The sequence below is a fragment of the Hydrogenophaga sp. L76 genome, from assembly GCF_057654755.1.
The window spans coordinates 788,638-845,939 of sequence record NZ_CM172807.1 but is presented as its reverse complement, the minus strand read 5'-3'; the positions used below and the strand labels follow the sequence as shown (position 1 = coordinate 845,939).

The 57,302-nt window shown below is 64.7% G+C and carries 48 protein-coding genes, 1 tRNA gene and 1 pseudogene (2 of these 50 only partly in view); 19 read left to right on the top strand and 31 right to left on the bottom strand.

Annotation, left to right across the window (positions count from 1 at the left end; translation table 11 throughout):
* From AC23D4_RS03975 to AC23D4_RS03955, 5 genes are all read right to left on the bottom strand, one after another.
* Nucleotides 1-83 carry the beginning of a DUF2189 domain-containing protein gene (locus AC23D4_RS03975; protein WP_487623693.1) on the bottom strand. Its footprint begins 655 nt before the window's first position, so the window shows 83 of its 738 coding nt (coding positions 1-83); the start codon lies at nucleotides 81-83; its stop codon lies beyond the left edge, outside the window.
* Between the two features lie 140 nt (nucleotides 84-223).
* A complete protein-coding gene (locus tag AC23D4_RS03970; RefSeq protein ID WP_472887920.1) occupies nucleotides 224-1,822 on the bottom strand; it encodes an ABC transporter ATP-binding protein in 1,599 nt (532 codons plus the stop codon).
* Entirely contained in the window at nucleotides 1,819-2,847 is a 1,029-nt protein-coding gene (locus AC23D4_RS03965) for an ABC transporter permease (RefSeq protein WP_472887921.1), read from the bottom strand. The genes AC23D4_RS03970 and AC23D4_RS03965 overlap by 4 nt, the downstream gene beginning before the upstream one ends.
* A 5-nt stretch (nucleotides 2,848-2,852) precedes the next feature.
* A complete protein-coding gene (locus AC23D4_RS03960) occupies nucleotides 2,853-3,878 on the bottom strand; it encodes a microcin C ABC transporter permease YejB (protein WP_472887922.1) in 1,026 nt (341 codons plus the stop codon).
* A gap of 43 nt (nucleotides 3,879-3,921) precedes the next feature.
* Nucleotides 3,922-5,769, bottom strand: a complete 1,848-nt coding sequence (locus AC23D4_RS03955) for an extracellular solute-binding protein (RefSeq protein ID WP_472887923.1) — start codon at nucleotides 5,767-5,769, stop codon at nucleotides 3,922-3,924.
* A gap of 38 nt (nucleotides 5,770-5,807) precedes the next feature.
* On the opposite strand from AC23D4_RS03955, the gene fabI reads away from it, so the two are divergent.
* The gene (gene fabI / locus AC23D4_RS03950; RefSeq protein ID WP_472887924.1) at nucleotides 5,808-6,608 is read left to right on the top strand and encodes an enoyl-ACP reductase FabI; all 801 of its coding nucleotides are present in this window, start codon (nucleotides 5,808-5,810) and stop codon (nucleotides 6,606-6,608) included.
* A 44-nt stretch (nucleotides 6,609-6,652) separates the two neighbouring features.
* Nucleotides 6,653-7,525 carry a DNA ligase gene (locus AC23D4_RS03945; protein ID WP_472887925.1) on the top strand — a complete coding sequence of 291 codons (873 nt, stop codon included), beginning with the start codon at nucleotides 6,653-6,655 and terminating at the stop codon, nucleotides 7,523-7,525.
* 22 nt (nucleotides 7,526-7,547) lie between these two features.
* Here the strand turns inward: AC23D4_RS03945 and AC23D4_RS03940 are convergent, their stop codons facing one another.
* Together AC23D4_RS03940 and AC23D4_RS03935 are read right to left on the bottom strand one after the other, a co-directional pair.
* Nucleotides 7,548-7,763 carry an HP1242/YdcH family protein gene (locus AC23D4_RS03940; RefSeq protein ID WP_472887926.1) on the bottom strand — a complete coding sequence of 72 codons (216 nt, stop codon included), beginning with the start codon at nucleotides 7,761-7,763 and terminating at the stop codon, nucleotides 7,548-7,550.
* A gap of 119 nt (nucleotides 7,764-7,882) precedes the next feature.
* The gene (locus AC23D4_RS03935; protein WP_472887927.1) at nucleotides 7,883-10,174 is read right to left on the bottom strand and encodes an Orn/Lys/Arg family decarboxylase; all 2,292 of its coding nucleotides are present in this window, start codon (nucleotides 10,172-10,174) and stop codon (nucleotides 7,883-7,885) included.
* A gap of 165 nt (nucleotides 10,175-10,339) precedes the next feature.
* Here AC23D4_RS03935 and AC23D4_RS03930 point away from each other — a divergent pair, with 165 nt between their 5' ends.
* From AC23D4_RS03930 to AC23D4_RS03900, 7 genes are all read left to right on the top strand, one after another.
* The gene (locus AC23D4_RS03930) at nucleotides 10,340-10,765 is read left to right on the top strand and encodes an NfeD family protein (RefSeq protein WP_472887928.1); all 426 of its coding nucleotides are present in this window, start codon (nucleotides 10,340-10,342) and stop codon (nucleotides 10,763-10,765) included.
* A gap of 69 nt (nucleotides 10,766-10,834) precedes the next feature.
* Nucleotides 10,835-11,749, top strand: coding sequence for an SPFH domain-containing protein (locus AC23D4_RS03925; RefSeq protein ID WP_472887929.1), 915 nt, complete (start codon nucleotides 10,835-10,837; stop codon nucleotides 11,747-11,749).
* A 45-nt stretch (nucleotides 11,750-11,794) separates the two neighbouring features.
* A tRNA-Ser gene (locus tag AC23D4_RS03920) sits at nucleotides 11,795-11,884 on the top strand.
* Between the two features lie 110 nt (nucleotides 11,885-11,994).
* A complete protein-coding gene (locus AC23D4_RS03915; RefSeq protein WP_472887930.1) occupies nucleotides 11,995-13,218 on the top strand; it encodes a site-specific integrase in 1,224 nt (407 codons plus the stop codon).
* A 202-nt stretch (nucleotides 13,219-13,420) separates the two neighbouring features.
* On the top strand, nucleotides 13,421-14,485 hold the full coding sequence (gene mobV / locus AC23D4_RS03910; protein ID WP_472887931.1) for a MobV family relaxase: 1,065 nt from the start codon (nucleotides 13,421-13,423) through the stop codon (nucleotides 14,483-14,485).
* Nucleotides 14,486-14,759: 274 nt separating this feature from the next.
* The gene (locus tag AC23D4_RS03905) at nucleotides 14,760-15,170 is read left to right on the top strand and encodes a tyrosine-type recombinase/integrase (RefSeq protein WP_472887932.1); all 411 of its coding nucleotides are present in this window, start codon (nucleotides 14,760-14,762) and stop codon (nucleotides 15,168-15,170) included.
* Complete coding sequence (locus AC23D4_RS03900; protein ID WP_472887933.1) at nucleotides 15,077-15,370, top strand: phage integrase central domain-containing protein; 294 nt, start codon at nucleotides 15,077-15,079, stop codon at nucleotides 15,368-15,370. The genes AC23D4_RS03905 and AC23D4_RS03900 overlap by 94 nt, the downstream gene beginning before the upstream one ends.
* Before the next feature lie 74 nt (nucleotides 15,371-15,444).
* Here AC23D4_RS03900 and cueR read toward each other — a convergent pair whose 3' ends face one another.
* Together cueR and AC23D4_RS03890 are read right to left on the bottom strand one after the other, a co-directional pair.
* Nucleotides 15,445-15,987 (bottom strand): Cu(I)-responsive transcriptional regulator, encoded by a 543-nt coding sequence (cueR, locus tag AC23D4_RS03895; RefSeq protein ID WP_472887934.1) that lies wholly within the window; start codon nucleotides 15,985-15,987, stop codon nucleotides 15,445-15,447.
* 104 nt (nucleotides 15,988-16,091) lie between these two features.
* Nucleotides 16,092-16,283 carry a heavy-metal-associated domain-containing protein gene (locus AC23D4_RS03890; RefSeq protein WP_472887935.1) on the bottom strand — a complete coding sequence of 64 codons (192 nt, stop codon included), beginning with the start codon at nucleotides 16,281-16,283 and terminating at the stop codon, nucleotides 16,092-16,094.
* Nucleotides 16,284-16,513: 230 nt separating this feature from the next.
* Here AC23D4_RS03890 and AC23D4_RS03885 point away from each other — a divergent pair.
* Nucleotides 16,514-17,728: pseudogene (locus AC23D4_RS03885) on the top strand (heavy metal translocating P-type ATPase); the annotation flags it as partial.
* A gap of 15 nt (nucleotides 17,729-17,743) precedes the next feature.
* Here the strand turns inward: AC23D4_RS03885 and AC23D4_RS03880 are convergent.
* The 7 genes from AC23D4_RS03880 to AC23D4_RS03850 all read right to left on the bottom strand — a co-directional run bounded on the left by AC23D4_RS03880 (nucleotide 17,744) and on the right by AC23D4_RS03850 (nucleotide 28,460).
* A complete protein-coding gene (locus AC23D4_RS03880; RefSeq protein ID WP_472887936.1) occupies nucleotides 17,744-20,899 on the bottom strand; it encodes an efflux RND transporter permease subunit in 3,156 nt (1,051 codons plus the stop codon).
* Nucleotides 20,896-22,536, bottom strand: coding sequence for an efflux RND transporter periplasmic adaptor subunit (locus tag AC23D4_RS03875; RefSeq protein WP_472887937.1), 1,641 nt, complete (start codon nucleotides 22,534-22,536; stop codon nucleotides 20,896-20,898). The genes AC23D4_RS03880 and AC23D4_RS03875 overlap by 4 nt, the downstream gene beginning before the upstream one ends.
* Before the next feature lie 4 nt (nucleotides 22,537-22,540).
* Entirely contained in the window at nucleotides 22,541-23,926 is a 1,386-nt protein-coding gene (locus AC23D4_RS03870; RefSeq protein WP_472887938.1) for a TolC family protein, read from the bottom strand.
* Between the two features lie 108 nt (nucleotides 23,927-24,034).
* Nucleotides 24,035-24,385 (bottom strand): hypothetical protein, encoded by a 351-nt coding sequence (locus AC23D4_RS03865; protein WP_472887939.1) that lies wholly within the window; start codon nucleotides 24,383-24,385, stop codon nucleotides 24,035-24,037.
* 75 nt (nucleotides 24,386-24,460) lie between these two features.
* Entirely contained in the window at nucleotides 24,461-24,985 is a 525-nt protein-coding gene (locus tag AC23D4_RS03860) for a hypothetical protein (protein ID WP_472887940.1), read from the bottom strand.
* Between the two features lie 2 nt (nucleotides 24,986-24,987).
* The gene (locus tag AC23D4_RS03855) at nucleotides 24,988-27,351 is read right to left on the bottom strand and encodes a heavy metal translocating P-type ATPase (RefSeq protein ID WP_472887941.1); all 2,364 of its coding nucleotides are present in this window, start codon (nucleotides 27,349-27,351) and stop codon (nucleotides 24,988-24,990) included.
* 62 nt (nucleotides 27,352-27,413) lie between these two features.
* A complete protein-coding gene (locus tag AC23D4_RS03850; RefSeq protein WP_472887942.1) occupies nucleotides 27,414-28,460 on the bottom strand; it encodes a YVTN family beta-propeller repeat protein in 1,047 nt (348 codons plus the stop codon).
* Nucleotides 28,461-28,494: 34 nt separating this feature from the next.
* Here AC23D4_RS03850 and AC23D4_RS03845 point away from each other — a divergent pair, with 34 nt between their 5' ends.
* The gene (locus AC23D4_RS03845; RefSeq protein ID WP_487623692.1) at nucleotides 28,495-28,755 is read left to right on the top strand and encodes a hypothetical protein; all 261 of its coding nucleotides are present in this window, start codon (nucleotides 28,495-28,497) and stop codon (nucleotides 28,753-28,755) included.
* 16 nt (nucleotides 28,756-28,771) lie between these two features.
* On the opposite strand, the gene AC23D4_RS03840 is transcribed toward AC23D4_RS03845, so the two are convergent.
* From AC23D4_RS03840 to AC23D4_RS03815, 6 genes are all read right to left on the bottom strand, one after another.
* The gene (locus tag AC23D4_RS03840) at nucleotides 28,772-29,263 is read right to left on the bottom strand and encodes a hypothetical protein (protein WP_472887943.1); all 492 of its coding nucleotides are present in this window, start codon (nucleotides 29,261-29,263) and stop codon (nucleotides 28,772-28,774) included.
* Between the two features lie 158 nt (nucleotides 29,264-29,421).
* Nucleotides 29,422-29,784, bottom strand: a complete 363-nt coding sequence (locus tag AC23D4_RS03835) for a c-type cytochrome (protein WP_472887944.1) — start codon at nucleotides 29,782-29,784, stop codon at nucleotides 29,422-29,424.
* Nucleotides 29,785-29,921: 137 nt separating this feature from the next.
* Nucleotides 29,922-30,179, bottom strand: coding sequence for a copper-binding protein (locus AC23D4_RS03830; protein ID WP_472887945.1), 258 nt, complete (start codon nucleotides 30,177-30,179; stop codon nucleotides 29,922-29,924).
* A gap of 130 nt (nucleotides 30,180-30,309) precedes the next feature.
* Entirely contained in the window at nucleotides 30,310-30,801 is a 492-nt protein-coding gene (locus tag AC23D4_RS03825; RefSeq protein WP_472887946.1) for a cupredoxin domain-containing protein, read from the bottom strand.
* 168 nt (nucleotides 30,802-30,969) lie between these two features.
* The gene (locus tag AC23D4_RS03820; RefSeq protein WP_472887947.1) at nucleotides 30,970-32,358 is read right to left on the bottom strand and encodes a multicopper oxidase family protein; all 1,389 of its coding nucleotides are present in this window, start codon (nucleotides 32,356-32,358) and stop codon (nucleotides 30,970-30,972) included.
* Nucleotides 32,359-32,371: 13 nt separating this feature from the next.
* Nucleotides 32,372-33,481: a TolC family protein gene (locus AC23D4_RS03815; protein WP_472887948.1), complete on the bottom strand. Its 1,110-nt coding sequence runs from the start codon at nucleotides 33,479-33,481 to the stop codon at nucleotides 32,372-32,374.
* 145 nt (nucleotides 33,482-33,626) lie between these two features.
* On the opposite strand from AC23D4_RS03815, the gene AC23D4_RS03810 reads away from it, so the two are divergent.
* The 4 genes from AC23D4_RS03810 (at nucleotide 33,627) to AC23D4_RS03795 (ending at nucleotide 37,067) form a co-directional block, all read left to right on the top strand.
* On the top strand, nucleotides 33,627-34,313 hold the full coding sequence (locus AC23D4_RS03810; RefSeq protein ID WP_472887949.1) for a heavy metal response regulator transcription factor: 687 nt from the start codon (nucleotides 33,627-33,629) through the stop codon (nucleotides 34,311-34,313).
* The gene (locus tag AC23D4_RS03805; protein WP_472887950.1) at nucleotides 34,313-35,704 is read left to right on the top strand and encodes a heavy metal sensor histidine kinase; all 1,392 of its coding nucleotides are present in this window, start codon (nucleotides 34,313-34,315) and stop codon (nucleotides 35,702-35,704) included. The genes AC23D4_RS03810 and AC23D4_RS03805 overlap by 1 nt, the downstream gene beginning before the upstream one ends.
* A 331-nt stretch (nucleotides 35,705-36,035) precedes the next feature.
* Nucleotides 36,036-36,221, top strand: coding sequence for a hypothetical protein (locus AC23D4_RS03800; RefSeq protein ID WP_487623691.1), 186 nt, complete (start codon nucleotides 36,036-36,038; stop codon nucleotides 36,219-36,221).
* Nucleotides 36,222-36,275: 54 nt separating this feature from the next.
* The gene (locus AC23D4_RS03795; protein WP_472887952.1) at nucleotides 36,276-37,067 is read left to right on the top strand and encodes a MipA/OmpV family protein; all 792 of its coding nucleotides are present in this window, start codon (nucleotides 36,276-36,278) and stop codon (nucleotides 37,065-37,067) included.
* Between the two features lie 173 nt (nucleotides 37,068-37,240).
* Here the strand turns inward: AC23D4_RS03795 and AC23D4_RS03790 are convergent, their stop codons facing one another.
* The 4 genes from AC23D4_RS03790 to AC23D4_RS03775 form a co-directional block, all read right to left on the bottom strand.
* On the bottom strand, nucleotides 37,241-37,774 hold the full coding sequence (locus AC23D4_RS03790) for a hemerythrin domain-containing protein (protein WP_472887953.1): 534 nt from the start codon (nucleotides 37,772-37,774) through the stop codon (nucleotides 37,241-37,243).
* Nucleotides 37,775-37,899: 125 nt separating this feature from the next.
* Nucleotides 37,900-38,874: a DUF808 domain-containing protein gene (locus AC23D4_RS03785; RefSeq protein WP_472887954.1), complete on the bottom strand. Its 975-nt coding sequence runs from the start codon at nucleotides 38,872-38,874 to the stop codon at nucleotides 37,900-37,902.
* Nucleotides 38,875-38,927: 53 nt separating this feature from the next.
* Complete coding sequence (gene purL, locus AC23D4_RS03780) at nucleotides 38,928-43,010, bottom strand: phosphoribosylformylglycinamidine synthase (protein ID WP_472887955.1); 4,083 nt, start codon at nucleotides 43,008-43,010, stop codon at nucleotides 38,928-38,930.
* 217 nt (nucleotides 43,011-43,227) lie between these two features.
* Nucleotides 43,228-43,878: a hypothetical protein gene (locus AC23D4_RS03775; protein ID WP_472887956.1), complete on the bottom strand. Its 651-nt coding sequence runs from the start codon at nucleotides 43,876-43,878 to the stop codon at nucleotides 43,228-43,230.
* Between the two features lie 117 nt (nucleotides 43,879-43,995).
* Here AC23D4_RS03775 and map point away from each other — a divergent pair, with 117 nt between their 5' ends.
* On the top strand, nucleotides 43,996-44,826 hold the full coding sequence (gene map, locus AC23D4_RS03770) for a type I methionyl aminopeptidase (protein WP_472887957.1): 831 nt from the start codon (nucleotides 43,996-43,998) through the stop codon (nucleotides 44,824-44,826).
* A gap of 27 nt (nucleotides 44,827-44,853) precedes the next feature.
* Nucleotides 44,854-47,553: a [protein-PII] uridylyltransferase gene (locus tag AC23D4_RS03765; protein ID WP_472887958.1), complete on the top strand. Its 2,700-nt coding sequence runs from the start codon at nucleotides 44,854-44,856 to the stop codon at nucleotides 47,551-47,553.
* Between the two features lie 11 nt (nucleotides 47,554-47,564).
* Here the strand turns inward: AC23D4_RS03765 and def are convergent, their stop codons facing one another.
* Nucleotides 47,565-48,104 (bottom strand): peptide deformylase, encoded by a 540-nt coding sequence (gene def, locus AC23D4_RS03760; RefSeq protein WP_472887959.1) that lies wholly within the window; start codon nucleotides 48,102-48,104, stop codon nucleotides 47,565-47,567.
* Nucleotides 48,101-49,219 carry a 2OG-Fe(II) oxygenase gene (locus AC23D4_RS03755; RefSeq protein ID WP_472887960.1) on the bottom strand — a complete coding sequence of 373 codons (1,119 nt, stop codon included), beginning with the start codon at nucleotides 49,217-49,219 and terminating at the stop codon, nucleotides 48,101-48,103. The genes def and AC23D4_RS03755 overlap by 4 nt, the downstream gene beginning before the upstream one ends.
* Before the next feature lie 197 nt (nucleotides 49,220-49,416).
* On the opposite strand from AC23D4_RS03755, the gene AC23D4_RS03750 reads away from it, so the two are divergent.
* Entirely contained in the window at nucleotides 49,417-49,809 is a 393-nt protein-coding gene (locus AC23D4_RS03750) for a hypothetical protein (protein ID WP_472887961.1), read from the top strand.
* Between the two features lie 91 nt (nucleotides 49,810-49,900).
* Here AC23D4_RS03750 and ligA read toward each other — a convergent pair whose 3' ends face one another.
* The 3 genes from ligA to smc form a co-directional block, all read right to left on the bottom strand.
* On the bottom strand, nucleotides 49,901-51,979 hold the full coding sequence (gene ligA, locus AC23D4_RS03745) for an NAD-dependent DNA ligase LigA (protein WP_472887962.1): 2,079 nt from the start codon (nucleotides 51,977-51,979) through the stop codon (nucleotides 49,901-49,903).
* A gap of 100 nt (nucleotides 51,980-52,079) precedes the next feature.
* Complete coding sequence (locus AC23D4_RS03740) at nucleotides 52,080-53,240, bottom strand: cell division protein ZipA C-terminal FtsZ-binding domain-containing protein (protein WP_472887963.1); 1,161 nt, start codon at nucleotides 53,238-53,240, stop codon at nucleotides 52,080-52,082.
* 25 nt (nucleotides 53,241-53,265) lie between these two features.
* Nucleotides 53,266-56,787, bottom strand: coding sequence for a chromosome segregation protein SMC (gene smc / locus AC23D4_RS03735; protein WP_472887964.1), 3,522 nt, complete (start codon nucleotides 56,785-56,787; stop codon nucleotides 53,266-53,268).
* Nucleotides 56,788-56,936: 149 nt separating this feature from the next.
* On the opposite strand from smc, the gene dapC reads away from it, so the two are divergent.
* Nucleotides 56,937-57,302 carry the beginning of a succinyldiaminopimelate transaminase gene (gene dapC, locus AC23D4_RS03730; RefSeq protein ID WP_472887965.1) on the top strand. The gene runs 858 nt beyond the window's last position, so 366 of the gene's 1,224 nt are visible here — the first part of the coding sequence; it begins with the start codon at nucleotides 56,937-56,939; its stop codon lies beyond the right edge, outside the window.

The window sequence follows — 57,302 nt, the reverse complement described above, 5'->3', positions numbered from 1 at the left end:
AACGCGCCGTGAGCCAGCCCCGGTATCGGGTTGGCCCGCAGATCGTCCCAGCCTCTTTCGACCCAGCGGACTGGCGAAATCATGTCCACGGGCACGGCGGCAGTTGGGGAAGGCGCTGGCGGTAGGGTCTGGGTCATGGATGAGGGTGGAAGGGGTTCGCGCGAAGACGCGCCACGGCGGCCAATGCTGGGGAGTGATGTTAGTTCAAGCCCGCACACGCAGCTCAGGCTGCGGCCCGAACCAGCGCCTGGGTGTAGGGATGTTGCGGCTGTTGCAGCACCCGGTCCACGTGACCCCGTTCGAGCAATACCCCGTCTTTCATCACCACGACCTCGTGGGCCATGGCAGCGATCACGTCCACGTCGTGGGTGATCAGCAAGTAGCTCAGCTCCCGCTTGCGCTGCAGACGCTGCAGCAATGCGAGCACCTGTTTCTGCACCGTCACGTCCAGCGCACTCGTGGGCTCGTCGAGCACCAGCAGTTGAGGCCCCACGATGAGCGCGCGCGCAATCGCCAGGCGCTGGCGCTGGCCGCCGGAAAACTCGTGGGGGTAGCGCTGCAGCCAGTCGCCGCCATGGCGAGGGTCGTCCACCAGCCCCACATCGGCGAGCGCTGCGACCACCCGCTCACGTCGCTGTGCGACCGACATCCCGGGTTCGTGGACCAGCAGGCCTTCGCCCACAATCTGCTCCACCGTCATGCGTGGGGACAGCGAAGAAAACGGATCCTGAAAGACGACCTGGATGCGCTGACGCAGGGCTCGGCTCTGGCCCGTCTTGCGTGCTTCGCTCCAGTCGGTCCCGGTCACCTGCAGGCTGCCCTGGTGCGGCAGCAGGCCCAGCGCAGCCAGCGCAAGCGTGGACTTGCCCGAGCCCGACTCACCGATCACCCCCAGCGTGCGTCCAGGCGGAATGTCGAGATCAGCCCCTTGCACGGCAACGAACTCCCCCTTGTTGAACCAGCCGCTCAGGCCCGGCAGCGGAACCGGGTAACTCACGCGCAGACCCCGCGCCTGCAGCACCGGCTCGGCCGCGGTGGCGGGCGCCTCCACCACATCGCGAGCGGGTTTGCTGGCCAGCAGCATGCGGGTGTAGGCGTGTTGCGGCGCGGCAAACACCTCGCTCACACCGCCCTGCTCCACCAGATGCCCGCGCTCCATCACCGCCACGCGGTCGGCGAAGCGCCGCACCAGGTTCAGGTCGTGCGTGATCAGCAACACCGCCATGCCGTGCTGGCGCTGCAGATCGGCCAGCAGGTCGAGGATCTGGCCACGCAGGCTCACATCCAGCGCGGTGGTGGGCTCGTCGGCCAGCAGCAGCTTCGGCGCACTGGCCAGCGCCATGGCGATCATGGCGCGCTGGCGCTGGCCACCGCTGAGCTGGTGCGGGAAGGCGTTCGCGCGGCGGGCGGGCTCGGGGATGCCCGTGGACGCCAGCAGCTCCACCGTGGCGGACCGGGCCTGGCCCGTCGTCAGCCCCTTTTTCAGTTGCAGCACTTCACCAATCTGGTCGCCCACCGCGTAGAGCGGGTTGAGCGCCGTCATGGGCTCCTGGAAGATGACGGCCACGTCGTCACCGCGCACGCCGCGCAACTGGTGTTCGGTCATCTGCAGCAGGTCCCGCCCCGCCAGCAGCGCCGAACCGCTGACCTCGGCGTTGTGCACCAGGCGCAGCAGCGAGAGCGCCGAGACCGTCTTGCCCGAACCGGACTCGCCCACCAGGGCCAGCTTTTCGCCAGCAGCGATCGAAAAATCGATGCCGTGCACCACCTCCTGGTCGCCGAACGACACCCTCAGGTTCCGGACCTCCAGCAAAGGTTTCATCGGTCCTGCTTTCTGGGGTCCAGCGCATCACGCAGCGCATCCCCCATGAAGGTCAGCAGCAGCAGCGTGATCACGAGCACGGCGAAGGTGGACATGGAAATCCACCAGGCGTCGATGTTGTTCTTGCCCTGGCTGAGCAGCTCACCGAGCGACGGCGTGCCGGGCGGCACGCCCAGGCCCAGAAAGTCCAGCGAGGTCAGCGCCAGGATGGCCGCGCTCATGCGGAACGGCAGAAAAGTCACCACCGGCGTCAGGCTGTTGGGCAACACGTGGCGCCAGATGATCTGCCCGTTCGACAGGCCCAGGGCACGCGCCGCGCGCACGTAGTCCAGCTGGCGGTTGCGCAGGAATTCGGCGCGTACGTAGTCGGACAAGCCCATCCAGCCAAACAGGCTGAGCAACACCAGCAGCAGGCTGATGCTGGGCGCGAACACGGCGGAGAAGATGATGAGCAGGTAGAGCTCGGGCATCGAACCCCAGATCTCGATGAAACGCTGGAAGGCCAGGTCGGTCTTGCCGCCAAAAAAGCCCTGGATGGCACCGGTGATCACGCCCAGCAAGACGCCGATGAAGGTGAGTGCCAGCGCAAACAGCACGCTGACCCGGAAGCCGTAGATCAGCTGGGCCAGCAGATCGCGGCCCCGGTCGTCGGTGCCGAGCCAGTTGTCGAGGGTGGGCGCCGAAGGATTGGGCTCTTTGGCGAAGTAGTTGAGTGTCTTCGGGCCATAGGGGTTGGGCGCATAGACCGCCCAGTTGTCGCCGCGGTTCAGCTGCTCGCGGATGAAGGGGTCCAGGTAGTCGGTGCTGGTTTCAAAATCACCGCCGAACGTGGTTTCCGGGTAGTCCTGCACCATGGGGAAATAGGTGCTGCCCTCGTAACGCACGATCAGCGGTCGATCGTTCGACAGCAGCTCGGCAAACAGGCTGGCGACCACCAGCACGCAGAAGATCACCAGGCTCCAGTAACCCAGGCGGTTGCGTTTGAAGCGCTGCCAGGCGCGGCGAGAAGGAGAAGCGGCAGCCATCGGATTCAATCGAACTTGACGCGGGGATCGACCCACACGTAACAAAGGTCGGAGATCAGTTTGGTCACCAGCCCGATCAGCGTGAAGAAGAACAGCGTGCCCAGCACGACGGGATAGTCGCGCCGGATCACGCTCTCGTAGCTCAGCAGACCCAGGCCGTCGAGCGAAAACAGCGTCTCGATGAGCAGCGAACCGGCGAAGAACGCGCCGATGAAGGCCGAGGGAAAGCCGGTGACGATGGGAATCAGCGCGTTGCGGAAGACGTGCTTCCACAGCACCTGGCGCTCGCTCAGGCCCTTGGCGCGCGCGGTCATCACGTACTGCTTGCGGATTTCTTCCAGAAAGGCGTTCTTCGTGAGCATGGCCGTGACCGCAAAACTCCCGAGCACCATGGCGGTCAGCGGCAGGGTGATGTGCCAGAGATAGTCCACGATGCGCGCACCCCAGCTCAGCTCCTCCCAGTTGGACGAGGTGAGGCCGCGCAGCGGAAACCACTGCAGCTGTCCGCCAAAGATCACCAGCAGCGCCACGCCCAGCACAAAGCCGGGAATGGCGTAACCGATCAACACCAGCAGCGTGGTGACCAGATCGAAGCGCGAACCGGCGCGCACCGCCTTGGCCACGCCCAGCGGCACGGCCACCAGATAGCTGATGAAAAAGGTCCACATGCCGAGACTGATCGACACCGGCAGCTTTTCGACGATGAGTTCGGACACCGCCTTGTTCTGGAAGAAGCTGGTGCCCAGGTCGAAACGCGCGAACTGCCCGAGCATCTGGAAAAAGCGCTCGTGCGCCGGCTTGTCAAAGCCGTACAGCGCCTTGATCTGCTCCAGCCGCTGCGGATCGACGCCCTGGGCGCCCCGGTACACCGAGCCGCCCTCCGCACCACCGCCCTGCCCTGTGCGCGCCTCGGCCAGGTACTGGTCCACCGGCCCGCCCGGCACGAACTGGATCACCACGAAGGTCAGCAGCAAGACCCCGAACAACGTCGGGATCATGAGCAGGAGGCGTTTGAGGATGTAGACCCACATGGTCAGTTTGTACCTGATCTCATCGAACAAGCGATGGCGGTGGTCACTGCTTGCTCCACCAGGTGTCGATGGCCCAGGCTTCGCCGGCTGCGTAAGGCGGCATGTCCTTCGGGCGGTCCAGCCGCCAGGCGTTGTAGACCATGCGGTGGGTGGTCGCAGACCACTGCGGTATCAGGTAGTGGCTGTGACTGATGACGCGGTCCAGCGCCCGGCAGGCGGCCAGGAAGTCGGGCTTGATGCGCGCATTGACCATCCGGGCCAGCAGCGCATCCACAGCGGGGCTGCTGACGCCCGCGAAGTTGCCTGAGTCTTCGGTCTTGGCCGCCTGACTGCCGAACAGGTCGGCGTATTCGGCGCCGGGGTTGGGCGTGCCGCCGTAGGCGATGGAAATGATGTCGAAGTCGAAACCGCGCAGGCGCTGCTGGTACAGCGCGAAATCCACCGGCCGGAACTTCAGCTCGATGCCGAGCTTTTCCAGATTGCGCGCCCACGGTGTGACAACCCTCGCCCCGGTTTCGGCGCTGTCCAGATATTCCAGCACCATGGCTTGCCCCCGGGCGTTGCGCAATTGCCCTCCCTGCACCGTCCAGCCAGCCTCACGCAACAGCGCCTGGGCCTTGCGCAAGTTGCCGCGCAGGGAGTCCTGGCCGTCGGTGCGCGGCGGTGCGTACATGGGGCCAAAGGCCGCGGCGGGCAACTGGCTGCGCCAGGGTTGCATCAACGCGAGTTCGTCGGGTCCAGGCTCGCCCGTGGGCGAACAATCGGTATTGCCAAACAGGCCCTGCACGCGCTGGTAGGCGCCGTAGAACATCTGCCGGTTCATCCACTCGTAGTCCATCGCCAGACCTAGCGCCTCTCGCACGCGGATGTCGTCGAGCGGCTGGCGGCGCGTGTTGAGCACATAACTCTGGAAGCCAGTGGGCAGGCGGTGCACCAGCTCGGCCTTGACGAGCTCGCCGGTGTTGAAGCGTTTGCCATTGACGCGACGCGCCCAGTCGCCGGCCGAGAAGAAGCGCATCAGGTCAAACTCGCCCGCCTTGAGCGCTTCGAGCCGCGCGGTGGCGTCCTTGTAAATCTTCACCGTGATGCGGTCGAAATTGGCGGTGCCGCGGCGCACCGGCAGGTCGCGCGCCCAGTAGGCCGGGTCGCGCACGTAGGTGATGTCCTTGCCAAACTGCACGGGACCGATCTTGTACGGACCGCTGCCGATCGGGAAATCCATCACCACCTGGTCAAAGCTCTTGCGCTGCCCAGTCTTGGGATCAGGTGTGTTGCCCCAGGCACGGCTGAACACGGGCAGGCCGCCCACCGTCAACGGCATTTCGCGGTTGGGCTTCTTGAACCGGTAGCGCACCGTGCGCTCGTCGATCACGTCCAGTCCCGCCACGTCTTCCAGGATGGTCTTGTAGGCGGGCGAGGTGTAGGGCCCCATGAGGGTGTCGAAGCTGTGCTTCACGTCGGCGGCCAGCACCGGGTCGCCATTGTGGAAACGCGCCTCGCGCCGCAACCGGAAGGTGACCGACAGGCCGTCGCTCGCGGCATCCACGTCTTCGGCCAGCAGTCCGTAGCCGGCACCCGTTTCGTCCAGCGCACCCGTGAGCAGCGAGTCGAACATCAGGTCGGACAGGTAGGCCGGTGCACTGCCCCGCAAGGTGAACGGGTTGTATTTGTCGAAGGTGGAAACGCGCAGGTTGCTGACCAGCCGCAACTCGCCCCCTTTGGGCGCGGCAGGGTTCACGTAGGCAAAATGGTCAAACCCCGGTGGGTATCTGAGGTCACCCCAGAGCGCATAGCCGTGCGCCGACCAGACCGGGCTTGCAGACAGCGCCAGCACGGCCACCGAACACAGACCAGCCAGGCGTGAACGGAGGCGGTGAAGAGGTGGGTGCATGCGACAATTCTGCTGGATTTTTCATCGGAGGTAGAGCCATGGGTTTTCTGAGCGGCAAAAAACTGCTGATCACGGGTGTGTTGTCCAACCGATCCATCGCCTACGGCATCGCCAGAGCCTGCCACCAGCAGGGCGCCGAACTCGCTTTCAGCTATGTGGGGGAACGCTTCAAGGACCGCATCACCGAGTTTGCGGCCGAGTTCGACTCGACGTTGATCTTTGACTGCGATGTCAGCGACGACGCCCAGATTCACCAGATGTTTGCCGATCTGTCGAAGACCTGGCCGAAGTTTGACGGCTTCGTGCACAGCATCGGCTTCGCGCCGCGCGAGGCGATCGCCGGCGACTTTCTCGATGGCCTGTCGCGCGAAGCTTTCCGCGTCGCCCACGACATCAGCGCCTACAGTTTCCCCGCCATGGCCAAGGCCGCCCTGCCCTACCTCAACGACAGAGCCGCCCTGCTCACACTGAGCTACCTCGGTGCGCAGCGCATCATTCCCCACTACAACACCATGGGCCTGGCCAAGGCCAGCCTGGAAGCTTCGGTGCGCTACCTGGCCGAGTCGCTGGGTCCGCGGGGCATGCGTGTCAACGGCATCAGCGCCGGACCGATCAAGACGTTGGCCGCCAGCGGCATCAAGGACTTTGGCAAGCTGCTGGGCATGGTGGCCGCCGCATCGCCCCTGCGCCGCAACATCACGATCGAAGACGTGGGCAACGTGGCCGCGTTCCTGCTGTCCGATCTGGCTTCAGGTGTGACTGCGGAGATCACCCATGTGGACGGGGGCTTCAGCCAGACCGGCGGCGCCAGCCGCGACAGCGAACCGGCAGGTTCCTGACCGTGCAAGCGTCCGGCCAGCCTCTCGTTAGCCGGCGGGCATGGATGCTGGCGGCGCTCGGCCTGCTGGCGTTCGGCGGCGCCGAGGCAGCCGCCCCCAACAACACCCCGGCCCTGATGCTGGCTAACGTCTACCGCCCGGGCATCGACCTGGGTGCCTACTGGCTCAGCGAAAAGTACGACGGTGTGCGCGGTTTCTGGGATGGCCGGCGCTTGTTGACCCGCGGCGGGACCGAGGTTCAGGCACCGGCCTGGTTCACCCAGGGCTGGCCCGCCGAACCCATGGACGGTGAACTCTGGGCCGGACGTGGCCGCTTCGAAGAAACGGTCTCCACCGTGCGCCAGCAAACGCCCGATGACGAGGCCTGGCGACGCATCCGTTTCATGGTGTTTGATCTGCCGGCACACCCGGGCGTGTTCAGTGAGCGCATCGTGGCTTACCGGTCACTGGTCCAGGGCATGGACCGGCCGTGGGTGCAGGCCGTGCCGCAGGAACGGGTGTCCAGCCACGAGGCGCTGGGCCATCGGCTGGACCGGATGGTGCGGTCGGGTGGCGAAGGCTTGATGCTGCACCGTGGCGACTCGTTCTACCGCGCCGTGCGCAGCGACGACCTGCTCAAAGTGAAGACCCACGAAGACGCAGAAGCCCAGGTGCTGGGGTCCGTGCCCGGTCGGGGCAAATACGTGGGCGCCATGGGCGCCCTGCTGGTGCAATCGCCGGACGGACGGCGCTTCCGGATCGGGAGCGGCTTCAGCGACGCCTTGCGCAAGCGGCCGCCGCCGGTAGGTGCCTGGGTGACCTACCGCTACCGGGGTCTGCACGACAGTGGCCTGCCGCGCTTTGCCACTTTTTTGCGCATCCGGAGCGACGCCGACTTGTCGGCGCCGGTCGGTGCGCAGACCCCTGCCCTGCGTTGAACAGGGGATCTGACCGCGCTGCTCAGGTGCTGGCCTGGCGCAAGAGGCCGTAAATCTGGTCCTTGAGCAGCAGTTTTTCTTTTTTCAACTGCTCAATCTCGACCTGCGAACCGGGTTCAATGTGCGCTTCCTTGTTTTTGATCACCTGGTCCAGTTCGTTGTGCTTGTCAAACAGGCGCGTGAAGTGGACGTCATGGCCCTTGAGTCGGGTGATGAGATCGCGGTATTCAGGGAACATCGGTAAGCCTCCGGTTGGGTGGTGGGCATGCACGGTGCACGTTCCATTGCACTTCCCGCGCGGCGCGGGTTGCCAGAACATCTTACCGTGTGCCCTCCGGATCGCCGTGTCCGGCGGTTTCAGACACCCACACAGTCGGCAAAGTAGCTGACCACGCCGTCCACCCCGCGCTCTTGCACCAGCCCGTGGATATCGGTCTCGAACCCGGGGCACTCGCGCGCAAACTCGCGGTTGAACTTGAGGTAGTCCACGATCTTCTTGTTGAACACCTCGCCGGGGATCAGCAGCGGGATGCCGGGCGGATACGGCGTCACCAGGCTGGTGGTGATGCGGCCCTCCAGATCATCGATCGGCACGCGTTGCGTGGTGCGGTGGGCGATGTGCGCAAACGCGTCACTCGGTTTCATGGCCGGCGTGTGATCGCTCAGGTACATGTCGGTCGTGAGGCGTGCGATGTCGTACTTGGCGTAGAGCTCGTGCACGTGCTGGCAGAGGTCGCGCAGGCCCATCTGTTCGTAACGGGGGTGTTTCTGGCAGAACTCCGGCAGGATGCGCCACATGGGCTGGTTCTTGGCGTAGTCGTCCTTGAACTGCTGCAGCGCGGTCAGCAGCGTGTTCCAGCGGCCCTTGGTGATGCCGATGGTGAACATGATGAAGAAGCTGTAAAGCCCGGTCTTCTCCACCACCACGCCGTGCTCGGCCAGGAACTTGGTGACGATGGAGGCCGGGATGCCGGTGGCGGCGAAATCGCCGTTCATGTTCAGGCCGGGCGTGACGATGGTCGCCTTGATCGGGTCCAGCATGTTGAAGCCCGGCGCCATGTCGCCGAAACCGTGCCAGGCTTCTTCGCCATCGGAGGGCTGCACGCCATCGGCGTCGGTGCGCTTGAGCACCCAGTCGCTGGCGCGGCCGATGCCCTCTTCCACCAGGTTGTCGGGTCCCCAGACCTGGAACCACCAGTCGTCTTCACCGAATTCCGCCTCGACCTTGCGCATGGCGCGGCGGAAATCCAGGGCTTCGGCGATGCTCTCCTCCACCAGCGCGGTGCCGCCGGGCGGCTCCATCATGGCCGCCGCCACGTCGCAGCTGGCGATGATGCTGTACTGCGGGCTGGTGCTGGTGTGCATCAGGTAGGCCTCGTTGAAGAGGTGGCGGTCCAGCTTGGTGGTCTGCGAGTCCTGTACCAGCACATGGCTGGCCTGGCTGATGCCGGCCAGCAGCTTGTGGATGGACTGCGTCGCGTAGACCACCGAATGCTGCGGACGCGCGCGCTTCTTGCCCATGGCGTGGAAGCTGCCGTAGAACGGGTGGAAGGCCGCATGGGGCAGCCAGGCTTCGTCGAAGTGCAGGTTGTCCACCCAGCCATCGAGCAGGTTCTTGATGGTCTCGGTGTTGTAGAGCACACCGTCGTAGGTGGACTGCGTGAGCGTCAGGATGCGCGGCTTGACGGTGTCGGCATCCACGCCGGCCAGCAGCGGGTTGGCGCGGATCTTGGCCTTGATGGCGTCGATCTCGAACTCGCTCTGCGGGATCGGGCCGATGATGCCGTAGTGGTTGCGCGTGGGCTTCAGGAAGACGGGGATCGCGCCCGTCATGATGATGCTGTGCAGGATGGACTTGTGGCAGTTGCGGTCCACCACCACCACGTCGCCCGGCGCCACCGTGTGGTGCCAGACCATCTTGTTGCTGGTGCTGGTGCCGTTGGTGACGAAGTAGCAGTGGTCGGCGTTGAAGATGCGCGCCGCGTTGCGTTCGCTGGCACCGATGGCGCCGTTGTGGTCCAGCAGCTGACCCAGCTCTTCCACCGCGTTGCACACGTCGGCCCGCAGCATGTTCTCACCGTAGAACTGGTGGTACATCTGGCCCACCGGGCTCTTCAGGAAGGCCACGCCGCCCGAATGACCCGGGCAGTGCCACGAGTAGGAGCCGTCTTCGGCGTAATCGAGCAGCGCCTTGAAGAACGGCGGCTGGATGCCTTCGAGATAACTCTTGGCTTCGCGGATGATGTGACGCGCCACGAACTCGGGCGTGTCCTCGAACATGTGGATGAAGCCGTGCAGCTCGCGCAGGATGTCGTTGGGCAGGTGGCGGCTGGTCTTGGTTTCGCCGTGCACGTAGATCGGCACATCGGCGTTCTTGCGCCGCACTTCCTGAATGAAGTTGCGCAGGTTCAGCACCACCGGGTCCAGATCCGGCCCAGGGCTGAACTCTTCATCGTCAATGGACAGGATGAACGCGCTGGCGCGGCTCTGCTGCTGCGCGAACAGGCTGAGGTCGCCGTAGCTGGTGACGCCGACCACCTCGAACCCCTCCGTCTCGATGGCTTGCGCCAGGGCGCGAATACCCAGACCGGAGGAGTTCTCCGAGCGGAAGTCCTCATCGATGATGACGATGGGAAAACGGAATTTCATGTCGGTCTCCAGCCGCGGACGCGGCCATCAGGTGCAAAAGGAATCGAAACAGGCGCGAAGTGTACGGAAATCAAGTGGCCCTGCCCTTTTGACGCAGGGCATTTGTCGCAGAATGTGGCACGGGTCAGACATTCAGGGGAATGCCTGCCGCATTGGAGAGCTTACATGTCGGATTCCACCCTTTGGTGGCTGCTGGTCGGCGCGGCCGTGGCGCTGGAGTTGTTCACCGGGACTTTCTACCTGCTCATGCTGGCCGTGGGCATGGTCGCCGCGGCACTGGCCGCCCATGCAGGCGTCGGATTGAGCATGCAGCTGATTGTGGCTGCGGTGATCGGATCCGCGGCCGTGTTCTTCTGGCACCTGATCAAGCGGCGGCGCCCGTCGGACCCGTCGGTGCGCGCCATGCGCAGTGTGAATCTCGATGTGGGTGAGGTCATACAGATCGAAGAATGGCTGCCCGACGGCACAGCAAGCGTCAAATACCGGGGCGCGCAATGGACCGTGATCCAGCGGGCGGGCAACCCCCCGATTCCGGGGGCCTACCGCGTGGCAGAACTCGTGGGCAGCCGTCTGCTGGTGGAAAAAGTCTGACCATCAGACTGCAACCTTGCCCGTGGGGCATGATGCAAACCCTCTTCTCACCACAACGGAATCACACACATGGAAATCGCCGTACTTCTGTTTGTCATCGCCGCCATCTTCATCACCCGCTCGATCAAGGTCGTACCCCAGCAGAACAGCTGGGTGGTCGAACGCCTGGGCAAGTACCACGCATCCCTGGCGCCCGGCCTGAACTTTCTGGTGCCGTTCATCGACAAGGTGGCCTACAAGCACAGTCTCAAAGAAATTCCGCTGGATGTGCCCAGCCAGGTCTGCATCACACGCGACAACACGCAGTTGCAGGTCGACGGCATCCTGTACTTCCAGGTCACCGACCCCATGCGCGCCAGCTACGGCTCGTCCAACTACATCATGGCCGTGACCCAGCTCGCACAGACCTCGCTGCGCTCGGTCATCGGCAAGCTGGAGCTGGACAAGACCTTCGAAGAGCGCGACATCATCAACGCCCAGGTGGTTCACGCCATCGACGAAGCCGCGCTCAACTGGGGCGTGAAGGTGCTGCGCTATGAAATCAAGGACCTCACGCCGCCCAAGGAAATTCTGCTGGCCATGCAGGCGCAGATCACCGCCGAGCGTGAAAAGCGGGCCCTGATCGCCGCGTCCGAAGGTCGGCGCCAGGAGCAGATCAACATCGCCACCGGTGAGCGCGAGGCCTTCATCGCCCGCTCCGAGGGTGAAAAGCAGGCCGCCATCAACAACGCCCAGGGCGAGGCCGCGGCCATCACCGCGGTGGCCGACGCCACCGCGCAGGCCATCGAACGCATCGCAGCGGCCATCCAGCAACCGGGCGGCGAGCAAGCCGTGCAGCTGAAGGTGGCTGAACGGGCTGTTGATGCCTACGGCAAGGTCGCGGCGGACGCCACCACCACGTTGATCATTCCCGGCAACATGACCGAGGTCGCGGGCCTGATCGGCTCGGCGATGAAGATGATCGGCACCGGAAAAGCAGTCTGATGCTCCGGTAGGCGCCGTCTGGCCTGCTACAATGCAGGGCTTCGCGGAGAGGTGGATGAGTGGTTTAAGTCGCACGCCTGGAAAGCGTGTGTGGGCTAATCCCCACCGCGGGTTCGAATCCCGCCCTCTCCGCCAATTGCTCTAAGTCCTTGATTTTAAAGGACTTTTTCCAAAGAGGGCAAACGAGTTGGTAGCACTTTTGGTAGCAAAAAGTGCTCACAATTCCTGTATACAGCCGCAACGGCATGTATTACCTGCACACCCGTGTAGGTCTGACCCAGTTCAAACGGTCCCTAAAAACTCGTGATCCTGTGCTTGCTAGACTGCGAGCACTTGACCTGTTGCGAGCCATCGAGATGACCAAGCCCAAAATTTCGGACTTCGATTTTTCACTCCCACGAGATCGGTTCGAGTTGGACCTGTCCAAAGGTGTAGCCAAAGCAGATGGGCCAGAGGATTTTGCTCGGATGATGGAAGCCATCCAGCAGCTTGCCCCACTCTACAACTCTACCCCCCAGCCCCCACATGGGGGAGCCAGCTCTTTGAGCGATCAAGGTTCAAGCCTTCGGCTTCTGGAAGTTCTGGACAAGATGATCGGCCTGAGAAAAAACCTCACCACGGCCACCGTCACCAGCTACAAAAACACGGTTACCGAGTTCTCGAAGTTCCTCAAAAATCCCCAGATCCACACACTCGGCACAGGTGATGTGACACGGTATCAGGAGTTTTTGAGCCAGAAAAATAATGGACTTCGGACCATTGATAACAAGATTGGCACACTCCGTGCCCTGTTCAATTTCGCCAAAAAACAAGGTTATTACCTTGCTGAAAATCCTGCTCAGGATCGAAAGCTTTTGAGCAAAAAGGACAAAATCAAATCAGGCTACTCGATTTTTACTGAGGAAGAAATCCGGTCCATCTTCTCCAGCGAGTTCCTGAAAACCCAAAAAACCAAAGCCCCAGATTATTACTGGGTGCTGGTTTTGACCCTGATTTCTGGCTGTCGAGTGGGTGAAATTACAGGCTTGACTGTTCCACAAATCAAGATCGAAGAAGAGTTTTTCGTCCTGAAAATCACTGACTCCAAAACCTTGGCAGGAATTCGAGAAGTTCCAATTCCCATTGAAGTGATGAAAATAGGGTTCGAAAATTTCCTGAAAAACAAAACCGATGGGGTTTTCAAATACAACCATCGACCCGGAAAAGGGGCAGGAAATGCAGCCGGAAAAATGTTTCGGCGAAATTTGGAAGCCGTAAAAATCACTGATCCCAAACTGGTTTATCACAGCTTGCGGAAATTCTCGAACGATTTTTTCCAAAAATCTGGGGTTGAATTTGAACCCCGCTGTCAGTTTTTTGGGCACGAAATTGACAACGTAAATGTCAATTACTACACCAAAAAATACACAGCAGCCCAACTTTTTGGGCTCACAAAATCAGCACAAAAATCATTGCTTGAAATGATTTGAGCTGATAAACCGCCAAACAAAAATAGACCCCTAGGGGTCTATTTTTTTGGGCGGAAGGTATTACCCCCGGAGGGCGAACCCAACCTAGCTTGCTAGGTTGGTATAGTGAGTGACACCAACCTAAAGGGTGGTGGCATTGACTTTGCCGAAAATCCCAATATGATAGTAATACCTAATAACTATAATAAGGGAGAAAGTCACGATGCCACATAACTATAATATACTAAGAATCGGAAAAGTCAAGAATAGACAACAGATAACAAATGCAGCAGAACACAATCTAAGATTGCGAATCCAAGACAATATAGATAGTAGCAAAAGCCACTTTAATCAGATTCTGATTAACAGTCTTGGAGTTTCAACAACCGATGCAACTGATCTGCAAAAGAAGCTCACAGATCACTACAAAAAATTGGACATTAAAGAGAAGAAAGATAATGTCTTAATGGTTGAGTTTGTGGTTTCAGCATCGCCTGAATTTTTCAAAGGCAAAACAAAAAAACAAATTCAAGACTGGGCCAATAGCCAAGTTGAATTTTTCAAAAAAGAGTTTGGCGATCAAGTTAAGTTTGCCGTCCTTCATTTAGACGAAAAAACCCCTCACATCCATTTTATGCTGGGGACTGAGCAAAAGACCGTAAAGCATTACAAGAATAGATATGGATCGACTGAAAAGGAAACTTGGTCACTAAATGCCAAAAGGTACAGCAAGGGATTTTTAATCGAGCTGCACAACAGGCACGCCGAACACAACCAAGAATTAGGACTTAAAAGAGGAGTAAAAGGGAGTATGAGAAAACACAAATCACTAAAAGAATTCTACTCAATAGTAGATAAGGCACTTGATACCGATTATCAAAAAACCATCGAGAAAACTATTGAGTCACTCGAAACCAGTTTTTTGAGCAAAAAGGTTTCCATCGAGGAAATTCGAGAAAAATTTGCTCCGATGATGAATAAACTGATGAAACAGCAGAAGGTATTAAAGGAGAAATATGCTTTCGATATCAAGGACTGGGCAACTCAGCTACAGTTAAAAGCTGATCAACTGGAAACCAAGGAAACCGAACTTGAAAACTTCAAAAAGCACATTGGTAACAGCCTAAAAATGAAACAGGATTTCGAGGCTGAATTGAAGGCGGTAAGGGCCAGGGCGAAAGAACTGGAAGAAGAAAACGAACGACTAAAAGCTAAAATCCAGCCAAAAAATCCCCCACTTGTCAAGCCCCAGGGGTTGACTGGTAACAAGATTGGTAGCAGAATTTGAGAGTTTTCCACCCCCAACCGCTCCTAACTCGTTGATTTATATAGGGTTAAGGCAGTTTTCGAAGCTGTCCCGCCCTCTCCGCCAATAATGAGTCCCAGAGCGTCCCAGGACGTCTCGCAAGACACCCTGAAAGCCCCGGTTTACCTCGTGTTCCGGGGCTTTTTTGTTTCCGGACGTCCCGAAACGGTTCTTGCCATCCAAGGGTTTCTGTTGGTATTGTTGGTGGTACGCAGGAGGTGCCGTGTTGGTATTTCCTCTACCAACGGGGGTGAACATGGCCCTGACCGACATCGCCATCAAGTCGACCAAGCCACGGGAGTCGGCCTTCAAGCTCACCGATGGCCGCGGCTTGCAGTTGCACGTAACGCCGCTAGGTTCAAAGTTGTGGCGCTGGGCCTATCGCTTCGACGGCAAACAAAAGCTCATGGCCTTGGGCGTCTACCCGGATGTCTCACTTGCCCAGGCTCGCGACAAAGCGGACTTGGCGAGAAAGCTCCTGGCTACGGGGACAGACCCGATGGCCGCCCGCAAGTTCGAGAAGATCGCCCGCCGCCTGGCCGTCGAAGACACCTTCGCGGCCGTGGCAAAGAAATGGTGGGAAAGCTGGAAGACCGCGCGCAGCGACAGCCACACGGTCTACGTGTGGCGCCGTCTGGAGGCCGACGTTTTCCCGGCCATTGGCTAGCGCCCTGTCGCGGAAATCGAGGCTCCCGAGCTGGTCGCCATGATGAAAGCCATCGAAAAAAGCGCGGGGCCCTCGACATCGCCAAACGCGCCCTTCAGACCTGCTCACAGATCTTTCGCTACGCCATCGCCCACGGCCTGGCCAAGCGCAACCCGCGCCGTCGGTCTGGGAAATTGCGGTTGTGCAGCCGTCAACTTTGAGCGGCCGCACGCAGCCTACAGCGGTTGCACGCGGTCAAACAAATCGGGCCACCGCCGTGACGGGCTCGCCTGTCTCAGTGAGTACCGTGGTGAACGCGAACGCCGCGCATCCAGGCCGTAAGGTCAATAGGGCTGGACGTGGCAGCGCCGGGCTTCGCTGTCTTGGACAGGGATTTCTTGAGCTGGGGTTTGTGCTGCGGCTGGTGGTGGGCCGTACTGCCCAGTGAGAGCTTTTCCAGGATGGCGCAATGGGGTTGGTCGTCACCGTGGCAGGCGTTCACCAGCACCGACAGGCCGTCCATCATCTGATCGATTTCGCGTCGCTTTTCTTCGAGGTCGGCCAGGTGGCGCTGGGCCACGGCCTTGACTTCGCGGCTGGTGCGCCGTGAATCGCTCCACAGTCCGATGAGCTCGGCGATTTGTGCCATCGAAAACCCGAGGTGGCGCGACTGGCGGACGAATCTCAACACCGAGACTTCACGGTCGCCGTAGAGACGGTAACCCGATTCGCTGCGTTCGGCCTCTGGCAGCAGACCGATCTGCTCATAGTGACGAATCATCTTGGCAGAGACGCCTGCAGCGGCGGCCGCTTCGCCGATGTTCATGAGGGTGGTCATGGTGTGCTCCGTGGACTGGGGGACTGCATGGATCGAAGGATGTAGCTTGTCATGGTGGGAAGGTCAAGACCCTCACCTGGAGGGTCTTGCTTGACCTTCCCGGTTCAGCGCGGCGGGTAGCCGGCTTCGGTGAGCGCTTCGACCAGGGCCTCGCGATCTTCGCCGCTCTTCACGCTGACCAGCTGCCGTGGCAGATCGAGCTGGATCTCGCAGGCTGGATCGACCCGCTTGAGGGTCACATTCACCTTGGAGGCGCAGTGGCCGCAGGTCATGTCGGGGAGGTGGAATTCGTGCATGGATGGCTCCGTAAAGGGTTGGGGAAATCCGCACTCTGGGCATTGCCACAGGGGCAAGGTCAAGCCGGATCGGCGGTTGCGCTTGACACCGTGTCAAGGCCAAACATCCGCTCCACCCTCAATCACAGGAGCCTCCCGTGAGAACCGCCACAGCTTCCCTCATCGAACGCCAGATCCCCATCGAAGGCATGACCTGCACCTCGTGCGTCGGCCGCGTCGAAAAGACCTTGAAGGCCCCGATTCAGCGCATCGTGGACCGCGTGAGCGCCGTCTTCGTGCCGGTGGTGCTGGTGATCGCTGCGCTCACCCTGCTCGGCTGGGGCCTGGCCACCGGCCACTGGGAGCAGGCCATCCTGAATGCGGTGGCGGTGCTGGTGATTGCGTGTCCGTTTGCCCTGGGCCTGGCCACGCCCACCGCCATCATGGCCGGCACCGGTGTGGCCGCGCGCCAGGGCATCCTGATCAAGGACGCCGAAGCGCTGGAAGTGGCGCACCGCATCGACACCGTGGCGTTCGACAAGACGGGCACGCTCACCGAAGGCAAGCCCAAACTGGTGACCGCACTCGCTGCACCGGGCCATGAAGACCATCTGCTCTCGTGGAGTGCCGCCATCCAGGCGGGCAGCGAACACCCGCTGGCCCGCGCCGTGATGAATGCCGCCGAACAGGCTGGCCTGGATCTGCTCTCGGCCGCCAAGGTAAGCGCTGTGCCTGGACGCGGCATGTCGGCCGAAGTGCAGGGCCGTGCCTTGCGGCTGGGCAGCCCGCGTTACATGCAGGAACTCGGCGTGGACACCTCGGTCCTGGCCGAGTCGGCGCGCAAGCTCCAGGACGACGGGCGCACGGTGTCGTGGCTGGCCGATGTGACGGATTCACCCGCGCTGGTGGGCATGCTGGCCTTTGGCGATGCGCCCAAGGCCAGCGCCATCACCGCCATCCGGAGCCTGCGGGCCCTGGGCATTCGCACGGTGATGGTCACCGGAGACAACCTGGGCAGCGCCCTGGCGGTGGGCAGTGTGCTCGGTATCGACCACATCGAGGCCGAGGTGCTGCCCGCTGACAAGGCGTCCATCGTGAACCGCCTGAAGGACGGTGGCCACTCGGTGGCCATGGTGGGCGACGGCATCAACGACGCGCCGGCCCTGGCGTCGGCCGACGTGGGCATCGCCATGTCCACCGGCACCGACGTGGCCATGCACGCCGCCGGCATCACGCTCATGCGCGGTGACCCGGCGCTGGTGGCCGACGCGATCGACATCTCGCGCCGCACCTACCGCAAGATCCGCCAGAACCTGTTCTGGGCCTTTGCCTACAACGTGATCGGCATCCCGCTGGCGGCGGCCGGCCTGCTCAACCCGGTGGTGGCCGGCGCGGCTATGGCGCTGAGCAGCGTGAGCGTGGTGAGCAATGCGCTGCTGCTGCGGGCCTGGCACAGGAGAGGCTGAGGTCCAGAGGGGGCTTCAATGGATGGGTCGATCCGTCTTCGCGGCCACCGCTCCCCTTGGCTTGCGCATCAGCCGATAGATCACCGGCACCACCAGCATGGACAGCAGCGGTGCGCTGAGCATGCCGCCGACCATCGGCGCGGCGATGCGCTGCATCACCTCGCTGCCCGCGCCCGCGCCCCAGAACAGGGGCAGCAGGCCGGCCACGATCACCGCCACCGTCATCGCCTTGGGGCGCACGCGCAAGACCGCGCCTTCGCGGATCGCGTCGAGCAGGTCGGTGTCGGTGTCCAGCCCCTGGGCCAGCCGCGCGGCCCAGGCCTGCTTCAGGTACAGCAGCATGATCACGCCGAACTCGGCCGCCACGCCGGCCAGCGCGATGAAGCCCACCACGCTGGCCACCGACAGGTTGTGCCCCAGCGCCCAGAGCAGCCAGATGCCGCCGATCAGCGCGAAGGGCAGTGTCGCCATGATGAGCAGGGCTTCATCGAGGCGGCGAAAGGTCAGGTACAGCAGCAGGAAGATCAGCAGCAGCGTGAACGGCACCACCAGCTTGAGCTGGGCGCTGGCGCGCTCCAGAAACTCGAACTGGCCCGACCACGACACCGAATAGCCCGCCGGCAGAACCACCTTTTCGGTGACGGCCTTTTGCATGTCCAGCACCGCGCCCCGCAGGTCGCGGTCGCGGATGTCCACGTAGACGAACCCGGCCAGGCGCGCGTTTTCGCTGCGCAGCATGGGCGGGCCGTCAGCGATGCTCAGACGCGCCACGTCGGCGAGCACGAGGCGCTGGCCACGCGGGGTGACGATGGGCAGATCGCGCAGGGCGGCAAGCGAGTCGCGCGCGTCGCGCGGGTAACGCAGGTTGATCGGATAGCGCTGCAGCCCTTCCACGGTCTCGCCGATGTTCATGCCACCCACCGCGCCCGAAACCACGTCCTGCACGTCGGCGATGTTCAGACCGTAGCGCGCCGCCTGGTCGCGGCGGATGTCCACGTCGATGTAGCGTCCGCCGCTCAGGCGCTCGGCCAGCGCGCTGGTGACACCGGACACGCCCTTGACCACCGTTTCAATCTGCTGCGTGAGGCGGTTGATGGTGGCCAGGTCGGCGCCGGCCACCTTCACACCCACCGGGCTCTTGATGCCGGTAGCGAGCATGTCGATGCGGTTGCGGATCGGCGGCACCCAGATGTTGGCCAGGCCGGGCACGCGCACGGTGCGGTCGAGTTCGTCCACCAGACGCTCCGGTGTCATGCCTGCGCGCCATTGCTCGCGCGGCTTGAACTGGATGGTGGTCTCGAACATCTCCAGCGGCGCCGGGTCGGTGGCGCTGTCGGCGCGGCCGGCCTTGCCGTACACGCTGTGCACCTCGGGCACGGTCTTGATCAGGCGGTCGGTCTGCTGCAGCAGTTCGGCGGCCTTGGCGGCCGACAGACCGGGCAGCGCGGTCGGCATGTAAAGCAGGTCGCCCTCGTCCATCGGTGGCATGAACTCGGCGCCGATGTGCTGCAGCGGCCAGACGCTCACACCCAGCAGCACGGCGGCCACCAGCAGGGTGCGCTTCGGCCCCTTGAGCACGGCGTCGAGCACCGGCCGGTACAGCGCGATCAGGCTGCGGTTGAGCGGGTTGGCGGTCTCTTCGGGTATGCGGCCGCGCACCAGGAAGCCCATCAGCACCGGAATCAGGGTGACCGCCAGACCGGCGGCGGCCGCCATGGCGTAGGTCTTGGTGTAGGCCAGCGGCGCAAACAGCCGCCCCTCCTGGGCCTGCAGGGTGAACACCGGGATGAAGCTCAGGGTGATGATCAGCAACGAGAAGAACAAGGCGGGGCCGACTTCAGCCGCCGCGTGGCCAATCACCTGCCAGCGCGGCTCGCCTTCGAGCGTCTCCCCCGGGTGTTCGTGCGCCCAGCGCTCCAGGTGCTTGTGGGCGTTTTCGATCATCACCACCGCGGCGTCGACCATGGCGCCAATCGCGATGGCGATGCCGCCAAGCGACATGATGTTGGCGTTCACGCCCTGCTGCTGCATCACGATGAACGCCACCAAGATGCCCAGCGGCAACGAGACGATGGCCACCAGGGCGCTGCGCAGGTGAAACAGGAACAGCGCGCACACCAGGGCTACCACACCAAACTCCTCCAGCAGCTTGATCCCCAGGTTGCGGGCCGCACGCTCAATCAGCCCGGAGCGGTCGTACACGGGCACGATCTCCACCCCCTCGGGCAACCCGCGCTGCAGCTCCGCCAGCCGCGCCTTGACGGCTTCAATGGTCTGCAAGGCGTTCTTGCCCGAGCGCATGATCACCACCCCGCCGACCGCTTCGCCCTCGCCGTTGAGTTCACCGATGCTGCGCCGCATCTCGGGCCCGACCTGCACGTGCGCCACGTCGCCCAGTCGCACCGACACGCCGGCGTCGGTGGTCTTCAGGGGCAGCGCCCGGAAGTCGTCCAGGGTTTTCAGGTATCCGTTGGCGCGCACCGCATATTCGGCCTCGCCAAGCTCCAGCACCGAGCCGCCGGCCTCCTGGTTGCCGCGCGCCACGGCCTCGCTCACCATCTGCTGCGTGATGCCGTAGGCCGCCAGTTTGTCCGGGTCGAGCACGATCTGGTGCTGTCGCACCATGCCGCCGATGCTGGCGACCTCGGCCACGTCGGGCACGGTCTTGAGCTCGAAACGCAGAAACCAGTCCTGCAGCGAGCGCAGCTGGGCCAGGTCCTGCCGCCCGGTGCGGTCGATCAGCGCGTACTGGTAGATCCAGCCCACGCCCGTGGCGTCGGGGCCGAGCGACGACTTCGCCGTGGCCGGCAGCCGGGACTGCACCTGGTTCAGGTATTCGAGCACCCGCGAGCGCGCCCAGTACAGGTCCATGCCGTCGTCGAACAGCACATAGACGAAGCTGTCGCCAAACATGGAAAACCCGCGCACCGCCTTGGCGCCGGGCACCGAGAGCATGGTGGTGGTCAGTGGGTAGGTGACCTGGTTTTCCACCAGCTGCGGCGCCTGCCCGGGCCAGCTGGTGCGGATGATGACCTGCGTGTCCGACAGGTCGGGCAGCGCGTCCAGCGGCGTGCGCAGCATCGACACCACGCCCCAGGCGGTGATCATCACCGTGGCCATCAGGACCAGGAAGCGGTTGGCGATGCTCCAGTGGATCAGGCGCGCGATCATCGTTGCGCTCCGGTGGCCGCGGGTTCGATGCGCGTGATCTGCGGCACATCGCCGTCGCGCGTTTCAAATTCGATGCGCACCGTGCTGCCCGCAGACAGGTTCTTGGGCCGCTGGTCGGCCGGGGGCAACTGGAAATCCATGCTCATGGCCGGCCATTTGAGGGCCGGTATGGCCGGGTGTTGCAAGGTCACCGTGTTGCCGTCCACCGCTTCGACCAGGGCGTCCGTCTGATGGTTCGTGGGCAGGCTGGCCGCTGGTTTTTCGGAAGCAGCCTCTGGCGCCGGACTCAACCGCGCCAGCAAGCCGTTGAGGCTGGCCTCGGAGTCGATCAGGAACTGGCCCGAACGCACGACCTTTTGCCCTGCTTGCAGGCCATGCAGGATCTCGGTCTGGTCCCCCGCCTCGCGCCCGGTGCGCACCTCGACCGGGGAGAAGCGGCCATCGCCCTCGGCCAGCATCACCACGCTGCGCTGGCCGGTGTGGATCACCGCGTCGCTGGGCAGCAGCAAGACGTTTTTGGTGCTGGGGTTGGCGAAGCGCATCTGCACAAACATGCCCGGCACCAGCCGGCCCTGGGGGTTGGCGAGTTCGAGCCGCGCCTTGATCGTGCGCGTGGCCGGGTCGACCGAGGGCAGCAGCGCCTGCAGGCGGCCGGTGAAGGTCTGGCCTGGGGCGGCCGGGCTGGTGGCGCTGACTTGCGTGCCGGGCTGGAGCTGGGCGACCTGGCTCTCGGGCACCTGGCCTTCGGCCCACACGGTGCCCGTGCCCTGCAGCCGCAGCAAGGCCATGCCCGGCATCACGGTCGCGCCTTCGCTCACCATCAGTTCCGTGACCACGCCGCCGAGGGACGCGGTGAGCGTGAAGCGGGGCTGCAGGCTGCCGCTGCCCACCACGCGCTGAATCTGGGCGTGGCTCATGCCCGCCTGGCGCATGCGCTGCGCGGCGGCGTCGCGCAGGGGCACCAGCTGCGGGTCCTGCTCGGCCATGCGGGCCACCGCCAGGTACTCTTCCTGCGCGGCCACCCAGCTGGGCACGTAGATGTCGGCCAGCGGCGCGCCCTGTGCGACGCGGTCCTGCGTGGCGCGCACGTGCAGGCGTTCGACAAAACCCAGCGACCGTGCGCTGACCAGAACCTGGTCGCGCTCGTTCCAGGCCACGTTGCCGGCCACCGACACCGCGCTGTCCAGCCGGCCTTCGGTCACTTCCACCGTGCGCAGTCCGAGGTTTTGTTGCGTGCGGGCGCTCACGGTGACGCCGCTGGCATCGGCCGCTTGGCCGCCGGCGTAGCGGGGCACCAGCAGCATGTCCATGAAGGGCGATTTGCCTGGCGCATCGAAGTTCTTGCCCGGCACCATGGGGTCGTGGTAGTTCAAGATCTTCAGCCCGGTCATCGGATCCACGTCCCCGGCCTTCAGGCCGTCGCGCATGTGGCGCTCGGTGGCTTCGAAACCTTGCGTGATGGTCCAGGCGCCGGGGTCCTGCGTGGACGGGGTGGTGCCATCGGCGCTCGTGGGCGCACCCTGGGGCATGGCCATGGACATGCCGGCGTTCATGCCGACGGTCCAGGCACCGTAGCCCACGGCGGTCAAGGTGGCCAGGGCGACAGCCGTCAGCCCGATCCAGGTGGATGTTTTCATGGGGTCAGTCCTTTTGGGTTGCGGTTGCTGTCGGGTTCAGGCGCGCGGCATCTGTGGGTGAAACGTCGGGCAGGAGGTATTCGAGCCGGGCCCACAGGCGGGCGGTGGAGAGGTGCAGCTCGACGCGTTCCATCTCCAGGGCCAGGGTCATGCGCCGCGCGGCGAGCACATCCCCCAGCCGGGCATTGCCGCCGCGGTAGGCCGCCTGCGCCAGGTCCATGCGCTGGCGGGCCCAGGGCCGGCGCTCGTTGTCGATCAGTGCCAGCTGTTCCAGACCGGCCCGCCAGGCCGCCAGCCAGCGCTCGATCTCGGCGAGTGCCTCGCGCGCCCGCTCTTCGCGTTCGGCCTGCAGTTCGTCCACACGCGCCAGGCGCGCGGCCAGCACCCGGTCTTGACGCTGCGGCCGGTCCCATTGCAGCGGCACCGACACCGCGAGCGAGACCATGTTGTCGAAGCGGGGGCGCCGGTGGCTGAACATCAGCTCACCGCTCCAGTCGGGCTGGCGATCCTGTCGCGCCAACTCGGCGTCGGCCTCGGCGGTGGCCAGGCGTGCGCTCGCCAGCGCCAGGTCCGGGTGTTGCCGCAGCTGGGGCGCGAAGCCATTGGCCGACAGCGCCAATGGGGTCAGCGCGGGCGCATCGCCCAAGGGTTGATCGGGGGTGGTTCCGGTCCAGCGGGCCAGCGCCTGGCGCGCGTTGACCAGCCCGGCTTCGGCACCGAGCAGGGCTTGCTGCGCCTGGGCGACCGCGTCGCGCGCATTCAACCAGTCCACCGACGGGCTGTTGGTGCCCCCGGGCAGTGCGCCGCGGGTGGCCGCTTCAGCGGCCTGGAGCTGCAGGCGGTTCTCGCTCAGTTGTGCACGCAGCAGGGCCACACGTTGTTCCTGGGCGTGCCTTTCAAACCAGGCGACTGCGGTGTCGCGCCGCAGGTTGGCTGCGCGCTGTGCCCGTGTGGCCATGGCCACGTCGGCTTCGCGCTCGAAGCGTTGCGAGCGGGCCAGGCGCTTGCGCTCGGCGGGGAACGCCTGCATCAGCGAAACGGCCTTGCTGGTCATGGGCTCGGCCGATGTGCTGAAGCGGTTGTCGCCTTCGATGGGCAGGCTGTTGAGCGAGAACCGCAGAACAGGGTCAGGTCGCTGCCCTGCTGCCACGGCGGCCTCTCTGGCCGAGCGGGCGGCCGCATCCTGCGCGCTCAGGGCCTGCGAGCGTGCCAGTGCGGCTTGAACGGCCGCAGCAAGAACGAGCGGCTCGTTGTTCGATGCCCGGACGGGCGATGCGACGCCCAGCCACAGGGCCATCAACAGGGCGGTGGTGTGGAAAAAGCGTGTGGGCGCCATGGCGCGAACCACCGGGCTCGCGGGCCGGCTCATGGCCGTTGGAAGGGCTGACATATCTCTGCTCCATGAAGATGAACATGGGCTGCGCACGCCACAGGCGGGCCGCCACGTCACGGACGGCGCGCCAGCCTCAGCAGCGGCGCGCGGTCCGGATCAACGGAGTCAGAGGGTGGGGGGGCGCCAGACGCTGGCGGGAGCGCCGCGCGGTGGCGTGGGTGTAACGGTCACGAGCAGCAAGCTCGTCGGCAGGGCCTGAACGATGGGCTGCAAGGGCGTTGTGAGCCAGCCCGTGGGCGCCTGGCACTCCTGGCCGGTTTTACAGAGCTTGCCGGTCAACGCCGCGGTCGCCGCGTCATTGCAGCAGTCAGCGAGGTCGGCCATCGCTTCGCTGGTGTCGTCGGCGTGCATCGCCACCATGTCGCCCATGGGGCAAGGCGCGTGCACCACCGCGCCCGCAGCCCAGCCCTGGAGCGGGATGGCCAGGCAGAGCAGGATGGCGAAGAACAAACGCATGGGCGGATTCTAGGTGGGCGTTGCGGACGCAGAGCGCTTTTTTGCGTAGGCGATCAGGGAAAGGAATCTCCGCGCTCAGCGACGGCGCCAGACAACCACCGCAATGATCAACATCGCCAGGTAGTTGGCGACCATGAACCACGGCGTGTTCCAGGCGATGCCGTCAAAACCCCAATAGGTCACCGGATAAAAAACGGGGGAGGGATAGAACTCGGCGGAATGCGTGAACACGTCGATCACGATGTGCGACCACCAGCCCAACAAGGGCATCCAGAAACGGCCCAGCCACACCCAGCTGATGGCGGTGACCACACCGGCCGACAGGGCACTGTGCATCACACAATGCAGGTTGTGGGTGAGTGCCGTGTAAACCGGAGACGGCGGGGGTTCGTACCCCGGAAGGGAGTTGGCGTAGGCCAGCAGCACCGTCCAGCCGTCGGGCGAGAACAGGGCCAGATAAACGAGAGGCAACAACTGCGCAAGGTCGGGCACCACGGCCAGACCCACCGCCAGCACCGCGGTTCGGCGGTCCAGGCGCCGGTGCCGGTGCATCCAGGCCGCGCCAACGCCCACCCACAGACCATGCGCAAGGATGTCCATGCTCAATGACCCGGGTGTGGTGCTCCGCGATGAATGGGGACCGCCCGAAGGCGCAGCGCATTGCCAATGACCGAAACCGAACTCAGGCTCATGGCCAGCGCGGCAATCATCGGCGAGAGCAGCCAGCCGGTGAACGGGTACAGAAGACCCGCGGCCAGCGGAATACCCAGCGCGTTGTACATGAATGCAAAGGCCAGGTTCTGCTTCATGTTGGCCACGGTGGCCACCGAGAGCTCGCGCGCGGTGGCGATGCCGCGCAGGTCCCCCTTCACCAGCGTGAGCTGGGCACTGTTCATGGCCACGTCGGTACCGGTGCCCATGGCGATGCCGACATCGGCGCGCGCCAGCGCCGGTGCGTCGTTGATGCCATCGCCGGCCATCGCCACCACGCGGCCCTCGGCCTGGAGGCGTTCGACCAGCTGGAGTTTGTCGGCGGGCTTGACCTCGCCATGCACCTCGTCGATGCCCAGGCGCTGGCCCACGGCGCGCGCGGTGGTCAGGCCGTCGCCCGTGGCCATCACCACGCGGATGTGGGCCTCGCGCAGCGAGGCCAGGGCATCGGCCGTGGTGGCCTTGATCGGGTCCGACACCGCCAGCAGACCGGCCAGGGTCTGGTCCACCGCCAGGTGCATGACACTGGCCCCCTGCCCTCGCAGCGCTTCGGCTTCGGTGGCCAGCGGTGACACATCCACCCCGAGTTGATCCATCAGCGCCGTGTTGCCCAGCGCCAGCGACTGCGAACCCACAACACCCTGCACACCGATGCCGGATTCGGAGTCGAACCGTTCGGGCTTGTCCAGCACCAACCCCTGCTGTTTCGCGGCGGCCACGATGGCGGCAGCCAGCGGGTGTTCGCTGCCCTGATCGAGGCTGGCCGCCAGGCGCAGCACCTCGTCTTCGGAAAACCCACCGAAGCCGACCGCCCGCTCGAAGGTCGGCCGCCCTTCGGTCAGCGTGCCGGTCTTGTCCACGATCAGGGTGTCGACCTTGCGCAGATTCTCGATCGCGGCGGCGTCTCGGAACAGCACGCCGCTGCTGGCGCCGCGCCCGGTTGCCACCATGATGGACATGGGCGTGGCCAGACCGAGCGCACAAGGGCAGGCGATGATCAGCACGGCCACGGCGTTGATCAGCGCGTAGACCCAGCTCGGTTCGGGCCCGAACAGGCCCCAGCCCAGGAAGGTGAGCAAGGCGGCGCCCACCACGCCGACCACGAAATACCCCGCCACCTGGTCGGCCATGCGCTGCATGGGCGCGCGCGAGCGCTGCGCCATGGCCACCATCTGCACGATCTGCGCCAGCACGGTGGCCGATCCCACGTGTTCGGAGCGCATCACCAGCGCGCCGCTGGTGTTGAGCGTGGCGCCGATGAGCTTGTCGCCCACCCGTTTCGTGACCGGCAGCGGCTCGCCGGTGAGCATGGACTCGTCGAGTGCGCTGCTGCCCTCCACCACGGTGCCGTCCACCGGCACTTTTTCGCCCGGACGCACACGCAGCAGGTCGCCCACGTGCACGTGACCCAGCGGCACGTCTTCTTCCTGGCCGTCGGCGCCGATGCGGCGCGCGGTCTTGGGCGCCAGGCCCAGCAGGGAACGGATCGCCGCCGAGGTCTGCGAACGCGCCTTGAGCTCCAGCAATTGCCCCAGCAAGGTGAGCGAGATGATCACCGCAGCCGCTTCGAAGTACACCGCCACGCGCCCCATCGAAAGAAACGAATCGGGGAAGACCTGCGGGGCCACCGTGGCCACCACGCTGTACACAAAGGCCGCGCCCGTTCCCAGACTGATCAGGGTCCACATGTTGGGGCTGCGGTTCACGATCGACTGCGCGCCGCGCACGAAGAAGGGCCAGCCCGCCCACAGCACGATGGGCACCGTGAGCACGAGTTCGATCCAGCTCTGCACCGCCATGTCGAACCAGCCCAGGCTGTGGCCGAACATGGCCAGCACGGTCACCACGACGGTGAGCGGCAGGGTCCACCAGAAGCGGCGCTGGAAGTCCCTGAGTTCGGGGTTCTCCTGTTCCTCCAGCTCGGGCAGCAAGGGCTCCAGCGTCATGCCGCACTTGGGGCAGTTGCCGGGATGGTCCTGCCGGATCTCCGGGTGCATGGGGCAGGTGTAGATCGTGCCGGCCACCGCAGGGGCCTGTTGCTGCGCAGGCGCCGGGGCGAGGTATTGCAGCGGGTTTGCCGCGAACTTGCCCTGGCACTTCGCGCTGCAGAAATAGAAGGTCCGGCCTTCGTGCGCCGCCTGGTGAACCGATTGCTCGGTGACGGCCATGCCGCACACGGGGTCCTTCAGCGCCGCCGGATCGGTCTGGTGGTCAGAGGAATGCCCGGCCGGGTGCCGGTGCGCTGTCAAATCCATGGCGTTCTCCTTCCTGGCCACGGCACACCAGGGCGACCCGATGGCTTGGCCCCGTTTGTTTTTCAAGGACTCACGCTGATCCCGTTGGGTCCGGCGCCCACAGCGACGGTGGCAACCGACTCGCGCGACCGGACATCAATGACCGACACCGTGTTCGCATAGAGATTGGTCACATAGGCATGGCGTCCATCGTTGCCCACCACCACACCGTGGGCGCCATTGCCCGTGCGGATGCGCTGCGTGCTGAAGGTCGAGAGATCGATCACGCTCACAGTATTGCCGGGGCTCTTGCGGCTGCCCTGATTGGCCACAAAGAGGAAGCGGTTGTCGGGTGTCGCATAGAGCTGGATCGGCACATTGCCGACCCGCACTTTGCGGATCACCTTGCGACTGACCGGGTCGATCACCGCGATGCTGGCCTCTTGCGACAAGGACACGAAGGCCAGCCGGCTGTCGGACGTGAAGCCCACCTGGGCTGGGCCTTTACCTACCGCGATCCGGCTGATTTCCTTGCGGCTTTCCGTATCGATGACCGACACCGTTCCGCCCTTCAGGTTCGCGACATACGCCTGCTTGCCATCCGGGCTCAGCCGGATGCCGTGAGGAAATGCACCGGCAGGGATGGTGTCGACGACCTTGAGCAATGTGGTATCCACCACGCTGAGGGTGTTGTCGCCGCCGTTGGTGACATAGGCCCAGCGGCTGTCGGCAGACACCACCACATGGGCCGGGTGCTTGCCCACCACCACCCGCGCGACCACCTCGTCGGTAGCGGTGTCGATGGCCCAGACTTCGCCCGCGTCCGCCATGGCGCCGTGTTCGGCGGTCGACATGCCCGCATGGGCCATGCCGGCAGTGGCGGATTTTGGGGTGCCGTTGTTGGTGACCCACGCCAGTTTTCCATCGGGTGACACCTGGACGTTGTGCGCTCCCGCACCCACCGCAATGTGCCGAGTGACCTTGAAGGTTTCGGCGTTGATCACGCTGACGGTACCAGCCCCTTCATTGGCAACGAATATCTTGCGATCGGCTGCGTGAACAGACAGGCTGCCGGCCAGCAGCACTGCGGATACGAGGGCCTGTGTCCAGGCAGAAAATTGGGGTTTCACAGGTGTCTCCGGGTTGAAGGATCGATGCCGTTGCATGGTCGTGGGTGAGCGTCCGGCGGTGCCGGACGTTGTCAATGGGCCGAGAGGCGTTTCAGGCTTTCACCGTGAAGCGCAGCATCACTCCCGCTTCGGCGTGTTCATGTGCGTGGCAGTGAAAAACGTGGTCCTGATCGCCCACGAGCGGGTGGGCGAAGTCGATGGCAACCCGCGCCGATTCGCCGGGCCACACGTGCACGGTGTCGATGACACCCTGATCCTTTCACCCAGTTTTCGCAGGCACCGCGTTGCACGCTAAATTCCGCCGTCGCCCGTCACTTGCCGGCGGAAGGGCTGGCTGCGGCTGGCATGCGCTGCATCATCATGTCCATCATGGACTGCATCATGTCCATGCGCATTTCCATCATCTGTTGACGTTGTGCGGGGTCTGCTGGCGCGGCACCCGGGGCGCCCATGCCGGGCATGCTGCCCATCGCCTTCATGCCGTTCATCATGTCCATGCCCTCGTGCATGGCCCTCGAGTGATCGGCCATCAGGGCCTGTCGCTCAGCTGGTGTTTGGGCAACCGCCATCTTGGCGTGCAGTGCCTGCATGGTGGCCATGTGCTGCTGCATGTGTTGTTGTATCTGCGGCATCGAAGCCATGCCCATGGGCATGCCCGCCTGCGGTGCAACGGCGGTCGAGGGTGCGGGGGTCGCCGTGGCAGCAGGATGGTGCTGGCTGTGATCAGCGGCTTGCTGCGCTGAAGCAGAGAACGTCACACCCGCGACGACGACCATCAGCAGGGTGGGGATCCACTTGGACATGTCAAATTCCTTTCATGACGGGCCCCTGGCGGGATGGCCAGAGCAGGCTTGGAGGTGATCGACAACCATGGGGTGTGTCGGCCCCCTCACGCCATGCAGTCAGTGTAGGCATCGGCCGGGGTCGGCAAGATGACCCGAAGATGACAAAAAAGTCAGGATCAGCGCTGCGCCGCCTGGTTCGCCTGGCGGTTGATATCGTCCTGGTGGGTCCGGATGTCGGACGACCACCGTGACTTGATCCAGGACAGAACGGCCACGATGTCGGCGTCGCTGAGCGAATCGCCAAAGGTCGGCATGCTGGAGACGTAGTCCGGCAGGCCTGCGGCCTTGGCCACGCCGTCTCGGGTGATCCGGATCAGGACCTCGTCAGGGTGGTGCCAGGTGTGACCACGCTCGTCATGGGGTGGTGCTGGCAGACGCCCGTCGGCCCCCCGCTCCCGCCAGTTCGCCTGCCCTTCCAGGTTCGCGCCATGACAACTGGCGCACTGTGCCTGGTAGATCTGCGCTCCCCGTTGGAGCATCACCGGGTCATCCAGGCGAAGCACGCCAGGTGGGTTCGACCCGAATGGATCGGTGAATCGCCACCAGAAAAAGGCCGCAGCCACCCCTGCCAGTGCAAGGCCGGCTGCAGCCCAACGGAGGGACCGGAAACGCAGGATCACTTCGCGGGCTGGATGTCGGTCACCATCATCTGACCGTTCTCGTTGGTGGCCATGAACTGGACCTTGGCACCGACGGTGGTCTTGTCCAGCAGGGCCTTGTCCTTGACCACGAAGACCATGGTCATGCCGGGCATGTCCATGTGTTTGATGTCACCGTGCTTGAGGGTGATCTTGCCCGCGTCCTTGTCGATCTTGCGGACTTCGCCGTCGGTCATGCCGGGCGCTGCCGCCATGCCCATTTTTCCATGATCCATGTTCATCTGAGCGAATGCGGGGTTGCCGACAAAGGCCGTGAAGGCCCATACAGTTGCGCTCAAAACCAGTTGCAATTTCATTGTGAGTCCTTGAGATGGTGGGGTGAGACGGTACCTGATCTGAATCCTGTTACTTGGCCGCTACCTTGACCACGCCTTTCATGCCCGCGTCGAAGTGACCCACGTGCAGACAGGCGAAGTCAACGGCGCCAGCCTGGGTGAACTGCCAGATCACCTCACCCTGTTTGCCAGGAGCGAGTGAAATCTTGTTGGGTTCATCGTGCTCCATGTCGGGAAATTTCTTCATCACCTCGTAGTGCTCCAGCAGCTCTTGCGGCGTCCCCAGGCTGAACTCGTGTTTGACGCTGTCGGTGTTCTTCAGCACGAAGCGGATCGTTTCGCCTTGCTTGACCCGGATGTCCGAGGGCTTGAACCGCATGCCGCTGCTCATGTCGACCTGGATCGTGCGGGTGACCTTCGTTGCCACACCGGGCTTTCCAATCGGAGACTCGTGGTGCCCGCCGGCGTGGTTGCCGGCGGCCGTTGCTGCCGTGGTGGCCAGCAAAACGCCAGAGAAAAACAGCGCAGAGCGAAAAGACAGGATGGATCGGGAAAATGTCATGGGACTTCTTTCAAGTGAGGGTCTGACAACGGGGAAGCGGAAGGAAAACAGGGGAAAGGCGCCGGGCAAGCGGTTCCAACCCAGAGACACCGTGGAACCGGCTTTGCCGGGCCACTGGTGTCGTCCCCCTGGGGGGAAGACGCGAAGCGGCGCAGGGGGGTATTCACTTCAATGCGACATGCCTTTGGCGGTGGGCTTGATCGCCTTGGCGGTCGCGGGTGTCGTGTCGCTGCTGGACGCGGGGCGCGGTGCCGGAGGGGGAACACCGTTCCATTCGTAAGCCACGGTGCCTTCTGGGAACTTGTACGGACCCGGGTCCTTGTAGTCGCCCGGCTGCTGATCCTTGCGGACCTTGAAGACCGTGAACATGCCGCCCATCTCCAGCGGGCCGAACTGGCCGGTGCCGGTCATCATGGGGGCCGTGTTGTCGGGAATGGCCATCTGCATCTCGCCCATGTCGGCCATGCCGCGCTCACCCATCATCATGTAGTCGGGTGCGACCTTCTGGATCTTCTTGACCAGGCCGCGGTGGTCCACGCCGATCATGGTCGGCACGTCGTGGCCCATGGCGTTCATGGTGTGGTGGCTCTTGTGGCAGTGCATGGCCCAGTCGCCTTCTTCGTCGGCAATCAGCTCGATCTGGCGCATCTGCCCCACGGCCACATCGGTGGTGACTTCGTACCAGCGCGTGCTGGGCGGGGTCGGGCCGCCGTCGGTGCCCGTGACCAGAAACTCGTGCCCATGCAGGTGGATAGGGTGGTTGGTCATGGTGAGGTTGCCGATGCGGATGCGCACGCGGTCGTTCAGGCGCACGTTCAGGGTGTCGATGGCCGGAAACACCCGGCTGTTCCAGCACCAGATGTTGAAGTCGGTCATGGTGTTGATCTTCGGCGTCTTGCTGCCGGGCTCCACGTCGAATGCATTGAGCAGGAAGCAGAAGTCCCGGTCCACGGCGCTGATGTGCGGGTGTTTGGTCTTGGGGTGGGTCACCCACATGCCCATCATGCCCATGGCCATCTGCACCATCTCGTCCGCGTGGGGGTGGTACATGAAGGTGCCGGGGCGGCGCGCTTCAAATTCGTAGACGTAGGTCTTGCCCACGGGGATGGCCCGCTGGGTGAGCCCGCCCACGCCGTCCATGCCGCTGGGCAGCCGCTGGCCGTGCCAGTGGATGGTGGTGTGCTCGGGCAGCTTGTTGGTCACGAAGATGCGGACGCGGTCGCCCTCGACCACTTCAATCGTGGGTCCCGGGCTCTGGCCGTTGTAACCCCACATGTTCACCTTGAAGCCCGGTGACACCTCGCGCACCACGGGCTCGGCCACCAGGTGGAATTCCTTGACGCCATCGTTCATGCGCCAGGGCAGCGTCCAGCCATTCAGGGTCACCACGGGGTTGTAGGGCCGGCCGGTGGTGGGAACGAGTGGGGGCGCGGTCTCGACGGAGGTCTGGATGACGGGCTCGGGCAAACCCGCCAGCGCGGAGCGGGTCACGGCCAGGCCGGCCACGGACGCGGCGGCGCCTGCGAAAAACTGTCGTCTGGAGTTGGTGCTTGTCATGTGTTGTGTCCTTTCAATGTCCTGCTGCAGCGGGGGTATCTCCACCCACTCCACCCAGCGAGACGAAGCTGTCGGGCTCTCCACCCTGCAAGACCCACTGAAGATCGGTCTCAGCGATCCAGAAGTCGCGTTGCGCGCCGATGGCATCTACCGTGGCTTGTGACTGGTTGCGAACTTCGTCCAGCAGGTCCCAGACGCTCTTGAGCATGCCGTTGTAGTGAAGGACCGTTTCTTCGGTGATGAACTCACGGGTTTTCAGGACATCCCCCTGGCTGTCGAGCGCCAGCGCATGGGCGGCCATGTAGGCGTTCATGGCCCCTTTGGACAGCGCCCGGTTGCGGAGGCTTTCTGCGGCAGGCAACTGGTTGCGAATCGCATCGGCGCGCATTTGCAGATCGGCCTCGGCCATGGGCTTCGCCGGGATGGCTGGAAGCTGGTCGGGAAGCGAAAAGGCCTCCTGCAGGCCCGTTTGCCCCATGGTCTTGACCAGATGGCTTTGGGCCTGGGCGGCGACTTGCTGCGCACGCCGGAGATTCATGCGGGCGGTCGTTGCGGCCAGTTGAACGGGCGACAGCTGCAACTGGCTCCAGTTGCCCACCGTCACCATGCGCTGCCCCAGTTCATGGGCGGCCTGGGCAGCTTCCAGCATGTCGCGCTGGTGCTTCAAGACCTGCTGAGCTGCCACGGCCTCAACCCAGGCCTTGCGCCCCGCTGCAGCCACCTCCAGCACCTCGCCGGCATCCTCGACGCGACGCTGCAGGCTGGGATCGAGCTCTATCGAGCGGCCCTCAGCGATCAATTGCACGTTCTTTGAACCCAGTTTCGACAACGGACGGGCCAGTTCGCGATGCACCGTCCAGGCCATGCGAACCGCGGCCTCTGCGTTAGGGATGGCGACACCCGTGGTGCCGACTGGCGCCGTGGTCGATGCCCCCGGATGGGCCTGCTCCCACTTGAGCACGTCGGCATGACCCCGTTTGAGCGCGCCCACCGCGTCGTTGGCCCGGCGCCAGTCGGATTCTTGTGAAGGGCTGGCCGTCTGCGCGGAGAGCGCAAACGGCAGGGCCAGGACGCCCGCCACCAGCAGTTGGCTCGTGGCTCGGTTGTTAAACGAAGATCTCACTGCAGTTGCTCCTTTTTGATATAGATCAAACGGGGCGAATTCTGCGGGTGGTCGTCCGTCAACTCCCTGTCGGGTTGATTACAAAACTGTCATTTTTCTCCGCACGGCCGCCCGCGCGGGCAAACTAGCGGTCAGGAGCACGACCGTGAAGATACTGATTGTTGAAGACGAGCCCAAGGCGGGCGACTATTTGAGGCAGGGCTTGCGGGAAGCCGGCTACGTGGTGGATCTCGTCACCAATGGCGTGGACGGCCTCCACCATGGGCTCGAAGGTGACCACGATCTGGTGATCCTGGACGTCATGCTGCCCGGCATGGACGGCTGGCAGGTCCTGCGCAGCCTGCGCAGCCAGGGGCGGGAAATGCCCGTGCTGTTTCTCACCGCACGCGATCAGGTGGAAGACCGCGTCAAGGGCCTGGAGCTGGGGGCCGACGACTACCTGGTCAAGCCGTTTTCGTTTGCCGAACTGCTGGCCAGGGTACGCACCATCCTGCGGCGCGGTCGTTCGGGTCTGGAAGCCACCACGCTGCAGGTGGCCGACCTGGAGCTCGACCTGTTGCGCCGGCGCGTGACCCGATCGGGCAAACGCATTGACCTGACGGCCAAGGAGTTCGGCCTGCTGGAACTGCTGATGCGCCGCCATGGCGAAGTCTTGCCGCGCTCCCTGATTGCGTCGCAGGTGTGGGACGTGAACTTCGACAGCGATACCAATGTGATCGAGGTGGCCATGCGCCGCCTCCGGGGCAAGGTGGACGACCCCTTTGAACCCCGTCTGATCCAGACCGTGCGCGGCATGGGCTATGTGCTGGAAGTACCGGAGGCTTCGAACTGATGCTCGGGCGACTGTCCCTGACCGCGCGCCTGACCGCTTTCTACGCGCTGGTGTCGGCCACGGTCCTGGTGGGGCTGGCGATCCTGGTGGCGTTTGCGACGAGCCGGCACTTTGTCGAACTCGACCGGGGTTACCTGCAGGACAAGATCGGGCTGGTCCAGAAAATCGTCAGCGAATCCCCGTCGCCGGAGTTGCTGGTCAGCCGGCTCGATGAGCTGCTGGGCAGTCACCACGGACTCTTCATTGACCTGCGCCAGGGTGATCGTGTGGTGTACGGAACCGAGGGCATGGTGTTTCCCTCAGGCCTGGCGCCACAAGGCGCCACCCCCACGGACTGGACCCTTCACGATCAAACCCTGCGCGGCCTGAGCGCGCGCATCGATCCACTCCTGTCGCCGTCGAACGGGCCGGGCGCTGGCGGCGCGCCGATGCAACTGCGGATCGCCCTGGACACCGGGCACCACCTGCATTTCATGCGGTCCCTGAGCCAGACGCTGGCGTTCTACTCGCTGGTGGCCATCCTGGTCAGCGGCTTGCTGGGCTGGTGGGCGGCTCGCCGCGGCCTGGCGCCACTGCGCATCATGAAAGAGCGCGCCTCGACGGTCACCGCGCAAAAGCTGGACCAGCGCATGCCCGTCGAGGCCGTGCCGGTGGAGTTTGCCGATCTCGCCGAAAGCCTCAACACCATGCTCGGGCGTCTGCAGGCGGACTTTGCGCGTCTGCAGGAGTTCTCCAGCGACCTGGCGCATGAGCTGCGCACCCCCATCAACAACCTGCTGACCCAGACCCAGGTGTCGCTGGCGCAGAAACGGGATGCCGAAGCCTACCGGGACATCCTCGCCTCCAACGCAGAAGAGTTCCAGCGCCTGGCGCGCATGGTGTCCGACATGCTGTTCCTGGCCAAGACCGAACACGGACTCGAACTCCCCAACACGGAGGCGATCTCGCTGGATCAGGAAGCGCTGGATCTGTTCGACTTCTACGATGCCGTGGCCGATGAAAAGCGCATCCGCTTGAAGATCCTGGGCGAGGCCCAGGTCATGGGGGACCGCTTGATGGTCCGGCGAGCCATTGGCAACCTGTTGTCGAATGCACTCAGGCACTCGCCTGCCGAAGCCGAGGTCGTGGTTGCCATCGAAGTGCGACCAGGAGAAGCCACCCTGTGCATCACCAACAGCGGGACGACCATCGCGCCTGAAGTCCTGCCACGTTTATTCGATCGCTTCTTCCGCGTCGACAAATCGCGCAGCCATCCGGAGTCCGATGGCACAGGTCTCGGCCTGTCGATCACCCAAGCCATCATGACGGCCCACGGCGGTTCCGTTTCAGTCACATCGGACCAAGGGCAGACCACCTTCTGCCTCGAGTTTCGCAGCACACGTGTGGTTTGAGCCTTGAATGGCGGCTAGAAGAAGCTCCTTTCGGCAAGGCTGAGAGCCCTCACCAGTCGTTGCCATTCTCCAGAAGAAGCGCCGGGCTTGGCTCAGGGACTCGGTCAAGCGGTGTGCAGGCTGAAGCCCACGCGTGTGATGCCTTCGCTGGACACCGCTGCAGGACCGCCATCGTGCATACGTGCAATGGCTTCAGCTTTCACCAGCGCCCTGTGGGGGCATTTCCATTGAGCCAAATGGGAACGGACCAGTCCCTTTTATACTTCAGAGTAATATTTGAAACTCAGTAGTTTCAATCGTTTACCTCTTGCGCGCACCGCTGGTGTTTGCAGTGGACACCACTTCTGTGCCTTTGATTGCAGCCTCCTCGGATGCCGCGGCGATTGCTCCCGTGGTTGGGCAGACGCTCAGTGGCAAGACCGCCACCGTATTCATTGGCGTGCAGGCATTCGTGGCGGCTCTTCTTCTCCCGAACGCTGGCAAGGAGTCCTTCGCGCTCGACTCGGCAAGGCCCTGACCAGCCAGGTTCAGAACAAACACGCTTTCTGAGTTCACCCATCGAGGCATCCCCATGAAAACCATCACCGCACTGCTTGCGTTCACAGCTCTGGCCGGCGCATCTGGCCTCGTCCACGCCCAGTCTGACTTCTACCGCAGCGTCACACCGCCGAACGCGCAAGAAGGGGGCGTTGCCAGTGCTGCCGTACTCGTTGGACGCGAGTACCAGGGTTCCGACGAATCCCGTGCGCGGGTCCTCCCGAACATCGAATACCAGTGGAGCAACGGACTCTTTGCAGGTGTCCTCAACGGTGTCGGCTACAACGGTTCGACGCAGCCAGACATGGCCTACGGCGTACGCGTCACAGCGGATTTCGGTCGCAAGGAGCGTCGCAGCGACGCACTGCGAGGCCTCGGTGACGTTGACCCTCGGCCCGAACTCGGGGCCTTCTTCAACTTCAGTCCGACGCGCGGCGTCACGCTGAACTCCTCGGTGCGCTACGGCAGCGGGAACGAGCGCAAGGGGCTGCTCGTGGACCTGGGGGCCCGCTGGAGCACCAGCCTCAGCCCCCATCTTCGATTCGGCACGACCCTGGCAACCACCTGGAGCAACACCGACTACGCACAGGCGTACTTCGGCATCGATGCCGTGCAAGCGGCGCGCAGCGGATACGCGCGGTTCGTCCCTGGCTCCGGCTTCCGGGATGTTCGACTGGGTGCATCGCTCATCTACCGGGTCGCACCGGCGTGGAGCCTGGCCGGGTCCATCACCTGCTCCGAGCTTCTGGGAGACGCCAGGCGCAGCCCCATCGTGCGTGACAAAAGCGCCCTGACTGCTGTGGTTGCTCTGGGCTACAGCTTCTGACTTTGGCGGCATGCGCCGCTTGACCTGAGGGCGCGAAGCTCCAAAAAAAAGGCCTGACCGGCTTGCCGAACTTCTGGAGGTCCAGTAATTCCTCTTCCAACGGGGGTGAACATGGCCCTGACCGACATCACCCGGGCTGAAGCTGGCGGAACTGAGCGACCAGAAACGCCTCTTCAGATATACGCGTTCACCGGCTTGGCATGCCGCATGTGCAGCGACAGCCCCAGAGCAGCCATGTGGTTGCTGTTGCGACCCAGGATCTCTTCGCTCAAGGGCAGGAACTCGGTTTCTTCATAGGCCGCGTGCGCCTTGTACTCGGTCACCAGACGGTGCAACTCGCTCACATCCAACCTGGTGCTCTGGCCCTTGGCGACCGGCTTCAGTCCTTTTTCCAGTTGTCTCCACAGCGCTTCAATCGCACGGTGTTCGTCCGTCAGGCGCTTGGCCATGGCCTTGACACGCTCAAGCTCTGCCCCGGGCTGGGCGCTGGCGATCACGGCGGGAAAGAGTTCGCGCTCTTCTTCCAGGTGGTGCTCGAAGATGGCTTCGCGAAAAAACTCGAGCGATTCTTCGGCAATCTGGCGGGCCTTGGCCGCCGGCTCCAGCAAGGCGGGCAGCTCATCCAGGGCTGTCAGGCGCTTGACAATGCCAGCGTGACAGTCGGAGAAATTGTTCAGGGGTTCGTCGGTGTTGACGGGGGTATTCATGTTGACTCCTCATGTGCTTTGACCGTGAATCTGTCGCGGAAATTCGACAGCACACTCACGATGCAAGAACCAGTCTAGAGACTACCAGTTTGGCGACCTTGACGCATGTCAAGGGCTGCCCCATCTCAGTGCGCACCGGCGGTCGCTTTGCCGCGGATGCGGCTCCAGACATTGAACACCATCACCACAGCGGCCCCGGCCACAAAACCGGCCAGGCCACCCAGCAGGCTGTTCGTCAGACTGGCGGCCCACCCCAGGCCGTCGGTGAAGTGCTCGATGCCATGGCCAATGGCAGGGACTCCGTGCACGAGGATGCCCCCACCCACCAGGAACATGGCTGCCGTGCCGAGCACGGACAAGGCCTTCATGAGCCAGGGTGCAAAGGCCAGCAGGCCGCGGCCAAAGGCCTGTTTCCAGCGGGCGGCCTGGCGCGCGAGGTACAGGCCGGCGTCATCCAGCTTCACGATGCCGGCCACGAGGCCGTAAACACCCAGGGTCATGAGGAGGGAGATGCCCACCAGCACGGACACGCGCTGCCCAAAGCTGGCCGCCGTCACGGTGCCCAAGGTGATGACGATGATTTCGGCCGAGAGGATGAAATCGGTGCGGATCGCGCCCTTGATCTTTTCCTTCTCGAACGCCACCAGATCCACCTTTTCGTCGCTCACGGCCTTCACCAATTCGGCATGCTGCGCATTCACTTCGTCGGGCTTGTGAAAGAGCTTGTGCAACACCTTTTCCGCACCTTCGAAGCAGAGAAACAGGCCGCCGAGCATGAGCAGCGGCGTGATGAGCCAGGGCACGAAAGCACTGATGGCCAGCGCCGCCGGCACGAGGATGGCCTTGTTGAGCAGCGAGCCTTTGCACACCGCCCACACCACAGGCAACTCGCGGTCGGCTTTGACGCCGGTGACCTGCTGCGCATTGAGCGCCAGGTCGTCGCCCAGCACGCCCGCCGTCTTCTTGGCCGCCATCTGCGTCATGGCTGCGACATCATCGGCCGCCGACACCCCCTGGCGGGCGGCGACCTTGGTCATGACGGCCACGTCGTCGAGCACGGTGGCGATGTCGTCGAGAAGCGCAAGAAGGCTGGTGGCCATGGTGGACGATCTTCAGAAAGGAATGAGAAAGGCAGACGGCGGATTGTCCTCGGTCAGCTGACAAATTTTCTGGCGTTGCGCCAGATGCGCATCCACGGGCTGTGGGCGCTCAGGTCGCCGCTGGTCCAGCTCATCTGGATGTTGCGGAACACGCGCTCGGGGTGCGGCATCATGGCCGTGAAGCGGCCGTCGGCGGTGGTCACCGCCGTCAGGCCGCCCGGGCTGCCGTTCGGGTTGAACGGGTACTGCTCCGTGGCGGCGCCCGCGTTGTCCACGAAGCGCATGGCGGCGATGGCCTGGGCCGGGTTGCCGCGGTGCTTGAAGTTGGCAAAACCTTCGCCGTGCGCCACCGCGATCGGCAGGCGGCTGCCGGCCATGCCCTGCAGGAACAGGCTGGGCGATTCCAGCACTTCCACCATGCTCAGACGCGCCTCGAAACGCTCGCTCTGGTTGGTGGTGAAACGCGGCCAGGCTTCGGCGCCGGGGATGATGTCGGCCAGCTCGGCAAACATCTGGCAACCGTTGCACACGCCCAGGCCAAAGGTGTCGGCGCGGCCGAAGAAGCCCTGGAACTGTTCGGACAGCAGCGGGTTGAAGGTGATACTGCGCGCCCAGCCGATACCGGCACCCAGCGTGTCGCCGTAGCTGAAACCGCCGCAGGCGACCACGCCCTGGAAGTCCGCCAGCTTGGCGCGGCCGGTCTGCAGGTCGGTCATGTGCACGTCGTAAGCCTCGAAACCGGCCTGGGTGAAGGCGTAGGCCATCTCCACATGCGAGTTCACGCCCTGCTCCCGCAGGATCGCGACCTTCGGGCGGCTCAGGTTCAGGAACGGCGTGGCCACGTTGTCCGAGGGGTCGAACGTCAGCGACACGTGCATGCCCGGATCGGCAGGCAGGCCAGCGGCGGCGTGCTCGCTGTCAGCGCAGGCCGGGTTGTCGCGCTGCTGGTTGATCTTCCAGCTCACGCTGTCCCAGACCTGGTGCAGGTCGAACAGGTCGGCGCTGAACACGGCCTTGGTGTCGCGCCAGACCTGCAGCTGGCCCTTGCCCACATCCATGCCGGACGAAGCGGGTCGCGTCTTGCCGATGAAGTGGCTGTGCTTGGACAGACCGTGCTCGCGCAAGGTCTGCATCACTTCGTTGCGGTGTTCGGTGGCCACCTGCAGCACCACACCCAGCTCTTCGCTGAACAGGGCCTTGAGCGTGAGTTCCTGGCGGCGCGCGGCCACCTGGGTGGCCCAGTTCTTGGCGTCGCCGCTGTCCATGCGGCTGTCGCTGATGCCGTCGCCTTCGGTCACCAACATGTCCACGTTCAGCGCCACGCCCACGTGGCCGGCGAAGGCCATTTCGGCCACGGTGGCCAGCAGGCCGCCGTCCGAACGGTCGTGGTAGGCGAGGAGGCGGCCCTGGGCGCGCAAGGTGTTGATGGCGTTGACGAGGTTGACCAGGTCCTGAGCATCGTCCAGATCGGGCACGGTGTCACCGAACTGGCCCAGCACCTGGCCGAGCACGCTGCCGCCCATGCGGTTCTGGCCCTTGCCGAGGTCGATCAGCACCAGCGTGCTGTCTTCGATCTGGTTGTTCAGCTGCGGCGTGAGCGTGCCGCGCACGTCGGCCAGCGTGGCGAAGCCGGTGACGATCAGGCTCACCGGCGAGGTGACCTTTTTCTTGTCGGCCCCGTCGCTCCACTGTGTGCGCATGGACAGGCTGTCCTTGCCCACGGGGATGGAGATGCCCAGCGCCGGGCACAGTTCCATGCCCACGGCCTTCACCGTTTCGTACAGCGCGGCGTCTTCGCCCGGTTCGCCGCAGGCGGCCATCCAGTTGGCGGAGAGCTTCACGCGCGGCAATTCAATGGGTGCTGCCAGCAGGTTGGTGATGGCCTCGGCCACCGCCATGCGGCCCGATGCTGCGGCGTTGATCGCCGCCAGCGGCGTGCGCTCGCCCATGCTCATGGCCTCGCCCGCGAAACCCTGGAAATCGGCCAAGGTCACGGCACAGTCGGCCACCGGCACCTGCCAGGGGCCGACCATCTGGTCGCGGTGGCTCAGGCCACCCACGGTGCGGTCACCGATGGTGATGAGGAAACGTTTGGACGCCACGGTCGGGTGGCTCAGCACGTCGATCACGGCCTGCTGCAGGTCCACGCCGGTCAGGTCCATGGGCTGGCCGGCGCGTTCGACGGTTGTCACGTCGCGGTGCATCTTGGGCGGCTTGCCCAAGAGAACATCCATCGGCATGTTGACTGCGGCCCCCACGCTCCCCACTTCGTGTGGTTCGCTGCCCCCCGAGGGGGCTGTGCTTGCTTGGGGCGGCCCGGCGCGGCGCACGGCGTCTTCGTTGCCCACGAACAGGTGCCGCTCTTCCGTGGCCACACCGACGACCGAGAATGGGCAGCGCTCGCGTTCGCAGAAAGCCTTGAACTGTTCCAGCGACTCCGGCGCGATGGCCAGCACGTAGCGCTCCTGGCTCTCGTTGCACCAGATCTCTTTGGGCGCCAGGCCGCTCTCTTCCAGCGGCACGGCGCGCAGGTCAAAGCGTGCGCCCCGGCCGGCGTCGTTGGTCAATTCGGGGAAGGCGTTGGACAGGCCGCCCGCGCCCACGTCGTGGATGAACAGCACGGGGTTCTGATCACCCTGCGCCCAGCAGTGGTTGATGACCTCTTGCGCGCGGCGCTCGATCTCGGGGTTGCCGCGCTGCACGGAGTCGAAGTCCAGCGAGGCGGCGTTGGTGCCGCTGGCCATGGAGCTGGCGGCACCGCCGCCCATGCCGATCTTCATGCCCGGGCCACCGAGCTGGATCAGCAGCGAACCGGCAGGGAAATCGATCTTCTTGGTCTGCTTCGAGTCGATGACGCCCAGGCCACCCGCAATCATGATGGGCTTGTGGTAACCGCGGGTCACACCCGCCACGTCCTGCTCGTATTCGCGGAAATAGCCCAGCAGGTTGGGCCGGCCGAATTCGTTGTTGAACGCGGCGCCGCCCAGCGGGCCCTCGGTCATGATCTGCAGCGGGCTGGCGATGTGCTCGGGCTTGCCGCCCGGCTGGTCGCTCAGGCCACCCCAGAGTTTGGAGACGGTGAAGCCGGTCAGGCCGGCCTTGGGCTTGGAGCCGCGGCCGGTGGCACCCTCGTCGCGGATCTCGCCGCCCGCGCCGGTGGCGGCGCCGGGGAACGGGGAAATCGCCGTCGGGTGGTTGTGCGTTTCCACCTTCATCAGGATGTGGTTGGTCGCAGTCTGGCTGGCGTAGGCGGGCGATGCGCCCTGCCCGGCCCGTGCCACGAAACGCTCGACTTCGCTGCCTTCCATGATGGAGGCGTTGTCGGAGTACGCCACTATGGTGTGCTGCGGCGCCGTCTGGTGCGTGTGGCGGATCATGCCGAACAGGCTCTTGTCCTGTGCCACGCCGTCGATGGTGAACTGCGCGTTGAAGATCTTGTGGCGGCAGTGTTCGCTGTTGGCCTGCGCGAACATCATCAGCTCGACATCGGTCGGGTTGCGCTTCAGGCCATTGAACGCGTTGACCAGGTAGTCGATTTCGTCATCGGCCAGTGCCAGGCCCCATTCGACGTTGGCCTTTTCCAGCGCCACGCGTCCGCCACCCAGCACGTCCACGTGCTCCATCGGTGCCGGGTGCAACTCGGTGAACAGGGCTTGTGCCTGGCCGCGCTCGGTGGTCACGGCCTCGGTCATGCGGTCGTGCAGCACATCGGCCACGGCGCGCAACTGCTCGGCGCTCAGGCTGGCCTTGCCCAGCAGACCACTTTTCAGACCGATGCGGAACTCGACCAGACGCTCGACGCGGTGCAGCGCCAGGCCGCAGTTGTGCGCGATGTCGGTGGCCTTGGACGCCCAGGGCGACACGGTGCCCAGGCGCGGCATCACCAGCAGGGCCGGAGCGCCGGATTTTTCCAGCGCCAGGTGGGCTTCGGTGCAGGGCTCGCCATAGGCCATGAGCTGGCCCACGCGCTCCAGCGTGGCGGCGTCGGGCGCGGCGTCAAACGACGCCAGGTGCACGAAGCGGGCCGAGAGGCCGGTGATCTTGTCGGAAATGCCCGCGAGACGGGGCAGGATTTGCTGGACTTTGAAGTCGCTGACGGCGTTGCCGCCATCGAAGAAGCGCAGGTGCAGGGTCACGGTGGGTGGCCTTGGGGCTGGCGGGCGCAGAGTGGCCCGGGGGATGGGTGGAAACCCGGGATTTTACCCGGGGCGCCCTAGGACGAGCCACACAGGGAATGCAACCAGCCCCTGCTGACGGAGCGCGTGCATCCACCAGCACACGCCGGGGATCCGGCTCCGCCGGTCCAAGGGCGTGGTCCCCCTCGGGGGGAAGCCGCGCAGCGGCGCAGGGGGGTCAGAACTGATAGCCGAAGCTCACTTTGATCACCGGCAGTACCTTGGCGCTGTCCAGGTCGTCCTGCACCTTGCGCTCTTCGGCCGCGATGGCGGCAGAGGCTCCAGGCTGCGCCATCAGGCCACCGGAGCCAGTCAGGGTGACTTTCGGTTTGCCGATAGAGACACCCAGGTCCAGACCGAAGGTCCAGCCGGGCTCGTTGAAGCGGCCATGGCCCCAGCCAACGCCCAGGTAAGGCATGGTGTTCGGGTACTTGATGGTGGCCAGCAGCGAGTTGCCGGTGGCGCTGAAGGTCTGGCCATCGATGGTCACTGTTCCGTCGGTGGTCTGGGCCTGCAACGCAGCGGAAGAACCGGTGAACGTGGCGCCCGCAACCAGGCGGAAGGTGCCAAGGAACGGGCGGAAGTCGGCGAACACGCCGTTGCCGCGCAGTTTGAGGTCACCCTTGTAGGTGATCTGGTCTTCGGTGTAGGTATCGGACGTCGTCAGCTGCGCCAGTTCGCCACGCAGACCGAAAGCCGGGCCCACCGGCAGGTTGAGACCCACGCCAAGGCCGCCGGTGCCGGCCACGCCATACACACCGACACCCTGGGCCATCGCCGAACCCGACAGCAAAACCAGAGCCAGACCCGCTGCGTGCACCGTTTTCATCGAAAACCTCATCTTGATGGATTGAACTGCGCGCGAGTATAGGTGTGCACCCGGCGATTCAGGGGTGCATTGACCCTTCGTTTCAAAGCGTTGCAGTCCGCGGGATAATCGCCCCCCATGAGCATCACCTACAAAGACGATACCGGCATTGCGGGCATGCGGATCGCCGGCAAACTGGCCTCCGAAGTGCTGGACTACCTCACCCCGCACGTGGTGCCCGGCGTCACCACCGAGGCGCTGGACAAACTGGCGCACGACTACATCGTGAACGTGCAGAACGCCATTCCGGCGCCACTGAACTACGCACCCTCGGGCTACATCCCCTACCCCAAAAGCATCTGCACCTCGATCAACCACCAGGTCTGCCACGGCATCCCGAACGAGAAGGCGCTCAAGAAGGGCGACATCCTCAACATCGACGTAACCGTCATCAAGGACGGCTGGCACGGTGATACCAGCCGCATGTTCATGCTGGGTGGCGAAAGCGCGGCCTCGATCGCGGCGAAGCGCCTGTGCGCCATCACCTACGACGCCATGTGGAAAGGCATCGTCATGGTCAGGCCCGGCGTTCGCCTGGGCGACATCGGCCACGCGATCCAGGTGTTTGCCGAGGGCAACGGATTCTCCGTGGTGCGCGAGTTCTGTGGCCACGGCATCGGCCAGAAATTTCACGAAGAGCCCCAGGTGCTGCACTACGGCAAACCCGGCACTCTTGAAGAGCTCAAGGTCGGCATGACGTTCACCATCGAACCCATGATCAACGCCGGCAAACGCGACATCAAGGAAATGGGCGACGGCTGGACCATCGTCACCAAGGACCGTTCGTTGTCCGCCCAGTGGGAACACACGATCCTGGTCACGGAAACCGGCTACGAAGTGCTCACGCTCTCGGCCGGCAGCCCCCCGCTGCCCGCGTTCGTCACCCCAGCGGTCAGCACCGCGGCCTGACCCGTGACGGGCCAACAGGAGAACGCCATGGGCGATCTGAGCGCACTGCGGTTGCAATACCGCAGCGACAAAGCCACCCTGATGAACAGGCTGGGTGTGCAGGGCACCTCCACCCGGGGGGTGCGCAGCGCCCTGCAGAAACTGTCGCGCCTGACCGACCAGACGCTGCGCGAACTCTGGACCCGCTCGGGCTTCGGGCCCACGTTTTCGCTCATCGCGGTGGGCGGCTATGGCCGCGGCGAGCTGTTTCCGTATTCGGACGTGGACGTGCTCGTGCTGCTGCCCGACGGCAGCGAACCCGACCGGGACGAAACGCTCAAGACCCGACTCGAAGGCTTCATCGGTGCCTGCTGGGATGTGGGCCTGGAAATCGGCTCCAGCGTGCGCACCATCGCCGACTGCGTGGCCGAGGCCTCCAAAGACGTGACAGTGCAGACCTCGCTGCTCGAATGCCGCCTGATCTGCGGTGGGAAATCGCAGTTCACCGCGCTCGTCACCCAGCTCAGCGAAGCGATGGACCCCAAGGCGTTCTTCGTCGCCAAGACGCTGGAAATGCGCCAGCGCCATCACAAGTTTGAGAACACGCCCTACTCGCTCGAACCCAACTGCAAGGAATCGCCCGGTGGCCTGCGCGATCTGCAGATCATCCTCTGGGTGGCCAAGGCGGCGGGACTGGGCCGCAGCTGGGACGAACTGGCGCGAAAGGGCCTGGCCACGCCGCTCGAAGCGCGCCAGATCAAAGCCAACGAGGCCCTGCTCAACCTGATCCGTGCGCGCCTGCATCTGTTGTCCAACCGGCGCGAAGACCGGCTGGTCTTCGACCTGCAGAACGCGGTGGCCGAATCGTTCGGCTTCAAGCCACAGGTGCCGGCCGTCATCACCCCCAGCGGCCCCGGCCCCCACGCAGCCCCTGTCGTGCGCGGTGCGCGACGCGCCAGCGAAGTGCTGATGAAGCGCTACTACTGGGCCGCCAAGGCCGTCACCCAGCTCAACCAGATCCTGCTGCTTAACATCGAGGAGCGCCTCGCCAGCGACGACGTCGGCGTGGACCGCATGCGCCCGATCAACGAGCGCTTCTTTGACAAGGCGGGCATGCTGGAAGTGGCCAGCGACAACCTCTACACGCAGCACCCGCACGCGATCCTGGAAACCTTTCACATCTACCAGACCACCGTGGGCATCAAGGGCCTGTCGGCGCGCACGCTGCGCGCGCTCTACAACGCCCGTCCGGTGATGAACGCGAAGTTCCGCAACGACCCGGTCAATCGCGCCACCTTCATGCAGATCCTGATGGAGCCCGAGGGCATCACGCACGCCATGCGACTGATGAACCAGACCTCGGTGCTCGGGCGCTACCTCTGGGTGTTCCGCCACATCGTGGGCCAGATGCAGCACGACCTGTTCCACGTCTACACCGTGGACCAGCACATCCTGATGGTGCTGCGCAACGTGCGCCGCTTCTTCATCGCCGACCACTCGCACGAATACCCGTTCTGCTCGCAACTGGCCGCCGGCTGGGACAAGCCCTGGATCTTCTACATCGCCGCGCTGTTCCACGATATCGCCAAGGGCCGCGGCGGCGACCACTCCGACCTCGGCGCCAAGGACGTGCGCAGCTTCTGCCGCCAGCACGGCATCGAACGGGCCGACGCCAAACTGATCGAGTTTCTCGTGGCCGAGCACCTGACCATGAGCCGCATGGCGCAGAAGGAGGACCTGAGCGACCCGGACGTGATCAACGGTTTTGCCCAGCGTGTGGGCAACGAGCGCTACCTCACCGCGCTCTACCTGCTCACCGTCGCCGACATCCGCGGCACCAGCCCCAAGGTCTGGAACGCCTGGAAGGGCAAGCTGCTGGAAGACCTGTACCGCTACACCCTGCGCGCGCTCGGTGGCCGCGCGCCCGATCCGGACGCCGTGATCGAGGCCCGCAAGCGCGAAGCCCTGTCGATGCTGGCCCTGCATGCCCTGCCCCACCTGGCGCACAAGGCGCTGTGGGACACGCTGGACGTGAGCTACTTCATGCGCCACCAGGCCGACGAAATTGCGTGGCACACGCGGGTGTTGACCCGCGAACTGGCTGTTCGAGCCGTGGCTTCAAAAGCCGCCAGCCCTGAAGCGGTCGGGCATGAAGCGCAGGAACCGGACAACAGCATCGTGCGCGCCCGCCTGTCAACCGAGGGCGAGGGCCTGCAGGTGCTCGTGTACGCACCCGACCAGCACGACCTGTTTGCCCGCATCTGCGGCTACTTCGACAACGCCGGCTTCAGCATCCTGGACGCCCGGATCCACACCACGCACACCGGCCACGCGCTCGACACCTTCCAGGTGGTGGCGCCCACGCTGTCCGAGCACTACCGCGCGCTGACCGCCATGGTGGAAAACGACCTGGCCCTGGCCATCGACCAGCGCGGACCGCTGCCCGCGCCCAGCAAGGGCCGGCTGTCCCGCCGCGTCAAGAGCTTTCCGATCACACCGCGCGTGGACCTGCGGCCCGACGAAAAAGCCCAGCGCTGGCTGCTCAGCGTCTCGGCCAGTGACCGCGCCGGCCTGCTGTACTGCATCACGCGCGTGCTTGCGCGCTACGACATCAGCGTGCAACTGGCCAAGATCACCACCCTGGGCGAGCGCGTGGAAGACACCTTCCTCATCAGCGGCTCCCAGCTGCAGATGAACAAACGGCAGATCGAGATCGAGACCGAGTTGCTGGAGACGCTGGAAGGTTAGGCGCGACCCGCTCAGTCGTCCTCGGCCGCGTCCAGGCCGGGAAACAGCACCTCGGTGAAGCCGAAGCGGCTGAAGTCGCGCACCCGCATCGGGTACAGCACGCCCTGCAGGTGATCGCATTCGTGTTGCACCACCCGGGCATGAAAGCCCTCGGCTTCCCGGTCGATGGGGTTTCCTGCAAGGTCAAAGCCCTGGTAACGGATGCGCTGCCACCGCGGCACGATGCCGCGCAGACCGGGCACCGACAGACAGCCCTCCCAGCCCTCTTCCTCCAGGTCGCCCAGCGGGGTGATCACCGGGTTGAGCAAGACCGTGCGCGGCACCATGGGCGCCTCGGGATAACGCGGGTTCGCCGCGCCGGTACCGAAGATCACGAGCTGCAGGTCGACGCCGATCTGCGGCGCGGCCAGTCCCGCCCCGTTCGCCGCGGCCATGGTCTCGACCATGTCGGAAACCAGGCGGTGCAGCTCGGGCGTGTCGAACCGGGTCACGAGCTGGGCCACGCGCAGCAGCCTCGGGTCGCCCATTTTCAGGATGGCATGAAGGGTCATGTTGTGGAGGTCCGGGCTGAATCGGGGCCTTCTTCAATGTAGTGCTGATGGCGCTTGCGGACCACCGCCGCGGCCTCGTCGTACAGGAACGGCAGGTACATGTAGCGCCGGCCGGCGGTCACGGGCATGGCCTCGTGCAGCATCGAGCAGGAGAACACCACCGCACCGCCGCTGGGCGCGGTGTACAGGCTGTTGCCGTATTCCGGAAACCGCAACTGTCCGCCGCTGTATTCCCCGGTGTTGAGGAACAGCGAGACGGCAAAACGCCGGTGGGCCGTGCCCAGGGTGGTGTTATCACGGTGCGCCCGGAAATGCCCACCCTCGGCCGCGTCGTAACACGCCACCAGATGGCGCTCCAGGTGTGAAGCCTCGAACTGAAACGCGTTGCGAATCTGTGGCACCAGGCGATGGCGGATGGACGTCACACACTGCTGCCTCAAGGCCGGATCCGCGATGGTCCAGTCACTTCGCACCTTGTGCCGGCGGTCCTGAAGCTGAACCGTCTTGCCGTCCACGTCGCGCATGAAACCGGAAGGCGCTCCACCATGGAGGTCATAGGCGGCCCGCAGGACGCGGCACAAGCCAGGGCTGAACACCCGCGGGACGATCAGCACCGGCGCAAATGCCCCCACCGGATGGGGTGGATCGAAACGCGGCAGGGTGGGCAAGAGCTGAAACAAGCGGGAGAGGCTGGTGGCCGTGTCCCCGCCCAGGCGATAGGCGCTGACCACACGCAGGGTCGGGTCCAGCAGGTAGACCGATTTGCGCAGCGTACCGTCCTTCTCACGCAGTCCGAAGCCCGCAGCGATCGCATGGTCGAAGTCCCAGAACACCCGCAAGCCCGGCATCTGGCGCGTGATGCGGGACTGGGTCTCGTCCTCGGGGTCATGGCTGACCCGGAAATACGACAGTCGTTCGTCGTCGAACAGGTCCCGGTGCTCCTGCACCGCCTGTTCAAGTTGCTGGCTGTCGGCGTCCGCGGCCGACCCGAAAAAACCCAGCAAAACAAAGCGGCCAGCGGCGGAGTCGAAACTGAATCGGGGGTTGGTCGAGGACCGGGCATGGAACCAGGGCGCAGGCTCGCCGATGACCAGAGGATTGTCGCGGGGATCCATGGAGTGGGCAGTGGGCTGTCGTCAACGCCGATGGCTGAAGCCGGGACCATTGTGTCTCAACTCCGCAGCGGGCAGACACCTTGAGGGCACTGGTTTTCCCGGGTGTGGTCCTTGCGGGCACAGGGTGTAAATTGGGCGCTTCCGTGCGCAGCCCGCGGCGAGCACGAAAGCGCCCCACAACAGGAGGACCCGTCAACATGAACCCCACCCCCATCCGCCCATCCATGCCCTCCCATCCCGCCTCTCACCGGGCGTTGCGATACCCGCTCATCGGGCTGGGCGCGGGTCTTCTCCTTCTGGGTGCACTGGTCGCAGGCCAGGCGCGCGCCCAGGGCGCAGAGATCTTCAAGGGCGCCGACCTGGCGCTGGGCGAAAAGATGATCACCGAGCACAAGTGCGTGGCCTGCCACGTCAGCAAGGTGGGCGGCGACGGCAGCGCCATGTACAAGCCCATGGGCAAGATCAACACCGCCGGCCTGCTGCGCGGCATGGTGGAGATGTGCAACACCACCATGAACCTGGGCATGTTCCCGGAGGAAGTCAGCGCCGTGGCCGCGGTGCTCAACCGGGACCACTACAAGTTCAAGTGAACCGAAACCAGGCCCCCACGCTCCGCCGCTGACGCGGGTCGCTGCCCCCCGAGGGGGTGCGAATTCAGCTTGGGGCGGCCCGGCGCTGAATTCAAGCCTGCAACAAGGCCAGCATGGCGGCTTCATCCAGCACAGTCACGCCCAGCGTCTGCGCCTTCTCCAGCTTGCTGCCGGCTTCCGCGCCCGCCACCACGTAGTCGGTCTTCTTGCTCACCGAGCCAGCCACCTTGGCGCCCGCGGCTTCCAGCAGGTCCTTGGCGGCGTCGCGGCTGAGCGTGGGGAAGGTGCCGGTGAGCACGAAAGTCTTGCCCGCCAGCGGTCTGGGCGCCTGCGCCGCGGGTTCGCCCTCTTCCCAGGTGACGCCACACGCCCGCAGCTGCTCCACCACTTCCCGGTTGTGCGGCTGGTCAAAGAAGGTCCGGATGCTTTGCGCCACCACCGGGCCGACATCGTTCACTTCCAGCAACTGTTCCACCGTGGCGTCCATGATGCGGTCGATCTGGCCGAAGTGGCGCGCCAGGTCTTTGGCCGTGGCCTCGCCCACATGGCGGATGCCCAGGCCGAACAGGAAACGCGGCAAGGTGGTCTGCTTGGATTTCTCCAGCGCGGCCACGATGTTCTGCGCCGACTTGTCGGCCATGCGGTCCAGGCTGGCCAGCGCGGTGAAGCCCAGGCGGTACAGGTCGGGCAGGGTCTTGACCACGCCCGAGTCCACCAGCTGTTCCACCAGCTTGTCGCCCAGGCCCTCGACCTCGACCGCACGGCGGTGGGCGAAATGCAGGATGGCTTCCTTGCGCTGGGCGGCGCAGAACAGGCCACCGGTGCAGCGGTAGTCGACCTCACCCTCTTCGCGCACGGCATCGCTCCCGCACACCGGGCACTGGTGCGGCATGGTGAACACCTCGGCGCCTTCGGGCCGTTTCTCGGGCAGCACGGCCACCACCTCGGGGATCACGTCGCCCGCTCGCCGCACGATCACCGTATCGCCCACGCGCACATCCTTGCGGCGCGCCTCGTCCTCGTTGTGCAAGGTGGCGTTGGTCACCGTCACGTTGCCCACGAACACCGGCGCGAGCTTGGCCACGGGCGTGAGCTTGCCGGTGCGTCCCACCTGCACGTCGATGGCGAGCACCGTGGTGAGCTGTTCCTGCGCCGGGTATTTGTGCGCCACGGCCCAGCGTGGTTCGCGGGTGACGAAACCGAGACGGCGCTGCAGCGCGAGCGCGTTGACCTTGTAGACCACGCCGTCGATGTCGTAAGGCAGCTGGTCGCGGCTGGCGCCGATGCGCTGGTGGAACGCCACCAGCTCGTCGGCCCCCGTGGCCACCGTGGTCTGCTCGGCCACCGGAAACCCCCAGGCCTTGAGCTGCATGAGCAGTTCGAAGTGGGTCTCGAATGCCGGGCCGCCCTGCTCCGGCGGCGTGATCTCGCCCAGGCCGTAGGCGAAGAAGCTCAGCGGGCGCTGGGCGGCAATGCCCGAATCGAGCTGGCGCACCGCGCCGGCCGCGGCGTTGCGCGGGTTGACGAAGGTCTTTTCGCCCTTGGCGCCGGCGGCGATCTTCGCGCGTTGCTTCTGATTGAGTGCATCGAAATGATCGCGGCGCATGTAGACCTCCCCCCGCACCTCCAGCACCGCAGGAGCGCCCGCAGGCAAGCGCAAAGGAACCTGGCCGATGGTGCGGATGTTGTTCGTCACTTCCTCACCCACCTCCCCGTCGCCGCGCGTGGCGGCCTGCACCAGCACGCCGTTTTCATAGCGCAGGCTCATGGCCAGACCGTCGAACTTGAGTTCGGCCACGTAGTCCACTGGCGGGTCGGCTTCGGTCAGCCCCAGCGCGCGGCGCACGCGGGTGTCGAAATTGCGCGCGCCGCTGGGTTCGGTGTCGGTCTCGGTGTTGATCGAGAGCATGGGCACGGCGTGGCGCACCGGCGTGAAGGCATCCAGCACCCGACCACCAACACGCTGGGTCGGCGAATCCGGCATCAACAGTTCGGGGTGCGCGGCCTCCAGCGCCTGCAGCTCACGGAACAGCCGGTCGTATTCGGCGTCCGGAATCTCCGGCGCGTCCAGCGTGTAGTACAGGTGGGCGTGGTGGTTCAGTTGCTCGCGCAACTCGGCCGCGCGTTCGGCCGGCGATGGTTCAGCGGAAAAAAGATCAGAAGTGCTCATGCAGCGAGAGAAGTGAGTTCAACCCAGGATGCCGCGGAACCGGCTTTGCCGGGCCGCCAGCATCGCCCCCTGGGGGGTCACGCGAAGCGTGGCGGGGGGGTCAACTGAACAGCCGCCTCGCCTGCGGCGAACCCGCCGACAGATCATGGCTGTCCAGCGCGTCGTACAGGCTTTCCAGATCGGCGCCGATGCCGTCCATCGTGTCGGTTGACAGCGGCTGTCCGGCGTCGTCGGTGATCACGCCTTCCATGGCCTCGGCCAGCGCAGCGGCGGCCTGGCGCATGCGCAGAAACGGTTGTTCGCTGCGCGGCACGTGGGTGACTTCGAGCGACAGCGCCACCTCGCGCAACGCACTTTGTTCCGGGTCTTCGGCCATGGCGGCCTGCGAATCAAACGCCAGGCTCAGGATGGGCGCTTGTCCCGCCGCGCTGGCGGGCAGCACCATGCGCCCGGGCAGCACGCCCGCAACGAATCCGTGCCGCGCCGCATTCTGGGCCACATATCCGGGACTCCAGGCGCTGCGACGGGCGCGCAGCGTGAAGCCCAGCTGGGCATCGTGGCCGCTGGCAAAAGCATCCAGCTCGCGGGCGCGGGCCACCTCGGCCCGCATGTCGGGGAAATCGGGTGCGGCGCCCACCGCATCGGCAAAGGCCTGGGCCTTGACGACGAACTCGGAGAACTCGATATCGTTGAGCGCGCCGGCACGGTTCGCCAGCTGCACGCCGGCCTGCAGCGCGTGGTAACGCTGCCCGGGCCGGGGACCTTCCCATTCACCGCTGATCTCGTTCAGGCCTTCGACGGCAAACGGCTTGCTGCCGACCCGACGCGTGCCAGGCAACGCAGCCAGCAAGGCATCGCCCGACACCGGACCTTCAATCGCCAGCGGCGTGATGACGTCGATCAGGGCGTCCAGCCCGGGCCGCTTCTCGGGTGGATTGACAACGTTGTTGAGCGTGACAGGCACCACCACCGGAGCGCGCGCTTCGCCATCCGCCGCGACCTGCGGCTCCGGCTCGCTCGGGGCCTCGAACGCATGGCCCATCACGGGTTCGATGCGTTCGGATACCCCATCGTGGTCCGGCTCGGTCACCGGGCCGGTCAGCGGGCTTTCAAAGCTGTGGGGTTCGCCCGCACCGTCTTGCCCGGGGCGTTCGCGGGCGGTTCGCGGGGCGCTCTTGCTCGTGACCCAGGCGTTGTAGGCCACGACGCCGGCCAGCACGAGCCCTCCGATGATGGCCAGACTGATTTGCAGAGTGCTCATGTGTGTTCAGCGGTGGGTGGCGTGATCAGACGGATTCCAGCATGCCGGCAGCGGACTCCATGTCCACCGCGACGATACGCGAAACACCCTGCTCCTGCATGGTCACGCCGATCAATTGTTCGGCCATTTCCATGGCGATCTTGTTGTGGCTGATGAACAGGAACTGGGTGCCCTGCTTGCTCATGCTGGTCACCAGGCGCGAATAGCGCTCGGTGTTGGCGTCGTCCAGCGGAGCGTCCACCTCGTCGAGCAGGCAGAACGGCGCCGGGTTGAGCTGGAAGATGGCGAACACGAGGGCGATGGCGGTGAGCGCTTTTTCGCCGCCCGAAAGCAGGTGGATGGTCTGGTTTTTCTTGCCTGGCGGCTGCGCCAGCACCTGCACGCCCGCGTCCAGGATTTCCTCGCCGGTCATCACCAGACGGGCATTGCCGCCGCCGAACAGCTCGGGGAACATGCGGCCGAAGTGTTCGTTGACGGTGTTGAAGGTGCTGCCCAGCAGGTCGCGCGTTTCGGCGTCGATCTTCTTGATCGCGTCTTCCAGCGTGGTCATGGCTTCGACCAGGTCGGCCGACTGCGCGTCGAGGAAGGTCTTGCGCTCGCGTGCAGCGGTGAGTTCGTCCAGTGCCGCGAGGTTGACCGCACCCAGCGCCTGAATCTCGCGGTGCATGCGGTCGATCTCGCCCTGCAGCCCCGTGAGCCGCACATTGCCCTCCGTGATGCTCTGCGCCACGGCGGCCAGGTCGGCCTGGGCCTCTTCGAGCTGCTGGCTGTACTGCTCCACCCCCAGGCGCGCGGCCTGTTCCTTGAGCTGGAAATCGGTGATGCGCTGGCGCAGCGGGTCGAGCTCGCGCTCCAGCTTCAGGCGGTGTTCGTCGCTGGCGCGCAGCTTCATCGTGAGGTCGTCGTACTGGCTGCGCAGGGCGCCCAGGGTCTGCTCGCGTTCGAGCTTGACGGCCAGCACGTTCTGCAGCCCGGCCTGGGCCGCGGCGTCGCTCAGGCGGGCCAGCTCTTCGGCGGCCCGCTGCTCTTCGTCGGCGAGCGACTTTTCCTGCGAGGCCGCGGTTTCCAGCGAGCGCTGCAGCTCCCCCTGGCGGGCCTGCAGGCTGCGCAGGGTGAAGGTGGCCTCCTGCGCGCTGCGCTCCAGCGAGCGTTGCTGCTCGCGCGCCGCATTCAAAGCGCGCTCGGCGTCGAACACCTTGTCGTCGAACTGGGCGTGGCGCTCCTGGCTGTCGGCGAGCATCATGTCCAGCTCTTCGAAGCGGGCCTCGGCCGTCACACGGCGCTCCTGCAGGTCTTCCAGCTGGGCATCCACCTCGGCCAGATCGGAAGCGATCTGCTCGCTGCGCGCGCGGGTCTGTTCGGCGAGTTGCGTCAGGCGCAGGGCCTCGACCTGCAGCTCGTGGGCCTTGCCACGCGTTTCGGCGCCTTCGCGGCGCGCGCTCACCAGGCGCTGCGAGGCGTCGCTGTAGGCCGCTTCCGCGCGCACCAGCGCGGTCCGGGCCTGCTCGGCGATCAGTGCCTGGGCCCGCAGCTCCTTCTCAAGGTGTTCAATTTCCTGCGCGCGCGCCAGCAGGCCGGCCTGCTCGCTGTCGGGCGCGTAAAAGCTCACGCTGTGCGCGCTGACCGCGTGGCCGCTGGGCACGTAGATCACTTCGCCGGCCTGCAGCTGGGCGCGCTGCGCCATCGCTTCGTCCAGGCTGGCCGCCGTCAGGCAACCCTGCAACCAGTCACCCAGCAGGGCCTTCTGCCCGGCGTCGTTCAGGCGCAGCCAGTCGGCCAGCGGTTTGAGCCCGCTGTGGCTGGCGCTGCCCGACGCCACGGCGGACGGGCTGTAAAACGCGAGCTTCGCGGGCGGGGCATCGTTGCCGAACGAGCGCACCATCTCCAGCCGCGACACTTCGAGCGCGCCCAGGCGCTCACGCAGCGCGGCTTCGAGCGCGTTTTCCCAGCCGGTTTCGATGTGGATGCGGCTCCACAGGCCCTGCAGGCCGTCGAGTCCGTGCTTGGCCAGCCAGGGTTGCAGCTTGCCGTCGGTCTTGACCTTCTCCTGCAGCGCCTTGAGCGCTTCCATGCGGGCCGACAGGTCGGACTGTTTCGCCGATTCCTGGTTCACCGCCTGCTGGGCGGCGCGGCGCTGCTCGTCGAGCTGGGGCACGCTGTCCTGCAACTCGTGCAGCACAGCGTCGGCCACGTCGGCGGCTTCCTGCGCCACCACCAGCTGGCTCTGCGCGTCCAGCAGGCGGGCCTCGTCGGGCGCGGCCAGGGCGTTGCGGTCGGCGGCCAGGCGTTCGCGTCGCTGGTTGAGCTGACGGCTCTGCTCTTCAATGTTGCGCTGCTCGGCGGCCAGCACCTGGATCTGCTGCTGCACCTGGGTCACGCTGCCACGCTGTTCGTTGGCGCGTTTCTGCGCCTGGCGCAGGCCTTCTTCCAGCGCGGGCAGGGCAACGCCCTGCTCTTCGCCCTGGGCCGCGAGCACCACCGACTTTTCTTCAGCCTCGACCATGGCTTCGGCCAGCTGCTCCAGCTCCACACCGGCGTCCTGGCTGCGGGTGGTCCACGAGGCCATCTGTTCTTTCAGCTGCAGCAGGCGCTGTTCGACGCGGGTGCGACCTTCGATCACGAAGCGGATCTCGGCCTCCAGCTTGCCCACCTCGGCGCTGGCTTCGTAGAGTTTGCCCTGTGCCTGGTTGACCTGGTCACCGGCGGCGTAGTGCGCCTGGCGGATGGTTTCCAGCTCGGACTCGACCCGACGCAGGTCGGCGGTGCGCGATTCGAGGTCGTTGATGGCTTGTGCGGCGTCGGTCTTGACCTTGATCTGGTCGGCCTCGGCTTCGCTGCGCTTCAGGAACCAGAGCTGGTGCTGTTTCAGCGTGGCACCGGTCTGCAGGGTGTTGTAGCGCGCGGCCACTTCGGCCTGCTTTTCCAGCTTGTCGAGGTTGGCATTGAGTTCGCGCAGGATGTCTTCGACCCGGGTGAGGTTTTCGCGTGTATCGGCCAGGCGGTTGGCCGTTTCGCGGCGGCGTTCCTTGTATTTGGAGACCCCGGCGGCTTCTTCGAGGAACAGGCGCAGCTCTTCGGGCTTGCTCTCGATGATGCGGCTGATCGTGCCCTGGCCGATGATGGCGTAGGCGCGCGGGCCGAGGCCGGTGCCGAGGAACACGTCCTGCACGTCGCGGCGGCGCACCGGCTGGTTGTTGATGTAGTAGCTGCTGGTGCCGTCGCGCGTGAGCACGCGCTTGACGGCGATTTCCAGGAACTGGCCCCACTGGCCACCCGCGCGGTGGTCGGCGTTGTCAAACACCAGCTCCACGCTGGAGCGGCTGGCCGGCTTGCGGTTGTTGGTGCCGTTGAAGATCACGTCCTGCATGGACTCGCCCCGCAGCTCGGACGCCTTGCTCTCGCCCAGCACCCAGCGCACCGCGTCCATGATGTTGGACTTGCCGCAGCCGTTGGGCCCCACCACGCCCACCAGTTGCCCGGGGAGCATGAAGTTGGTCGGCTCGGCGAAGGACTTGAAGCCCGATAACTTGATCGAATTGAGGCGCACGGGAATTCGGTCGCGGGAAGCTAACTGTTTGATTTGTAACGATAATCCTCCCCCGAGCGGGGCCGGACCGCAAGCCGCATGATACCGTGTCCGCCTGGCCTTGAGCCCGCCCCGAGGGGGCCTGAAGCGGCCTTGGGATAATCAGCGCCATGAATCCCAAATTGTCCCTCCTGCAGCCCTACCCGTTCGAGCGGCTGCGCCAGCTGTTTGCGGGCATCACGCCCAACCCGGCCTACCGCGCCATCAGCCTGGGCATCGGTGAACCCAAACACGCCACGCCCCAGTTGCTCAAGGACGCGCTGGCCGCCGCACTCGACACCGGCCTCACCGGCTACCCCGCCACCGCCGGCGAGCCCGCGCTGCGCGAAGCCTGTGCGGCCTGGCTGCAGCGGCGCTACGGCGTGACCGTGAGCCCCGCCAACCAGGTGTTGCCGGTGAACGGCTCGCGCGAGGCGCTGTTTGCCTTCGCCCAGACGGTGCTGGACCCGACCCAAGCCGGTGCCACGCTGGTTTTT

Coding starts and splice junctions, on each gene's coding strand:
- AC23D4_RS03970 (WP_472887920.1), bottom strand. CDS start 1,822: ATGAAACCTTTGCTGGAGGTCCGGAACCTGAGGGTGTCGTTCGGCGAC.
- AC23D4_RS03965 (WP_472887921.1), bottom strand. CDS start 2,847: ATGGCTGCCGCTTCTCCTTCTCGCCGCGCCTGGCAGCGCTTCAAACGC.
- AC23D4_RS03960 (WP_472887922.1), bottom strand. CDS start 3,878: ATGTGGGTCTACATCCTCAAACGCCTCCTGCTCATGATCCCGACGTTG.
- AC23D4_RS03955 (WP_472887923.1), bottom strand. CDS start 5,769: ATGCACCCACCTCTTCACCGCCTCCGTTCACGCCTGGCTGGTCTGTGT.
- fabI (WP_472887924.1), top strand. CDS start 5,808: ATGGGTTTTCTGAGCGGCAAAAAACTGCTGATCACGGGTGTGTTGTCC.
- AC23D4_RS03945 (WP_472887925.1), top strand. CDS start 6,653: ATGCTGGCGGCGCTCGGCCTGCTGGCGTTCGGCGGCGCCGAGGCAGCC.
- AC23D4_RS03940 (WP_472887926.1), bottom strand. CDS start 7,763: ATGTTCCCTGAATACCGCGATCTCATCACCCGACTCAAGGGCCATGAC.
- AC23D4_RS03935 (WP_472887927.1), bottom strand. CDS start 10,174: ATGAAATTCCGTTTTCCCATCGTCATCATCGATGAGGACTTCCGCTCG.
- AC23D4_RS03930 (WP_472887928.1), top strand. CDS start 10,340: ATGTCGGATTCCACCCTTTGGTGGCTGCTGGTCGGCGCGGCCGTGGCG.
- AC23D4_RS03925 (WP_472887929.1), top strand. CDS start 10,835: ATGGAAATCGCCGTACTTCTGTTTGTCATCGCCGCCATCTTCATCACC.
- AC23D4_RS03915 (WP_472887930.1), top strand. CDS start 11,995: ATGTATTACCTGCACACCCGTGTAGGTCTGACCCAGTTCAAACGGTCC.
- mobV (WP_472887931.1), top strand. CDS start 13,421: ATGCCACATAACTATAATATACTAAGAATCGGAAAAGTCAAGAATAGA.
- AC23D4_RS03905 (WP_472887932.1), top strand. CDS start 14,760: ATGGCCCTGACCGACATCGCCATCAAGTCGACCAAGCCACGGGAGTCG.
- AC23D4_RS03900 (WP_472887933.1), top strand. CDS start 15,077: ATGGTGGGAAAGCTGGAAGACCGCGCGCAGCGACAGCCACACGGTCTA.
- cueR (WP_472887934.1), bottom strand. CDS start 15,987: ATGACCACCCTCATGAACATCGGCGAAGCGGCCGCCGCTGCAGGCGTC.
- AC23D4_RS03890 (WP_472887935.1), bottom strand. CDS start 16,283: ATGCACGAATTCCACCTCCCCGACATGACCTGCGGCCACTGCGCCTCC.
- AC23D4_RS03880 (WP_472887936.1), bottom strand. CDS start 20,899: ATGATCGCGCGCCTGATCCACTGGAGCATCGCCAACCGCTTCCTGGTC.
- AC23D4_RS03875 (WP_472887937.1), bottom strand. CDS start 22,536: ATGAAAACATCCACCTGGATCGGGCTGACGGCTGTCGCCCTGGCCACC.
- AC23D4_RS03870 (WP_472887938.1), bottom strand. CDS start 23,926: ATGTCAGCCCTTCCAACGGCCATGAGCCGGCCCGCGAGCCCGGTGGTT.
- AC23D4_RS03865 (WP_472887939.1), bottom strand. CDS start 24,385: ATGCGTTTGTTCTTCGCCATCCTGCTCTGCCTGGCCATCCCGCTCCAG.
- AC23D4_RS03860 (WP_472887940.1), bottom strand. CDS start 24,985: ATGGACATCCTTGCGCATGGTCTGTGGGTGGGCGTTGGCGCGGCCTGG.
- AC23D4_RS03855 (WP_472887941.1), bottom strand. CDS start 27,351: ATGGATTTGACAGCGCACCGGCACCCGGCCGGGCATTCCTCTGACCAC.
- AC23D4_RS03845 (WP_487623692.1), top strand. CDS start 28,495: ATGGTCGTGGGTGAGCGTCCGGCGGTGCCGGACGTTGTCAATGGGCCG.
- AC23D4_RS03840 (WP_472887943.1), bottom strand. CDS start 29,263: ATGTCCAAGTGGATCCCCACCCTGCTGATGGTCGTCGTCGCGGGTGTG.
- AC23D4_RS03835 (WP_472887944.1), bottom strand. CDS start 29,784: ATGCTCCAACGGGGAGCGCAGATCTACCAGGCACAGTGCGCCAGTTGT.
- AC23D4_RS03830 (WP_472887945.1), bottom strand. CDS start 30,179: ATGGATCATGGAAAAATGGGCATGGCGGCAGCGCCCGGCATGACCGAC.
- AC23D4_RS03825 (WP_472887946.1), bottom strand. CDS start 30,801: ATGACATTTTCCCGATCCATCCTGTCTTTTCGCTCTGCGCTGTTTTTC.
- AC23D4_RS03820 (WP_472887947.1), bottom strand. CDS start 32,358: ATGACAAGCACCAACTCCAGACGACAGTTTTTCGCAGGCGCCGCCGCG.
- AC23D4_RS03805 (WP_472887950.1), top strand. CDS start 34,313: ATGCTCGGGCGACTGTCCCTGACCGCGCGCCTGACCGCTTTCTACGCG.
- AC23D4_RS03795 (WP_472887952.1), top strand. CDS start 36,276: ATGAAAACCATCACCGCACTGCTTGCGTTCACAGCTCTGGCCGGCGCA.
- AC23D4_RS03790 (WP_472887953.1), bottom strand. CDS start 37,774: ATGAATACCCCCGTCAACACCGACGAACCCCTGAACAATTTCTCCGAC.
- AC23D4_RS03785 (WP_472887954.1), bottom strand. CDS start 38,874: ATGGCCACCAGCCTTCTTGCGCTTCTCGACGACATCGCCACCGTGCTC.
- AC23D4_RS03775 (WP_472887956.1), bottom strand. CDS start 43,878: ATGAAAACGGTGCACGCAGCGGGTCTGGCTCTGGTTTTGCTGTCGGGT.
- map (WP_472887957.1), top strand. CDS start 43,996: ATGAGCATCACCTACAAAGACGATACCGGCATTGCGGGCATGCGGATC.
- AC23D4_RS03765 (WP_472887958.1), top strand. CDS start 44,854: ATGGGCGATCTGAGCGCACTGCGGTTGCAATACCGCAGCGACAAAGCC.
- def (WP_472887959.1), bottom strand. CDS start 48,104: ATGACCCTTCATGCCATCCTGAAAATGGGCGACCCGAGGCTGCTGCGC.
- AC23D4_RS03755 (WP_472887960.1), bottom strand. CDS start 49,219: ATGGATCCCCGCGACAATCCTCTGGTCATCGGCGAGCCTGCGCCCTGG.
- AC23D4_RS03750 (WP_472887961.1), top strand. CDS start 49,417: ATGAACCCCACCCCCATCCGCCCATCCATGCCCTCCCATCCCGCCTCT.
- ligA (WP_472887962.1), bottom strand. CDS start 51,979: ATGAGCACTTCTGATCTTTTTTCCGCTGAACCATCGCCGGCCGAACGC.
- AC23D4_RS03740 (WP_472887963.1), bottom strand. CDS start 53,240: ATGAGCACTCTGCAAATCAGTCTGGCCATCATCGGAGGGCTCGTGCTG.